52 protein-coding genes, 1 tRNA gene and 2 pseudogenes are annotated in these 50,292 nt (G+C 59.6%); 30 read left to right on the top strand and 25 right to left on the bottom strand.

Going from position 1 to position 50,292, the window contains the following annotated elements:
* The 5 genes from GGQ85_RS03180 to GGQ85_RS03160 form a co-directional block, all read right to left on the bottom strand.
* Positions 1-179: transposase (locus GGQ85_RS03180; RefSeq protein WP_309773335.1), on the bottom strand; the 179-nt coding region annotated here is incomplete at its 3' end.
* A gap of 154 nt (positions 180-333) precedes the next feature.
* Positions 334-597 (bottom strand): hypothetical protein, encoded by a 264-nt coding sequence (locus GGQ85_RS03175; RefSeq protein ID WP_309773322.1) that lies wholly within the window; start codon positions 595-597, stop codon positions 334-336.
* A 135-nt stretch (positions 598-732) separates the two neighbouring features.
* On the bottom strand, positions 733-1,110 hold the full coding sequence (locus GGQ85_RS03170; RefSeq protein WP_079448286.1) for a TIGR02301 family protein: 378 nt from the start codon (positions 1,108-1,110) through the stop codon (positions 733-735).
* 85 nt (positions 1,111-1,195) lie between these two features.
* The gene (locus GGQ85_RS03165; protein ID WP_309773321.1) at positions 1,196-1,615 is read right to left on the bottom strand and encodes an NUDIX hydrolase; all 420 of its coding nucleotides are present in this window, start codon (positions 1,613-1,615) and stop codon (positions 1,196-1,198) included.
* Positions 1,615-2,127, bottom strand: coding sequence for a hypothetical protein (locus GGQ85_RS03160; RefSeq protein WP_309773320.1), 513 nt, complete (start codon positions 2,125-2,127; stop codon positions 1,615-1,617). Before GGQ85_RS03160 ends, GGQ85_RS03165 begins: the two co-directional genes overlap by 1 nt.
* Positions 2,128-2,190: 63 nt before the next feature.
* On the opposite strand from GGQ85_RS03160, the gene GGQ85_RS03155 reads away from it, so the two are divergent.
* Positions 2,191-2,958: an SOS response-associated peptidase gene (locus GGQ85_RS03155; RefSeq protein ID WP_309773319.1), complete on the top strand. Its 768-nt coding sequence runs from the start codon at positions 2,191-2,193 to the stop codon at positions 2,956-2,958.
* A 61-nt stretch (positions 2,959-3,019) separates the two neighbouring features.
* Here the strand turns inward: GGQ85_RS03155 and GGQ85_RS03150 are convergent, their stop codons facing one another.
* Together GGQ85_RS03150 and GGQ85_RS03145 are read right to left on the bottom strand one after the other, a co-directional pair.
* Positions 3,020-4,462 (bottom strand): FAD-binding oxidoreductase, encoded by a 1,443-nt coding sequence (locus tag GGQ85_RS03150; protein WP_087881218.1) that lies wholly within the window; start codon positions 4,460-4,462, stop codon positions 3,020-3,022.
* A complete protein-coding gene (locus tag GGQ85_RS03145; protein ID WP_309773318.1) occupies positions 4,462-5,448 on the bottom strand; it encodes an L-threonylcarbamoyladenylate synthase in 987 nt (328 codons plus the stop codon). The genes GGQ85_RS03150 and GGQ85_RS03145 overlap by 1 nt, the downstream gene beginning before the upstream one ends.
* A 67-nt stretch (positions 5,449-5,515) precedes the next feature.
* On the opposite strand from GGQ85_RS03145, the gene GGQ85_RS03140 reads away from it, so the two are divergent.
* Positions 5,516-5,592, top strand: a tRNA-Pro gene (locus GGQ85_RS03140).
* A gap of 246 nt (positions 5,593-5,838) precedes the next feature.
* Here GGQ85_RS03140 and GGQ85_RS03135 read toward each other — a convergent pair.
* Positions 5,839-6,804, bottom strand: coding sequence for a LysR family transcriptional regulator (locus GGQ85_RS03135; protein WP_309773317.1), 966 nt, complete (start codon positions 6,802-6,804; stop codon positions 5,839-5,841).
* A 128-nt stretch (positions 6,805-6,932) separates the two neighbouring features.
* Between GGQ85_RS03135 and GGQ85_RS03130 the strand changes: the two genes are divergently transcribed.
* The 4 genes from GGQ85_RS03130 to GGQ85_RS03115 all read left to right on the top strand — a co-directional run bounded on the left by GGQ85_RS03130 (position 6,933) and on the right by GGQ85_RS03115 (position 10,826).
* Entirely contained in the window at positions 6,933-7,970 is a 1,038-nt protein-coding gene (locus GGQ85_RS03130; protein ID WP_309773316.1) for a class 1 fructose-bisphosphatase, read from the top strand.
* A 12-nt stretch (positions 7,971-7,982) separates the two neighbouring features.
* A complete protein-coding gene (locus tag GGQ85_RS03125; protein ID WP_309773315.1) occupies positions 7,983-8,855 on the top strand; it encodes a phosphoribulokinase in 873 nt (290 codons plus the stop codon).
* Between the two features lie 118 nt (positions 8,856-8,973).
* Complete coding sequence (gene fba, locus GGQ85_RS03120; protein WP_309773314.1) at positions 8,974-10,059, top strand: class II fructose-bisphosphate aldolase; 1,086 nt, start codon at positions 8,974-8,976, stop codon at positions 10,057-10,059.
* A 515-nt stretch (positions 10,060-10,574) separates the two neighbouring features.
* Complete coding sequence (locus tag GGQ85_RS03115) at positions 10,575-10,826, top strand: hypothetical protein (RefSeq protein WP_309773313.1); 252 nt, start codon at positions 10,575-10,577, stop codon at positions 10,824-10,826.
* 144 nt (positions 10,827-10,970) lie between these two features.
* Here GGQ85_RS03115 and GGQ85_RS03110 read toward each other — a convergent pair whose 3' ends face one another.
* Positions 10,971-11,675 carry a DUF1013 domain-containing protein gene (locus tag GGQ85_RS03110; RefSeq protein WP_309773312.1) on the bottom strand — a complete coding sequence of 235 codons (705 nt, stop codon included), beginning with the start codon at positions 11,673-11,675 and terminating at the stop codon, positions 10,971-10,973.
* Positions 11,676-11,910: 235 nt separating this feature from the next.
* On the opposite strand from GGQ85_RS03110, the gene ispH reads away from it, so the two are divergent.
* The 3 genes from ispH to rnhA all read left to right on the top strand — a co-directional run bounded on the left by ispH (position 11,911) and on the right by rnhA (position 14,438).
* A complete protein-coding gene (ispH, locus tag GGQ85_RS03105; protein WP_079448251.1) occupies positions 11,911-12,873 on the top strand; it encodes a 4-hydroxy-3-methylbut-2-enyl diphosphate reductase in 963 nt (320 codons plus the stop codon).
* Between the two features lie 132 nt (positions 12,874-13,005).
* Positions 13,006-13,986: a homoserine kinase gene (locus tag GGQ85_RS03100; RefSeq protein WP_079448250.1), complete on the top strand. Its 981-nt coding sequence runs from the start codon at positions 13,006-13,008 to the stop codon at positions 13,984-13,986.
* Positions 13,983-14,438 (top strand): ribonuclease HI, encoded by a 456-nt coding sequence (gene rnhA, locus GGQ85_RS03095; protein ID WP_079448249.1) that lies wholly within the window; start codon positions 13,983-13,985, stop codon positions 14,436-14,438. Before GGQ85_RS03100 ends, rnhA begins: the two co-directional genes overlap by 4 nt.
* 131 nt (positions 14,439-14,569) lie before the next feature.
* Here rnhA and GGQ85_RS03090 read toward each other — a convergent pair whose 3' ends face one another.
* The 6 genes from GGQ85_RS03090 to GGQ85_RS03065 form a co-directional block, all read right to left on the bottom strand.
* Positions 14,570-15,055, bottom strand: coding sequence for a peroxiredoxin (locus tag GGQ85_RS03090; protein WP_309773311.1), 486 nt, complete (start codon positions 15,053-15,055; stop codon positions 14,570-14,572).
* A 179-nt stretch (positions 15,056-15,234) separates the two neighbouring features.
* On the bottom strand, positions 15,235-15,789 hold the full coding sequence (locus GGQ85_RS03085) for a DUF924 family protein (RefSeq protein WP_309773310.1): 555 nt from the start codon (positions 15,787-15,789) through the stop codon (positions 15,235-15,237).
* 48 nt (positions 15,790-15,837) lie between these two features.
* Positions 15,838-17,520 carry a long-chain fatty acid--CoA ligase gene (locus tag GGQ85_RS03080; RefSeq protein WP_309773309.1) on the bottom strand — a complete coding sequence of 561 codons (1,683 nt, stop codon included), beginning with the start codon at positions 17,518-17,520 and terminating at the stop codon, positions 15,838-15,840.
* A 187-nt stretch (positions 17,521-17,707) separates the two neighbouring features.
* On the bottom strand, positions 17,708-19,099 hold the full coding sequence (locus GGQ85_RS03075) for a D-alanyl-D-alanine carboxypeptidase family protein (RefSeq protein ID WP_374708839.1): 1,392 nt from the start codon (positions 19,097-19,099) through the stop codon (positions 17,708-17,710).
* 301 nt (positions 19,100-19,400) lie between these two features.
* A complete protein-coding gene (locus GGQ85_RS03070; RefSeq protein WP_309773308.1) occupies positions 19,401-21,173 on the bottom strand; it encodes a glucan ABC transporter ATP-binding protein/ permease in 1,773 nt (590 codons plus the stop codon).
* 114 nt (positions 21,174-21,287) lie between these two features.
* The gene (locus GGQ85_RS03065) at positions 21,288-22,346 is read right to left on the bottom strand and encodes an ABC transporter substrate-binding protein (RefSeq protein WP_309773307.1); all 1,059 of its coding nucleotides are present in this window, start codon (positions 22,344-22,346) and stop codon (positions 21,288-21,290) included.
* 241 nt (positions 22,347-22,587) lie between these two features.
* Here GGQ85_RS03065 and GGQ85_RS03060 point away from each other — a divergent pair, with 241 nt between their 5' ends.
* From GGQ85_RS03060 to GGQ85_RS03045, 4 genes are all read left to right on the top strand, one after another.
* Entirely contained in the window at positions 22,588-23,169 is a 582-nt protein-coding gene (locus tag GGQ85_RS03060) for a YqaA family protein (protein ID WP_079448284.1), read from the top strand.
* A 134-nt stretch (positions 23,170-23,303) separates the two neighbouring features.
* Positions 23,304-23,489, top strand: a complete 186-nt coding sequence (locus GGQ85_RS03055) for a hypothetical protein (protein ID WP_079448241.1) — start codon at positions 23,304-23,306, stop codon at positions 23,487-23,489.
* A 211-nt stretch (positions 23,490-23,700) separates the two neighbouring features.
* Positions 23,701-23,943 (top strand): hypothetical protein, encoded by a 243-nt coding sequence (locus GGQ85_RS03050; RefSeq protein ID WP_079448240.1) that lies wholly within the window; start codon positions 23,701-23,703, stop codon positions 23,941-23,943.
* 138 nt (positions 23,944-24,081) lie between these two features.
* Entirely contained in the window at positions 24,082-24,735 is a 654-nt protein-coding gene (locus GGQ85_RS03045; protein WP_309773306.1) for a hypothetical protein, read from the top strand.
* 242 nt (positions 24,736-24,977) lie between these two features.
* On the opposite strand, the gene GGQ85_RS03040 is transcribed toward GGQ85_RS03045, so the two are convergent.
* The 4 genes and pseudogenes from GGQ85_RS03040 to GGQ85_RS03025 all read right to left on the bottom strand — a co-directional run bounded on the left by GGQ85_RS03040 (position 24,978) and on the right by GGQ85_RS03025 (position 27,263).
* Positions 24,978-25,481, bottom strand: a complete 504-nt coding sequence (locus GGQ85_RS03040) for an isoprenylcysteine carboxyl methyltransferase family protein (RefSeq protein ID WP_309773305.1) — start codon at positions 25,479-25,481, stop codon at positions 24,978-24,980.
* Positions 25,478-26,533 (bottom strand): annotated as a pseudogene (locus GGQ85_RS03035) (type III polyketide synthase); the annotation flags it as partial. The pseudogene GGQ85_RS03035 and the gene GGQ85_RS03040, both read right to left, overlap by 4 nt.
* Positions 26,534-26,648: 115 nt before the next feature.
* The gene (locus GGQ85_RS03030; protein ID WP_309773304.1) at positions 26,649-26,837 is read right to left on the bottom strand and encodes a hypothetical protein; all 189 of its coding nucleotides are present in this window, start codon (positions 26,835-26,837) and stop codon (positions 26,649-26,651) included.
* 66 nt (positions 26,838-26,903) lie between these two features.
* On the bottom strand, positions 26,904-27,263 hold the full coding sequence (locus GGQ85_RS03025) for a PRC-barrel domain-containing protein (protein WP_309773303.1): 360 nt from the start codon (positions 27,261-27,263) through the stop codon (positions 26,904-26,906).
* A 455-nt stretch (positions 27,264-27,718) separates the two neighbouring features.
* On the opposite strand from GGQ85_RS03025, the gene GGQ85_RS03020 reads away from it, so the two are divergent.
* From GGQ85_RS03020 to GGQ85_RS02970, 11 genes and pseudogenes are all read left to right on the top strand, one after another.
* On the top strand, positions 27,719-28,972 hold the full coding sequence (locus GGQ85_RS03020) for an MFS transporter (protein WP_079448234.1): 1,254 nt from the start codon (positions 27,719-27,721) through the stop codon (positions 28,970-28,972).
* Between the two features lie 712 nt (positions 28,973-29,684).
* On the top strand, positions 29,685-29,975 hold the full coding sequence (locus GGQ85_RS03015; RefSeq protein WP_309773302.1) for a twin-arginine translocation signal domain-containing protein: 291 nt from the start codon (positions 29,685-29,687) through the stop codon (positions 29,973-29,975).
* Between the two features lie 117 nt (positions 29,976-30,092).
* The gene (locus GGQ85_RS03010) at positions 30,093-32,093 is read left to right on the top strand and encodes a LodA/GoxA family CTQ-dependent oxidase (protein ID WP_309773301.1); all 2,001 of its coding nucleotides are present in this window, start codon (positions 30,093-30,095) and stop codon (positions 32,091-32,093) included.
* Between the two features lie 3 nt (positions 32,094-32,096).
* On the top strand, positions 32,097-33,302 hold the full coding sequence (locus tag GGQ85_RS03005) for an NAD(P)/FAD-dependent oxidoreductase (protein ID WP_309773300.1): 1,206 nt from the start codon (positions 32,097-32,099) through the stop codon (positions 33,300-33,302).
* Between the two features lie 26 nt (positions 33,303-33,328).
* Positions 33,329-33,571: a hypothetical protein gene (locus GGQ85_RS03000; RefSeq protein WP_309773299.1), complete on the top strand. Its 243-nt coding sequence runs from the start codon at positions 33,329-33,331 to the stop codon at positions 33,569-33,571.
* A 284-nt stretch (positions 33,572-33,855) separates the two neighbouring features.
* Positions 33,856-34,347 (top strand): pyridoxamine 5'-phosphate oxidase family protein, encoded by a 492-nt coding sequence (locus GGQ85_RS02995; protein ID WP_309773298.1) that lies wholly within the window; start codon positions 33,856-33,858, stop codon positions 34,345-34,347.
* Between the two features lie 182 nt (positions 34,348-34,529).
* Positions 34,530-35,183, top strand: a complete 654-nt coding sequence (locus GGQ85_RS02990; RefSeq protein ID WP_309773333.1) for an ABC transporter ATP-binding protein — start codon at positions 34,530-34,532, stop codon at positions 35,181-35,183.
* Positions 35,180-37,642: an FtsX-like permease family protein gene (locus tag GGQ85_RS02985; protein ID WP_309773297.1), complete on the top strand. Its 2,463-nt coding sequence runs from the start codon at positions 35,180-35,182 to the stop codon at positions 37,640-37,642. Before GGQ85_RS02990 ends, GGQ85_RS02985 begins: the two co-directional genes overlap by 4 nt.
* Entirely contained in the window at positions 37,632-38,720 is a 1,089-nt protein-coding gene (locus GGQ85_RS02980) for a lipocalin-like domain-containing protein (protein ID WP_309773296.1), read from the top strand. Before GGQ85_RS02985 ends, GGQ85_RS02980 begins: the two co-directional genes overlap by 11 nt.
* An 11-nt stretch (positions 38,721-38,731) precedes the next feature.
* Positions 38,732-38,917 (top strand): annotated as a pseudogene (locus GGQ85_RS02975) (hypothetical protein); the annotation flags it as partial.
* Between the two features lie 71 nt (positions 38,918-38,988).
* Positions 38,989-39,207: a hypothetical protein gene (locus GGQ85_RS02970; protein WP_309773295.1), complete on the top strand. Its 219-nt coding sequence runs from the start codon at positions 38,989-38,991 to the stop codon at positions 39,205-39,207.
* A 36-nt stretch (positions 39,208-39,243) separates the two neighbouring features.
* Here the strand turns inward: GGQ85_RS02970 and mnhG are convergent, their stop codons facing one another.
* The 6 genes from mnhG to GGQ85_RS02940 are packed head-to-tail and all read right to left on the bottom strand — an operon-like array spanning position 39,244 to position 45,286.
* Positions 39,244-39,648 carry a monovalent cation/H(+) antiporter subunit G gene (gene mnhG / locus GGQ85_RS02965; RefSeq protein WP_309773294.1) on the bottom strand — a complete coding sequence of 135 codons (405 nt, stop codon included), beginning with the start codon at positions 39,646-39,648 and terminating at the stop codon, positions 39,244-39,246.
* Entirely contained in the window at positions 39,645-39,923 is a 279-nt protein-coding gene (locus tag GGQ85_RS02960) for a K+/H+ antiporter subunit F (RefSeq protein ID WP_309773293.1), read from the bottom strand. Before GGQ85_RS02960 ends, mnhG begins: the two co-directional genes overlap by 4 nt.
* Positions 39,920-40,408, bottom strand: a complete 489-nt coding sequence (locus GGQ85_RS02955; RefSeq protein WP_309773292.1) for a Na+/H+ antiporter subunit E — start codon at positions 40,406-40,408, stop codon at positions 39,920-39,922. The genes GGQ85_RS02960 and GGQ85_RS02955 overlap by 4 nt, the downstream gene beginning before the upstream one ends.
* Entirely contained in the window at positions 40,405-42,012 is a 1,608-nt protein-coding gene (locus tag GGQ85_RS02950) for a monovalent cation/H+ antiporter subunit D (protein ID WP_309773291.1), read from the bottom strand. Before GGQ85_RS02950 ends, GGQ85_RS02955 begins: the two co-directional genes overlap by 4 nt.
* A gap of 2 nt (positions 42,013-42,014) precedes the next feature.
* Positions 42,015-42,353 (bottom strand): Na+/H+ antiporter subunit C, encoded by a 339-nt coding sequence (locus GGQ85_RS02945; RefSeq protein WP_079447654.1) that lies wholly within the window; start codon positions 42,351-42,353, stop codon positions 42,015-42,017.
* Positions 42,353-45,286, bottom strand: a complete 2,934-nt coding sequence (locus tag GGQ85_RS02940; RefSeq protein WP_309773290.1) for a monovalent cation/H+ antiporter subunit A — start codon at positions 45,284-45,286, stop codon at positions 42,353-42,355. Before GGQ85_RS02940 ends, GGQ85_RS02945 begins: the two co-directional genes overlap by 1 nt.
* Positions 45,287-45,511: 225 nt before the next feature.
* On the opposite strand from GGQ85_RS02940, the gene GGQ85_RS02935 reads away from it, so the two are divergent.
* The 6 genes from GGQ85_RS02935 (at position 45,512) to GGQ85_RS02910 (ending at position 50,279) form a co-directional block, all read left to right on the top strand.
* Positions 45,512-45,940 carry an RrF2 family transcriptional regulator gene (locus tag GGQ85_RS02935; RefSeq protein WP_079447652.1) on the top strand — a complete coding sequence of 143 codons (429 nt, stop codon included), beginning with the start codon at positions 45,512-45,514 and terminating at the stop codon, positions 45,938-45,940.
* A gap of 431 nt (positions 45,941-46,371) precedes the next feature.
* A complete protein-coding gene (locus tag GGQ85_RS02930; protein ID WP_309773289.1) occupies positions 46,372-46,848 on the top strand; it encodes a tetratricopeptide repeat protein in 477 nt (158 codons plus the stop codon).
* 299 nt (positions 46,849-47,147) lie between these two features.
* Entirely contained in the window at positions 47,148-48,224 is a 1,077-nt protein-coding gene (locus GGQ85_RS02925; RefSeq protein ID WP_079447650.1) for a multicopper oxidase domain-containing protein, read from the top strand.
* A 23-nt stretch (positions 48,225-48,247) separates the two neighbouring features.
* Positions 48,248-48,925, top strand: coding sequence for a c-type cytochrome (locus GGQ85_RS02920; RefSeq protein ID WP_309773288.1), 678 nt, complete (start codon positions 48,248-48,250; stop codon positions 48,923-48,925).
* Positions 48,925-49,281 carry a c-type cytochrome gene (locus GGQ85_RS02915; RefSeq protein ID WP_309773287.1) on the top strand — a complete coding sequence of 119 codons (357 nt, stop codon included), beginning with the start codon at positions 48,925-48,927 and terminating at the stop codon, positions 49,279-49,281. The genes GGQ85_RS02920 and GGQ85_RS02915 overlap by 1 nt, the downstream gene beginning before the upstream one ends.
* Before the next feature lie 47 nt (positions 49,282-49,328).
* Positions 49,329-50,279: a multicopper oxidase domain-containing protein gene (locus tag GGQ85_RS02910; protein WP_079447647.1), complete on the top strand. Its 951-nt coding sequence runs from the start codon at positions 49,329-49,331 to the stop codon at positions 50,277-50,279.
* The last annotated feature ends 13 nt before the right edge of the window (positions 50,280-50,292 follow it).

The following is a 50,292-nucleotide window of genomic DNA, read 5'->3' as shown; positions in this document are numbered from 1 at the left end:
TTGCCGTAGCGCGCCGGCAGGTCGCACCAGTGCGCGCCCGACCGTAAGACCCACAAACACCCGTTCACAAACAGACGGTTATCCGCGGCGGTGCGTCCAGGGTCGCCCGCCTTACCCGGCAGCAACGGCGAAATCCTCGCCCATTGCGCATCGGTCAACTCATATCGCTTCGCCGCCATGATCTGCTCCGTGACGAATCACGGAGCTCTATGAATCAGCGATCAAACCGATTGGGAATCCTGAATGTCGATCGGTTCTAGAGCATGATCCCGAAAAGTGGATACCGGTTTTCGGATAAGGTCATTCTCGATCAAAGGATGGCTGGAGCTGGGCTTATTGCTTCGCCAGCGCGATCGAGAACTCGCCGTTGCGAACGCGGCCCGCAAGACCTTCGACGAACGTCGCCACGGCATCCTCGCCATAGGTGCCGACAAGTTCGGCGAAGGCAGCAAACAGGCTGGCCTGCGCCAGACAATCGCCATCGACACCGTCGTGCCGCGCCTCGGCCCACGCTTCATTGAGGTAGCTCAGCGCAGCCTGCTTCTGCTCATGATCGGGCAGATCGCGGGCCGGGCTGAATGCAAATGGATAGCGCATGAAAATTCCGGAGCGTCTGACGAGATGAAGCGCTTAACGGCCGTGGTTTAGCACGCGATTCGGGGCCGGACAGCCAGTTCTTTAGGAAAGGTTAACGCGCCTTGGCGCATTTGACGCGCAATCCCGGCGGCAGGATCAGTTCGCGTATCTGGCGGTCAGGTCGCGGGAAATTTTTGCGCCTTCCTCGACATACCGACGGATTGCGACATTCGCGGCTGGCGTGCATACCCGGTAAGTCTGCTGGAACCAGTTATAGCCGCGGTTGAAGGCCGCGATCATCCTGGAGCGGCGTTCGCCTGAGGGCGTTTCGGCGTCGATCAGGGCCTGCATTTCGCTGCGCCATTTCGCGCCGTCGTTGGCGGCGCAGATGTCGCGAAGATAGTGCAGCGTGCCGAGGATTTCGGCCAGACGTTGTAGATCGGCGTCAAAGGGCGCGGCCCCGTCCTGCGCGCGCGCGGGCATCGCGCCACAGATCGCAGCCACCAGAACAACCGCTAAAACCGATTTACGCATGAAGAGGCCCGGATCCGCCGTGATATGCCCCTTCAATGCGATGGAAGCAAGGCGGGACGATCTGCACAGGGCTTTCAACGCCGGTTCAAACCCCGACGAGCCGCCGTGCGGAATCGATGATGGTTTGCAGACCTTCGGTGAGCCGCAATTCGCCTGGCAACTCGGGGGCGGCCCAACTGAAGGCGTCGAGTTCGTCGTTCAGGATGGGGTCGCCTGCGATCCAACGGGCCGCGAACGACATCACGATGTAATGCCCGTCGCCGGGCCGAGTCGGCATCACCTCCCGCCAGCCCGCGAGACCGATAATCTCGATCGTGAGCCCGGTTTCCTCCGCCACCTCGCGATGTAGCGCGCCAGCGACGGTCTCGCCGAATTCGATTCGTCCGCCGGGTAGAGAGTACAAGCCCTTGCCGGGCGGCCGGGCGCGGCGCACCAGCAAAATCTTGCCGTCGCGGAAGATCGCGGCGCTGACGGCGAGTTGCGGAAACTGACGCGCGGGAGGCATCAGTGGCTCATAATGTAATCGACATCGGCTTCGCCACCCTGACCATTGATGATGCCGCCGGCCCGCATGACCATCGGCTTGATCCAGCCGACCGCCTGGGTCGCAAGCGCGGCGCGTGTCTCGTGCTGGCGAACCTCCTTCATCGCCGAAGCCACTGCGGTCAGGATTGAGGTCATGGTGGCAGTCAGCTTATCGAATTTGGCGCGAATGTCGGGATTGGCATTTTCATAAGCCTGGATCGCCTGCTCGCGTGCCTTGAAATTCGAGGCCATGAAATGCTCCCGGTAGGTCAAGGGTCGCCAATTTAGGAAATCCTCCACGCAATCGGGCATGTCTGGTATCATTTCCAGCAACATGATGGCTTCGTTGAAGTGATTGAGATAGTCAGTCGCAAGGCCGCTTTGCGGGTTGATATTGGCGGCCGCCAGCGCGGCCGCGCTGCCCGCCCCGTTCTGGTCGGTTTGCGTCGCGATCGCTGGAGAGAAGGGTGATTCGTTGGCCGTCGATGTCATTCGTCCCAGTGTTGGACTCCGATATTAAAACGGATTGAATGTCGCATCTGTTGGGACGATGAAATGTGCGGGCGCTATGTGATCTTGTCGCCGCCGGAGGCGATGCGTCAGGTTTTTGGGTACGCCGAACAGCCGAATTTCCCGCCGCGGTACAATATTGCGCCGACCCAGCCGGTTCCTGTCGTCATCCTTGAGAATGATGCCCGGCGCTTCCGTCTCATGCGGTGGGGCCTGATTCCGGCCTGGGTCAAGGACCCCCGGCAATTCGCGCTTCTCATTAATGCCCGCGCCGAGACGGTACTGGACAAGCCCTCTTTTAAGAACGCGATGAAACGACGTCGCTGCCTGCTTCCGGCCGACGGCTACTACGAATGGCATCAATCGGAAGAGCGAAAGCGGCCGTTCTTCGTCCGGCCGGGCAATGGCAGGCTGATTGCGTTCGCGGGCCTTGCAGAGACCTGGGTCGGGCCGAACGGCGAAGAGCTTGATACGGTCGCCATCGTCACCGTGGCGGCGCGCGGCAATCTCGCGACCTTGCATCCGCGCGCGCCGGTGACGATCGCGCCTGCGGATCACGCGCGCTGGCTCGACGGCGCCGCTATCGAATCCGAAGAGGCTGCGCTGTTGCTGCGCGCGCCGGAAAACGGCGAATTCGTCTGGCATGAGGTGTCGGCGCGCGTGAACCATGTCGTCCACGACGATGAGCAACTGATTATGCCAATCTCAGCAGAGCAACTGGAAAGCGAGGCGAAGCAGGCCGCAAAGAAGCCAGCGGCTCGCAAGGCTGCGTCCGCAACCTTAAGCGACGATGGTCAGGGCTCGCTGTTCTGACGTGGAAAGCAACATTTCGTGGCCATTGCGCCATTTCAAAAAAGCTGCCGTTTTCCAACCCCTACAGTACCTTGCCCGGATTCATGATGCCGAGAGGGTCGAATAGCGCCTTAATGCCGCGCATCACTTCGATTGCCGTCTTGTCCTTCACGCCGGGCAGATCATCGCGCTTCAGCACGCCGATACCGTGCTCAGCGGAAATCGAGCCGCCCATCCGCAGCGCGATCTTGAAGACGACGGCATTGACCTCCTGCCACCGGGCGAGAAATTCCTGTGTCGTCATCCCGCTCACGGGTTGGCTGACATTGTAGTGGATGTTGCCATCTCCAAGATGGCCGAACGGGACCGGGCGGGCGTCCGGAATGAGCTTTGCCACGGCGATATTGGCCTCGGCGATGAAGGCAGGTACGGCGGCGACGGGCACAGAGATATCGTGCTTGATCGAGCCGCCCTCCCGTTTCTGTGCCGGCGGGATCGTCTCGCGCAGCTTCCAGAACGCCGCTCGCTGCTGAAGGCTGGCCGCAAGAACCGCATCGCCGACGAAGCCGTTCCTTATGCCCCGATCGAGAACGGCCTCAACGGTCGCAGCCGCATCGTCACGCGACGATGAGATTTCCATCAGCACATACCAGGGATGGCGGTAAGCGAGCGGATCGCGGATGTCGGTGCCGTGCTTGAGGCAGATGTCGACGCAGATCTCTGCAAGAAGTTCGAAACTTGTCAGGCTCCCGGCCGCTTCGGCCTGAGAGATGGCCAGCAGTTTCAGAGCGTCGGCCGGCGATTTCAGGCCAACGAAAGCGGTTTGCACCGAGCGCGGTTTCGAGAACAGCTTCACGACCGCGGCGGTGATGATACCGAGGGTGCCTTCGGCGCCGATAAACAGGTTGCGCAGATCGTAGCCGGTATTGTCCTTTTTCAGCTTGGACAAACCGTTGAGGATGCGCCCGTCGGCCAGCACCACCTCGAGCCCGAGCGCCATGTCGCGAGCCACGCCATACGCCAGCGCGCCGGTGCCGCCGGCATTGGTCGAGAGATTGCCGCCGATGGTGCAGCTTCCTTCGGCGCCGAGCGACAAGGGGAAGAAACGATCGGCCTCGTCCGCGCGCCGCTGGATTGTCTGCAGGATAACGCCGGCCTCGACCGTCATTGTGTTGGAGGCGGTATCGACTTCGCGGATTCGGTCCATCCGCCGCATCGACACCACGACCTCGCCGCTGTGCGGGGTCTGTCCGCCGACGAGACCGGTGTTGCCGCCCTGCGGGACCAGCGCGATCCGATGTTCACTCGCGAGCTTGCAGATCGCCGATACCTCTGCCGTCGATGCGGGACGCAGCACCAGCGGAGAGCGGCCATGAAACAGGTTGCGGGCCTCCGTGAGGTATTGCGCCAGTTCCTCGGCGTCGGTCACGGCATATTTGTCGCCGACGATGGCCGTGAGGCGCGCAATCAGATCGGGCGACAACGGCGGCTGCAGGAATTCTGGCCTGACGATCGGCACGTCCATCAGCCTTTCGGGGCGGCGGCGCGGCGCAACCGGTCGTTGATGGCTTCCCCGAGCCCCTCGTCGGGAACCGGCATCACCGCGATGGTCCGCGCACCGCTGGTGTCTAAGGCGCGAAGACAGCCGAAAAGATTGGCGGCGGCCTCCTTTAGATCACCGCGTTCGGACAGATTTATCACAGCGGCCGCGGTGTCGACACCCGACAGATCGGCCCGACCGAAAGCCAGTAGCGCCTCGCCGCGCGTAAGGTTCGCTGCATTGAGCCGCATCCGGGCGCGTGGTGCGTAGTGCGAGTCCAGCATTCCTGACGCCAGCGGCCGTCCAGCGGCCGCGCCGGGATCTGGCGAGGCCAAAGTGTGGCCCAGCACGCGCTCGATGTCGGCGCGCGGAATTCCGCCGGGGCGCAGCAACGCCGGCCGATCGAAACAGCCGATGATGGTTGACTCAATGCCAACCTCCACCGGTCCGCCGTCGACGATGAGGTCGATCCGTCCCGCGAGATCGCTTTGCACATGCGCCGCCGTCGTTGGTGAGACGTGGCCCGACAGGTTGGCGGAGGGCGCGACAACCGCGCCGCCGAAATCGCGCAGGATAGCGCGCGCCACTGGATGAGCGGGAACCCGCAGGGCGACGGTGTCGAGGCCCGCGGTGGCAAGATCGGCCACCGGGCAGCGAGTGCCCTTCGGCAGCACCAGCGTCAGCGGACCCGGCCAGAACGCATCGGCGAGCGCGAGGGCGGTGGCATTGAACCGGGCGGTCCGTTTCGCGGCCGCAAGGTCTCCGACATGGACGATTAGCGGATTGAATGCGGGCCTGCCCTTGGCCTGGTAGAGCCGTGTGATCGCCTCCGCGTTGGCGGCGTCAGCGCCGAGCCCGTAGACTGTCTCAGTGGGGAACGCGACAAGCCCGCCGTCGCGCAGCGTCCGCGCGGCTGCGGCTGTCGCGGTCTCCCCGGCCGGTCGAATCTGCGTTGTCAGGTCCACGGTCATAGCGGTTTCGGTTCTCAATTCAGCTTCTTGCGGTGCGCGAAACCCAAGGCTATAAGCCGCGTCTTGTCGGAGTGTGGCTCAGCCCGGTAGAGCACTGCGTTCGGGACGCAGGGGTCGCAGGTTCAAATCCTGCCACTCCGACCATCATTTCAATGACTTATAATTTCGATGCGCCAGCCGCGCAACGCGGCGCGCGACGAATTGACCCCTCATGCGTGCGGTGGCCGTATGCTAGGCGCTAGTGCTTGTTTACGTCGGACCGCTTGTTACGCGGCCGCGAGATTGTCTGGCATGCATTTTCCCGTTTCAGTATCCTGTTATGCGTTGACCCGACGCATTTTGCGTCAAGATCGCGCGGTGGTTTCTCACCCGCGAACCTGCCGGGCCGATTCACCTGGCCGGCGCAGGCCCCGGATCAGTGCCGCCGTGGCCGAGCGGCGCCTGCGGCAGGAACTGCCTGCCGTTTTCGACCAGGAAATCGAGCATTTCCTGCGCCGGAGGAAGCAACACCTTGTCTTTTCTCCTGACGACGAACCATTGCCGAATAATAGGAAGACCGGTGATGTCGAGCGTGATCATCCGGCCTTCCTTAAGTTCCACGGCCACGGTGTGCGCCGAGATGAAAGCGATCCCGAGACCGGCGATGACCGCCTGCTTGATGGTCTCGTTGCTGCTCATCTCCATGCCGATCTGAGGCTCGAGATTGCTGTTCTCAAAAAACTGTTCCATGAGGAATCGTGTACCCGAGCCCGGTTTGCGGGAAACGAACCTTTCGTGCGCCAGATCGACCGCCGAAAGCCCGGACGCGTTTGCAAGCCGGTGTCCTGTCGGCGCGATGACGACATGCGGATGGTCGCCGATCAAATGCCTGTCCAGTTCGATATCGGGAGGCGGGTGGCCCATGATTGCAAAATCGAGCGCGTAGCTGCGCAGAGCCTGACGTATGTCCTGGCGATTGACGATCGTCAGACTGATGTCCATCCCCGGATGAAGCTTCGAAAACGCGGAAATCGCAAATGGGACAAAATATTTTGCCGTACTGACAGCGCCGATCGATATGCGCCCGCCGGTTCGACCGGTGATCATGTCGAGCGACGTTGCGCAACTTTCGATCGCAGCTTCGATGCGCTCGAAAAGCGTGTACAACTCCTGTCCAGCAGGCGTGAGAACCATGCCGTCGCTGGTTCGCTGGAGCAGAGGCAGTCCGCAGAGTTGCTGAAGATTCCGCAATTGCAGCGTGACCGCAGGTTGAGTCAAATGCAATTTGTTGGCGGCGGCAGTGACGCTACCTCCTACCGCAACCGATGCCAAAGCACGAAGCTGCCGAATTGTAACGTCGCGAAGCTTCGTGATCATATAAGAAAATTTTTGCCTCGATGAAGGATATTGAAATTGTACTTATTACATGCAACGAGTCAATTCTCGCGATGCTCTGGAAAGCGGCAAATCGGCTGTTTGGAGATTGCGGCCGAGGGGGAGTCTGAATGAGCCAAGAGCTGACACTGCAGCAAAGGATGGATGGCGAGGCGGGATCGGATCCGCTCCGCCAGGCAGTGAAGGAAGCAGTAGCTGCGCTTGCGCGGGCTGCGGTCGATATTTCCGATCTGACCTGCCGCGGAGCGTTGGCCGGGATCACCGGACAGGCACAAGGTCGCAACACCGACGGGGACATTCAAAAGGATCTTGATGTTCGCGCCGATCAAATTATTCGCGACGCTCTCGGCAAGCTGCCGATCGCAGCGCTTGCCTCCGAGGAAATGGCGGATCTGGATATTTTGAATCCGGCCGCGCCGATCTGCGTTGCATTCGATCCGTTGGACGGTTCGTCGAACATCAACACGAACATGTCGGTAGGTACGATTTTTTCAATCATGCCGACGCCTTCCGATGTCAATGCGGCCTTCAGGCAAGCAGGAAGTGCGCAGCTTGCGGCCGGTTTCGTTGTCTATGGTCCGCAGACCTCTCTCGTTCTCACGCTCGGGCGGGGTGTCGACATCTTCACGCTTGACCGAGCCGACAGGGTGTTCAAGCTCACCGGATCGTCAGTGCAAATTCCGACGGACGCAAACGAGTTCGCGATCAATGCATCGAACAGGCGGCACTGGGACCTGCCGGTTCGCGCCTATATCGATGAGTGCCTTGCGGGAGCCGATGGCCCCTGCGGCAAGAATTTCAACATGCGCTGGATCGGTTCGCTCGTCGCGGAGGCTTTCCGCATTCTTATTCGCGGCGGTATTTTCCTCTATCCCGGAGACGCTCGGGACGGCTATGAGGAAGGGCGCCTGCGCCTGGTTTACGAGGCGCACCCGATGGCTTTCATCGTCGAGCAGGCGGGCGGCGGCGCTTCGACCGGACGAAAGCGGGTTCTCGATATCGTACCCGACAGCCTTCATCAGCGAGTGCCGCTGATTATGGGTTCGATCAAGAATGTCCAGCGGCTCGAACATATGCATACGGTCCCCGACGTCGCTCTGGAAGCGAATGCGCCGTTGTTCGGGAACCGCGGTCTGTTTCGCGTTTGAGGGGCTGATATCGTGTCAAGGAAGCATCCCATCATATCAATTACGGGTTCGTCGGGCGCCGGTACGACGTCCGTCAAGCGAACCTTCGAGCAGATTTTCCGCCGCGAGAATGTCGTTGCGGCCTACATCGAAGGCGACGCCTTCCACCGTTACAATCGCGCTGAAATGCGCACCCGCATGGCCGAGGAATCGGACAAGGGCAACAAGCACTTCAGTCATTTCAGTCCTGAAACCAACTTGTTCGCCGAACTTGAGGGTGTGTTCCGTAGCTATGGCGAGACCGGAACGGGCAACACGCGATACTATGTTCACGACGATGCGGAATCGGCGCTGCACGGTGTTCCTCCTGGAACGTTTACGGACTGGCAGCCTCTGCCGGATGCCTCGGATTTGTTGTTCTACGAGGGTCTTCACGGGGCCGTTGTGACCGACGAGGTAAATGTCGCTCAGTACGCGGATCTCAAGATCGGTGTCGTTCCCGTCATCAATCTCGAATGGATCCAGAAGCTGCACCGCGACCGAAATGCGCGCGGCTATTCCACCGAGGCGGTCACCGACACCATCCTCCGGCGCATGCCGGATTACGTCAATTATATCTGTCCTCAATTCGCTGAGACGGACATCAATTTCCAACGCGTGCCGACGGTGGATACTTCGAACCCGTTCATCTCCCGGTGGATACCGACGCCCGATGAGTCGATGGTCGTCATCCGCCTCAAGAATCCGCGCGGGATCGATTTTCCGTATCTGCTGTCGATGATTCCGAGCAGCTTTATGTCGCGCGCCAACTCTATCGTCATCCACGGGTCCAAGCTGGACCTCGCGATGCAGTTGATCCTGACGCCGCTCATCCTTCAGCTCATCGAGCGAAAGAAACGCGCATGAGTGAAATCGCATGTCCGAAATCGCCAGCCCCGGCGGCGTCAAGACGGGGCGTGGCCAACAATACGATCGCGCTAAACGCGACATCTTTTCACGATAGCCAGATGGGGAGGGAACCGACATGGCGCGCATAACTTTGAGACAGTTGCTGGATCACGCTGCAGAGCACGGCTACGGCGTGCCGGCGTTCAACATCAACAATATGGAGCAGGGGCTTGCCATCATGGAGGCTGCGGCCGCCGTCGATGCGCCGGTCATCATGCAGGCTTCGCGGGGCGCACGCTCTTACGCCAACGACATCATGCTGGCGAACATGATCGACGCGCTGGACCAGATGTATCCGCACATTCCGCTGTGCATGCATCAGGATCACGGCAATGAAGAAGCGACCTGCGCCACCGCGATCAAGTACGGCTTCACCTCGGTCATGATGGACGGTTCGCTCAAGGCCGACGCCAAGACCGCAGCGGATTATGAGTATAACGTCGACATCACCCGCCGCGTCGTTGACTTGGCGCACTGGGTCGGCGCCTCGGTGGAAGGCGAACTGGGCGTGCTTGGCTCGCTCGAGCACGGCGGCGGCGAGCAGGAAGACGGGCACGGCATCGAAGGCCCGGTCAGCCACGATCAATTGCTGACCGATCCGGATCAGGCCGTCGATTTCGTCCGCGCGACCAAGGTCGACGCTCTGGCGATCGCGATGGGCACCTCGCACGGCGCCTACAAATTCTCGCGCAAGCCGGACGGCGACATTCTCGCCATGAAGGTGGTCGAGGAAATCCACCGCCGCCTTCCCAATACCCATCTGGTGATGCATGGCTCGTCTTCGGTGCCGCAGCATCTGCAGGATGAGTTCAACAAGTTCGGCGGCGAGATGCCGCAGACCTGGGGCGTGCCGGTCGAGGAAATCGTTCGCGGCATCAAGCATGGCGTTCGCAAGGTCAATATCGACACCGACTGCCGTCTGGCCATGACTGCGGTATTCCGGAAAGTCGCGGCCAGCAACAAGAGCGAATTCGATCCACGCAAGTTCCTGAAACCCGCGATGGATGCAATGCGCGACCTCTGCCGCGAGCGTTTCGAGCAGTTCGGCACTGCCGGGAATGCCTCGAAGATCAAGGTGATCCCATTGGCTGAAATGGCCAAGCTTTACCGCACCGGTAAACTTGATCCGCGTATCGGTGAAACAGCCGTCGCGGCCGAGTGATACGATCCTGGCTGGCGCAGCCCGGCCTCCGGCTTGACCGCCGGAAGGCCGATTGCCGCAGCATCGCTACACCACCGTCTCCCATGCGGTGACCGCACGTCCCGAGGGCCAGTCTAGCACCTCGTGACATGCCTCCATCCGGTTCCAACTAGGACGATTCATCCTCCCGATCGTCCAGCCCCGGATGTACTGCTCCGTCGTCTTGCATGGCGACGGAGCCTTTCTCTCGGAAGTGCCCTGAATATCCAGGAGAAAATACGAGGGTAAGCCGATCGGGACGCCCGTGCCGCCGCATTCTGGCGCGTGATGTCACAGCACCGCCGAAATATTCGATGGACTTACAATCCCCGCAATCGGGTTCGAACAGTCGCTTCAGTCTCATTCAATCGCATTGTATCAGGCTGAAGCGTTCCTTTCATTTGACCATGATCTCATCGATCTTATCGAAAGTGGTTCTCACCTTTCGGGATCATGCTCCAAGCTCTGGCAGTCGGGGGACGATCATGGGAGGACGAATGACATCCACGCGCCACGCGGCCATTGTCCTGGCCGCTCTGTCACTGGGCGGATGCGCTAATCTTGAGCGCCACAATTCGAACGCGCTGTCCCAGAGCGATGACGATGGCTATTGCCAGGCGCAGGGCGGACCGCAGGGATCCGCAGCCTATACTGCCTGCCGCAAAAATCGTGACGTCGCCGCCACGCGATCGGATCGGATAGAACGCACCCACCGCGATCTTGCCGAGCGGATGCTGAACGGGCAGTAATGGCCATTCAGCGACGCGCCTGTCCGTTGGCCGTCTCAGCCATGGAAGCGATATCCGGTAGGTTGCAGTGTTCGGATTGGATCGCTGACATTTCCCGCGCACGGAACTCGCGTGCGCCGAGAAACGGCAAAATCTTGAGCTGCTTTATTCTTTTTCCTCCTCCTCCTCGGCCTTCTTGCCGCCGATTGTCTTCAGCTTGGCGAATACGGCATCGACGTTGAGATCGTCCTGCTGCTTTTCGGTAGGTTCGAATTCGCCGTCCTGACGGGTGGTCTCGGACGCCGGCAGCAAGGTAGCGCCGCCATACTGCTGATCGGTCGGCTTCTCCTTGGCCGCGCGTTGCACCTCGAAATCGAGTTCGATCTGCGAGCAAAGCCCCAGCGTCACCGGATCCATCGGAGTCAGAGTCGAAGCGTTCCAGTGGGTGCGGTCGCGCACCGCGGCAATCGTGGTTTTGGTCGTGCCTACCAGACGCATGATTTGAGCGTCCTTCAATTCCGGATGATTGCGCACGAGCCAGAGGATCGCGCTTGGCCGCTCGTGGCGGCGTGACACCGGGGTGTAGCGGGGGCCCTTTTTCTTGGCCGCCGGTGGCAGCACCACTTTGCTCTCACTGAGCCTGAGGCGGTAGTCCGGGTCCTTTTCGCCCTTTTCGATCTCGTCGCGGGTGAGTTGGCCGGTGGAGATCGGGTCCATGCCCTTGATGCCCTGGGCGGCATCGCCATCAGCAATGGCGCGGACCTCCAGGGGATGCATCTTGGTGAAGTCGGCGACCTGATCGAACGACAGCGCGGTATTGTCGACGAGCCACACGGCAGTCGCTTTCGGCATCAGCGGTGCATTGCTCATGGCAAATCTCCTTTGCGCTTTGCCCACCCCTCAGAGCAAAGCCTTTTGGTCATCGACGATGACGGGAATTGGGGTCTATATATGCTGCCGGAGGTCGGCCGCGCAATGGTTTGCTCTGTCGATCCCTGGTTTACGGAACCTGCCTTGACAGCGCCCGAAAGCCGTCCAAAGTCATCTCTTAAGTATTGGCCGTTCCCGCCCCGCCGGTGTGGGATGATTCGGCCCGGATCGTCTCATGAATGCTAAACCAAAACTTAAAATCGTGCTTTGCTCGCCCCGCGGCTTCTGCGCCGGGGTGGTCAGGGCGATCGATACCGTGGAACGTGCGCTGACTCTGTATGGCGCGCCGGTCTATGTGCGTCACGAAATCGTCCACAATCGCTATGTTGTCGATAGCCTTCGCGCCAAGGGAGCGATCTTCGTCGAGGAACTCGCGGAGATCCCCGACGACACCAAGGCGCCGGTGGTTTTTTCCGCCCATGGCGTGCCGAAGTCGGTTCCTGCAGACGCTCAGAGGCGCAATTTCTTTTCGCTCGATGCTACCTGTCCTCTCGTGACCAAGGTTCACCGCGAGGCGGCGATCCATTTCAAGCGCGGTCACGAGATTCTGCTGATCGGGCATTCCCATCACCCGGAAGTTGTCGGCACCGTCGGGCAATTGCCGGCGGGTGCGGTGACTCTGATCGAAACCGCCGAGGACGCCGAGAAATTCACGCCGAAAGATGCCGGTAATCTTGCTTTCGTGACTCAAACCACGCTGTCCATCGACGACACCGCCGAGATCGTGGCGGTACTGAAGCAACGCTTTCCGGACATCCATGGTCCGCACAAGGAAGACATCTGCTACGCCACCACCAACCGCCAGTTGGCCGTCAAGAAGGTCGCGCCGGTGGTCGACGCGCTGATCGTGGTCGGAGCGCCGAACTCCTCCAATTCGCAGCGGCTGCGCGAAGTTGCCGAGCGCGAGGGTTGCAAAGTATCCGTGCTTGCGCAGCGCGCCAGCGATCTCGACTGGAGCATGTTCGAGGGCATCAGAAGCCTTGGGATCACCGCGGGCGCGTCGGCGCCCGAAGTCATCGTCGAGGAAATCATGGACGCATTCGCTGCGTGCTATGAACTCGAGGTGGAAACGGTTTCGGCTGCGGAAGAAAACGAGTTTTTCCCGCTGCCCCGCTCGCTGCGGCCTGACGCCGCCTAAGGTCTTTCCGCTTCTGATGGAATCAGAAGCGAGGCTCTATGATTCTGATTTGACGCGTTTTCTTCACGCCAACCGGTACCCACTTCGCTCGAAAACGCTGTAGCACGACCGGGACCGGAACGAGGATACGAGATGGCGGTCTACACCGACGTCGCCGCCGAGGAGCTTGCGGATTTTCTGAAAGCCTACGATATCGGCGAGATACTGTCCTACAAGGGCATCGCCGAAGGCGTCGAGAACTCTAACTATCTGCTGCACACCACCTCCGGATCGTTTTTCCTGACGCTCTATGAAAAGCGCGTCGCCATCGACGACCTGCCGTTCTTTCTCGGTTTGATGGGTCATCTTGCGACCCACGGCATTGTGTGTCCGCAGCCGGTCAAGGCGCGCGGCGGCGAAACGCTTGGCCGACTCGCGGGGCGTCCTGCCGCCATCATCGATTTTCTCGAGGGCGTGTGGCCACGGAAGCCGAACGTCGCTCATTGCGCCGCGACTGGCGCTGCGCTGGCGAAGCTGCATCTCGCCGGCGGTGATTTCCCCATGAGCCGCGCTAATGCGCTGTCGGTGTCCAGTTGGCGGCCGCTGTTCGAACAGGCCGGAGCTTGCATCGATACCGTGCAACAGGGTTTGCACGATTTTCTCAAGGCTGAACTCGACCACCTTGAAGCACACTGGCCGGAGAAGCTGCCGGCTGGCGTGATCCATGCCGACCTGTTTCCTGATAACGTGCTGTTTCTCGGCGAGAGGTTGTCGGGGCTGATCGATTTCTATTTCGCTTGCAATGATTTCTTGGCCTATGACGTCGCGATCTGCCTCAACGCCTGGTGTTTCGAGCCGGATCATTCCTTCAACGTCACCAAGGCCCGGGCGCTGCTTGCCGCCTACAATTGCGAGCGCGCGCTGTCGGAGGCCGAACAGGCGGCGTTGCCTTTGCTCGCGCGGGGCGCCGCGTTGCGGTTTCTGCTGACGCGGCTGGTCGATTTTCTCAACGTGCCCGCCGGCGCGCTGGTGAAACCGAAAGACCCGCTCGAATACGTCCGCAAGCTGCGTTTCCAGCAGCGTGTGGGCAGCGTTCGCGACTACGGCGTCGCGCTCTCGGGGCTGGTGGCGTGAATTCGCCCGCGCTTCCGCATGTCACAATTTTCACGGACGGCGCCTGCTCAGGCAACCCGGGTCCCGGCGGCTGGGGCGCCATCCTGCGGTTCGGTGAGATCGAGAAAGAACTGAAAGGTGGCGAACCGCATACCACCAACAACCGGATGGAGTTGCTGGCGGCGATCTCGGCGCTGGAGGCGCTGAAGCGTCCGGCGCTTGTCGATCTCACCACCGACAGCCAGTACGTACGGCAAGGCATCACCGGCTGGATTCACAACTGGAAGCGGAACGGCTGGCGTACCGCCGATAAGAAGCCAGTGAAGAACGCTGACCTCTGGCAGCGGCTCGACGATGCGCTGAAGCCTCATGACGTGCGCTGGCACTGGATCAAGGGCCACGCCGGCCATGACGAGAACGAGCGCGCCGATCAGCTTGCGCGCGAAGGCGTGGCGATGGCGCGGCTGAAGTAAGTCACCCCTCATTGCCGGGCTGATCCGGCAATCTATTTCAAAAATCCTACGAAGAAGATGGATGCGCGGGTCATAGCGAGCGGGAGCGATGCCGTTCTTCGAACGGCTATGCCCGCGCATGACATCAATTTTTACAACTGCTCGACCAACGTATCTCCGCCGGAGACTTCGACCTTGCCAGGCGAGTCCTCGACGTTCAGTTTCTTCACCACCCCGTCCTCGACCAGCATGGAATAGCGCTTCGAGCGGATGCCGAGACCCTTCTCGGAGCCGTCGAACTCCAGGCCGATCGCCTTCGCGAACTCGGCATTGCCGTCCGCAAGGAACACCGCCTCGTTACGCTGGTCGGTATCGCGCTTCCAGGCGCTCAGGACGAACACGTCGTTGACCGAGACAATGGCGATCTCGTTCACGCCCTTGTCCTTGATGGCGCGAGCGCTAGCGAAAATACTCGGCAGATGCTGTTTATGACAGGTGCCTGTGTAGGCACCGGGCACCGCGAACAACGCTACTTTCTTTCCTTTGAAGATGTCGCCGGTGCTTTTGGTCTGGACCCCGTCCTCGGTCATGATACGAAACGTCGCATCGGGCAGGCGGTCGCCAACTTTGATGGTCATCGTCAAATCTCCATGGAATGGCAGCGTGGGGAGGGAGGGAGGTACAATATTCCAACAGCGAAACAGCAACGGCTACCCGTTCACCGTACCTCCATAACGCGCTTTCGGGTCTACATCGCGAAAACGTCTCAAATATAACGCTAACGCCCAGGCCTTGATCCATCAAAGTCAAAACCGCGCTAGCCTGCAAACCCGCCCGCGTCGAGAAACGTCTGCTCTTCCGCGCTCGTCGTGCGCCCGAGCACAAGATTGCGATGCGGAAAACGGCCGAACCGGCAAATGATGTCGGCATGGATTTCCGCGAATTTGAGGTTGTCCGGTCGGCCGCGGGCGCGAAATAGCTCAATGCAGCGGTCTTGATCCGCGAGCCGCTCGGAATGCATGAGGGGCATATAAAGGAACTCGACAAGGTCGAGCTCTATGCGCGTGTCGGCGCCGCCTGCAATGGCACGAACGGCGACGGCTAGCGCCTGATCGTCGGTCGAGAAGGTCCGGGCGTCGCCCCGGAACATGTTGCGCGGAAACTGGTCGAGCACGATGACGAGCGCCAGCGCGCCGTCGTCGGTCATCTCCCATCCCGTGAGTTCGCCATCCCGAGCGGCTTCCCAAAGCCTTTGAAAGCGACGGCGCACCTCGGCGTCGAACGCGTCGTTCTTGATATACCATTTGGACATGCCGGCCTCTCGCCAGAAGGCGAGGATATCGGCGGGAGAGGGGAGATTTGCATCAGTCATGATCGAATAGGCGCTTTCCTGAACCCTGTGCTCCGGGAGAGATGATTGCTAAGCCGGGCCTTTGGCTTCGTCGCGCAATGCGCGGCGGAGGATCTTGCCGACATTGGTTTTCGGCAGGGTGTCGCGGAATTCGATTCGCCTCGGCACCTTGTAGCTCGTCAGCTGTGTCCGCGCGAACTTGATGAGATCCTCGGATGTGAGATTCCGATCCTTCCTCACCACGAAAGCCTTCACCGCCTCACCCGATTTCTCGTCCTTGACGCCGACCACAGCGCATTCCAGCACGCCCGGATGACTCGCGATCACATCCTCAATCTCGTTCGGATAGACATTGAACCCGGAGACCAGGATCATGTCCTTCTTGCGGTCGACGATCCGGGTGTAACCGTCCGCGGACATGATGCCGATGTCGCCGGTACGGAAGAAGCCGTCCGCCGTCATTACCTTTGCGGTCTCGTCCGGCCTGTTCCAGTAGCCGGGCATCAGTTGTGGACCGTGGACGCAGATTTCGCCCGGCTCGCCGAGCGGCGCTTCCTGGCCGTTATCGTCCCGGATGGAGACGTATGTCGAGGGCATGGGAAGCCCGATCGAGCCGGAGAATTTGGTGCTGTCGGCGGGATTGCAGGTCAGCGTCGGCGAGGTTTCCGAAAGGCCGTAGCCTTCCAGCAACGGGCATGCCGTCGTTTTCAGCCACCTTTCCGCCACGACCTTCTGGACGGCCATGCCGCCGCCGATCGACACCTTGAGTTTCGAGAAATCGACACGGTCGAAGCCGGGTGCGTTGAGAAGGGCGTTGTAGAGCGTATTCACCGCCGGGAAGACGTTGATCTGATACTTCATCAATTCCTTGACGAGGCCCGGCATGTCACGCGGATTCGGGATTAGCAGATTGACGCCGCCCGCGCGCATCCCCAGCATGAAGCACGCGGTCAGCGCGAAGATATGATAGAGCGGCAGAGCGCAGACGATGAAGATCTGATCGATCATCGGCGGTTTCGTCAGCGCCGGCTGCAGCCAGGCATCGTTCTGCAGCACGTTGGCAAGAATGTTACGATGGAGCAGCGTCGCGCCCTTCGAGACGCCGGTTGTGCCACCGGTATATTGCAGGAAGGCCACATCGTCAGCCGCGAGTTCGGGCCGGGCAAGCGTCATGTCGCGCCCCGCGGCAAGGGCGTCGTTGAACTTGACCGCGCCCGGGATTGATGACGGCGGCGCCATCTTTCTGACGTAGCGGACAACGAAGTTGACGATCACGCCCTTGAAGCCGAGCAGGTCGCCCATGCTGCCGACAATGACGTGCCTGACGTCGGTTTTACCGATCACCTGCTGCACCGTCGATGCGAAGTTCTCCAGCACGATGATCGCTTCCGCGCCGGAATCCTTGAGCTGATGTTCAAGCTCGTGCGGGGTGTAGAGCGGATTGACATTGACCACGGCATAGCCGGCGCGCAGTACGGCCACTGTCGAAATCGGATATTGCAGGACGTTCGGCATCATCAGCGCGACGCGCGCGCCCTTTTTCAGTCCCCGGCCTTGCAGGTAAGCGCCGAGGGCAAGCGACGTCTCGTCGAGCTCGCGATAGGTTATCGCCTTGTCCATGCAGATGAAGGCCTTGCGGTCGCTGAACTTGGCGAAGCTCTCCTCCAGCAACGTGATCAACGAAGCGTACTGCGACGCGTCGATGTCAGCGGGCACGCCTGCGGGATATTGCCCAAGCCAGATGCGATCCATGTGACGCCCCGGTGATCCTTGTTCAAAGGGAGAGAAAGATGTCGTGGTCAGGGAATATCGGGCAAGGCGGCTGTCCAAGGCAAGCAGTTGCGCGGTAACGACGCATGGGTGCCGCCGTAGCAGGCTCGAGGGCTTGTCTTGGCGTGGTTGGCCCGCGATGGTTTGGTGGCCAGCGCCTGGCGGCGGTTTACGGCTTGGACTTGCCTTCGGCTGTTTTCGGCTTGGCGGAAGCTGGCCGGGCACCGGTACGCTTCGCATCAGGCTTTTTGCTGGCGGCCGGCTTCGTATGGGCTGGAGGTTTTGTGGAATTGGGGTTGATCGTTACCGAGACCTGGTTCTTCGATTTTTCATTAGCTTTGGCTTCCGGCGCGGCATTGTCGTCGCGTTTGCTGTGGGCAGTCTTGCTGCGTTTACCGGCTTTTGGCGGAGCATCGCGTGCGGCATCGGCTTCTGCTGCTGCGGCGATGGCAGCACCGGTTCGCGTCGGCCCGGTATAGACAACGATTGGATCCGAGGGCGCCGGAGCTGCCGCCATCATGTCCACCGGTCGCAGCGCTGGCGGTTGCGTGCCAGTCGCGAAGAACGACATCACGGCGGCGCTTGTCGTCGACGTGTTGGCGACAACATCGTTATCTTCATCGCTAGCAGGATGCGCGCGTTTCGATCCGCACATTTCATCGCGCAGATTGGGAGGCGCGGCCGCGATCGGCGCCAGCCCGTCAACAGTGCCGAGCGCCGGACGCAGCCACGACATCGTATTGTTGGCGAAGCCGCGCTCCAGCATTTGCGCGGCGCGCACAGCGCGCATCGTGCCCGACGATGCGCCGAGCACCACCGCGATCAGGCGTTTGCCGTTCTGTGTAGCGGATGCAACGAGATTATATCCGGAGGCGCATATGAACCCGGTTTTAAAGCCATCGGCGCCCGGAAAGCGCCCGATCAGCTTGTTGAAATTGTGCGTCACCCTGCGGCCGTAGCGTATCGAGGGGATGTGCACGAAATATTCGTATTCAGGCAAATCGTGAATGATGGCGCGCGCGAGAATAGCCATGTCGCGCGCCGAGGAAATCTGGCCGTCGGCAGGCAAGCCGTTCGGGTTGACATAGCTCGTCTGCGTCATGCCAAGCCGCTGCGCGGCCGCGTTCATTTCGGCCGAGAAACCGTCGATCGAGCCGCCGACGCCTTCCGCAAGCACCACGGCCATGTCGTTGGCCGACTTCACCAGCATCATCTTCAACGCGTTGTCGACGGTCACCTGCGTACCCGGCCGAAAGCCCATCTTCGAAGGCGATTGTGCGGTGGCGGTCGGCGATACCGTAAACAGCGTGTCGAGCGTGATGCGTCCGTGCTTGACCGCCATCAACGTGACGTAAGCGGTCATGAGCTTGGTGACTGAGGCCGGATACCAGGGAAAGGTGGCATTCTCGGCTTCCAGCACCTTTCCGGTGTCCGCCTCGATCAGCAGATGCGCTTCGGTGGCATGAGCTGCGCGCAGTGGCGCGACCGCAACCAGCAATCCGGCAGCAAGGACCATCCAGATCGGCAGCCATTTGCGAAACAGGACGAAGCAAGAATGCACGGTTGTTCCGGTCCTTTGAGACCTCACTTTGGCAAGGAGGCCTGCTTCTCGAGTATTTTCCGGCTAAGGGGAGTCCGACTTAACCGTAAGAAATGCTCTCAATGAGTAACTGCGCGTATTCTGATCGCAAAACCGGTATCCACTTTTGCGGAATACGCGCTAGGTTTCAAGCGTGTCCAGGCGCCGTCGACGCGGCGGCTCCAATCTATACCGGCCTGGCAAGCCAGAACAGATGGCTCACAGCCTAATTCCCCAACGAAAGGGGCCGAATTTCGACGGTTGGGCTGGTTCGCGACGATGGCTAGCCTGCTGGGGTACTCTCTTGCGTCATGAATTGCGCTTTCGCAAGTTGAGCGAAGTGGCCGCCGTTCGCCACCAGTTCGTCAAAGGTTCCGTTTTCGATCACACGCCCGTTCTCGAAAACCAGAATACGCGTGGCGTTGCGGATGGTGGACAGCCGGTGCGCGATGACGAATGTCGTGCGTCCCTTCATCACCTCGTCGAGCGCGGCATTGACCTTGGCCTCGGTCACTGCGTCGAGCGCACTGGTTGCCTCGTCGAGGATCAAGATCGGCGGGTCCTTCAGCAACGCGCGGGCAATCGATAGCCGCTGCCGCTCGCCGCCGGACAGCATTCGCCCGCGCTCGCCGGCATGGGTGTCGAATTTTTTCTCGCCGCGTTCGATGAAGTCGAGCGCCTGGGCCCGCTCGGCGGCGAACCGCATCTCCTTCTCGGTGGCGTCAGGCTTGCCGACGCGCAGGTTCTCCGCGATCGAGCGGTCGAACAGCAGTGCCTCCTGAAACACCACGCCGATGTTTCGCCGCAACGAGGTCAGCGTCAGGTCACGGATGTCCATGCCATCGATCTTGATGCTGCCGGACTGCGGATCGAACGCGCGATGCAGCAGCGCGGCGGCGGTGGACTTGCCGGCGCCGGTCGGGCCGACCAATGCGATGGTCTCGCCCGGCAACGCGACGAACGACAGATCCTCCACCGCGGGCCGCTTGCCGTCATAGGAGAACGACACGTCATGGAATTCGATGAGTCCCTGCAATCGCCCGGCGTCGACGGCGTCGCGACGGTCGCGCACCGCCGGAACGGCGTCGAGCACGTTGAAGAACTCCTTGAGCCGCGGCGCCTCCATGAACACGCTGTTGATGAAGGCTACCACTTGCTCGAGCCTCTGGATCAGCATGGTGGCGAAGCTCACGAACATCACGATCTCGCCGACCGATGTCATCCCCCGCTGATTCAGCACGATGCCGACGGCGAAGATCGCCAGGATGGTGATAGTGGTCGAGGCGCGCGTCATCACGGTGACGACGGCCCACCACGACAGCACCGGCATCTGCGCCGCCAGCAGCTTGTCGACGACGAACCGCAGGCCCTGAACCTCGGCATCGACGCGCACAAAGCTCTGCACCAGTGCGACGTTACCGAGGGCGTCGGAGGCGCGCGCAGAGAGGTCGCTGAAATGCGCCTCCACCTCGTTCTGCATATCGAAGGTTCTGCGAACCACCAGCGTCGTCAGCATCGTGAATATGATGCAAAGCGCGAACAACAGGATCGCCAGCCGCCAGTTGATATAGAGCGATAGCGGCAGCAGCACCACGAGCGACATCATCGCCGCGAAATGCTCGCGGAAGAATCCGAGCCACAGCCGCCACAGGGCGTCCGTGCCTTGCAGCATTACCTTCATCAGCCGTCCCGAATGGGTGCCGGCATGGTAGGTGAGCGGCAACTGCATAATGTGCTCGAAATAGCCCGTCAGCACGGCCTGGCGCTGGCGATGGGAAAGACGGTCGGCCTGCAAGGCCACGATCACGCCGCACAGGATCGTGAAGAGGCCGAAGGCCACCCAAACCGCCAGCAGCGGCCACGGCGAGGTCGAAGTTGTCCCGAAAGGACCCGCGGCGGGATTGCCGGAGAGTACGTCGACGATGCGGCCGAACAGCACCGGCTCGGCGAACTGCGCGCCGGCCAGCAGCAGATTGGCGCCGGCTAAAATCCAGCCAAGCCGCGCTTCTCTGCCAAGCAATTCAAGAACGCGCGTATAAAGGCGGACCATTGACATTGGAAGAGGCTCTTGCGGATCGCAACACTATAGCGGTTTCGAGCGACGTGAATACCGGTTCGCTCGAAAACGCTATAGCCGGGCCGGCAGCGGAATACAGTTTCCTCGTGCCGTCTACTCGGCCTGCGTGATCTTGCGGTCGCTGGCGGGTGGTAAAAAACTGCTGTCAAAAATATCCGTGGCCGCCGGACGATTTCGGAACTTGAAATTTTCGGCGATCTGGTCGAGCAACGTCTCGAACCGGACCGGGTCGATACCGCCGATGCCTCTGTGTCTGACCTCGCTAGTCAGAATGTTGTCGCTCAGGACCGCATGCAGGCGTTGCAGTTCGACGGCCCGTGATCCGCTAGCCATCTGACCTAGCACGTCATCGACAGCCTGCGCGGGCTCCCTGATGGTAAGTCGCAGACCGGCGATCACCGCGCGCACAAATGCCTTCACCGCTTCCGGCTTGTCGGCTGCGAATTCCGGGTTGACGATCAGGGCCTTGCCATAGGAGGCGCAGCCGTAGTCGGAAAATCGCAGCACGGTGATATCGTCGGCCGGAATACCGCGATTGCGCAGGTCGATCGCCGACAGGTACGACAGGCCGGATATGGCGTCGAGCTGGCCCGCCGACAGCATCGGTTCACGAACGGCGGGGCCGATCTGCTGCAGCTTCACGGCCTTGAGTTTCAATCCGTTGCGCCGTGCGAGTGCAGGCCACAGTCTGATGGAAAGATCGCCATCGGTGACGCCGACCGTTTTGCCCTCGATGTCGGCAAGCGTGGTGATGCCCCGGCTCTTGCGCGCAATGAAGGCGTAAGCCGTTTTGTCGAACAGCACGAACACCGCCTTGATTGGCCGTACGCCTGGCTGATCGCGAAAGCGGATCAGGGCGTTGAGGTCGGCGAGCGCCAGTTCGCTCGTGCCGACCGCGACGCGCGCAATGGCGTCCGCCGTGTCGGTGGCGGCCATCGTCGTGACATTCAGGCCTTCCGCGCTGAATAGCCCCCTGGTCGATGCCAGAACGACCGGAGCGACGGCGGCATCGATCGGGCGGTCGAGCGAGAATTTGATCTCGGTTGGCGCGCCGGCGTCGGCCCGGCCGCCCGCAACGCCGAGGTATGCAACGCCGACCGCGCTCACGAGCACAAGGAGGACATACCAGAGACGTATAGAGCGCATTTGCATGGAAGATGCTGCGGCGGACTGATTGTGGGGCCGCAACGCGCGACCGTAACTCGGTTGCAGTCTATCAGAGGCAATTTAAATGCGCGATGACCGCTGCAATATGTCGCGCATTCGGGTTGTCTTTTACACTCCGTCGGGAACCGATGGGTGAGTCGACCGTCGGCCCCAGTTCGCTGTGCAAGCACCGCTGAATCTTCGCATCAGCCATGGACAAATCGGCTCTGCGATGGTTGATCGCGCCATGCTGAGACGGACCTACAACTGGTGCATCGCCGCCGCTGACAAGCCCTATGCGCTCTGGATTTTGGCCGCAGTGGCTTTCGCTGAAAGCTCATTCTTTCCGGTGCCGCCTGATGTCATGTTGCTGCCGATGGCGCTGGCGCGGCCACAACGGGCCTGGCTGTTCGCGACCGTATGCACGATCGCCTCGGTTGCCGGCGGCGTGCTAGGCTATGCGATCGGCGCATTACTCTACGACTCGGTCGGCCAATGGCTCATTCATCTGTATGGACTTGGCGACAAGGTCGAAGCGTTTCGCGCGTCGTATGCGCATTGGGGCGCGTGGATCATCATCGGCAAGGGCCTGACGCCGATTCCCTACAAGCTCGTCACCATCACATCGGGTTTCGCCGGATACGATGTCTGGCTCTTCATCCTGTGCTCGATCATCGCCCGGGGGGGCCGCTTCTTCATCGTCGCGATCCTGCTCGATCGCTTCGGCGACGCCATTCGCCACGAAATCGAAAAGCGGCTCGGTCTTTGGGTGTCCATCGGTGCTGCCGTTATCGTCCTGGGATTCGTGATCGCATTCCGCTTGATCTGAAGCATCATCCCGACCCAAAGGGCAGCGCATGCGCCCGAAGCGTTTGCATTGATGAACAGGGCAGAGTTGGAATAGATGGAGGCCGCAGTTCGGGCGAGATCGCTTTTTAACGGCGGAGGAGGGAGGGCCACAAGATGACGGTCAATGATGACCTGGAAAAATTCAGGCAGGCGAGGGCGATGGCCTTCAAACGTGGCTTTGTTGTTCGAAGGGCGGACGACCCGGATGATCCCAAGCCCTACACGCTGGTTCGCCAGGCCGTGGAAACGCATCTTGCGACCATCGATGAGGTGCTGGAGGAACTCAAACGGACCAAGTAATTGTGCCGGACGGGATCGCCAGCTTCGTGAACTCGTCGTGGGGAGTGTTCCAGGGGCGGTTCGTTCCAAGTCCGCTCTGAGCGGAACCAGAGGACTCCTTGGGGGGCGGTTCCGTTGTTAAGACCTCATTAACCACTATCAGACACCTTGTCCGAGACCGGTATGTATCTGCCGAAAGAGGCCAGATACCGTTCGGGCGGGCATAAGGCCGATGGAACACGACATTGCGTCGGTAAGAACACCGGCGACCATCCAGGAATTACAGGCGCGAGTGACCGCGGCGTTCGGCAGGCATCCATTGTGCCGCGAGGTGCAGTTCGACATCGTCAGCACGCCGAAGACCCGTAGAGGCGCCAACTGGACGGTCAGCATGAACGCCATCCCGCCAAATGCAATCTGGGAAGTATCCGAACTCGTCGCCGACATCCAGGACGCCTATATTCTGGCAGCCTGACTGCGGGCCACCGCGTCCCGAGATTCGGATTGCATGTGAATATCGGCCGCCCAGCCCGGTCTTGTCCAGGCAAGCCTTGATTCATATCGAGTTGTGAGGATCAATCGGCTCCGCTCGTGAACTGGACTGGAGGCCTTTTTGACGCGGACGATGACGATTCTGGCGCTTGCGTGCTGCGTTGTCACGGGGGTGGCGCTGGCGGCGATATTCGGCCGCGGCAACGTTCTGATGGTCCGGTTTGTTGCAACGCCGTCTCCAGTGTCCGTGGAATCAGAACCGACGGAGCTGGCAGCCAATCGCGAGAGCAAGGCAGACAGGCTTCCGGTTCAGACTGCTGTGCCTGACGCTGGCGCCGATCTGACGTTGTCAGGATCGCTGCGGCCGGCGGTTGCGACCGAGCTTCCCCTCGACACCGAGATTGCGCCGTCGACGCCACCGATCGAGGACCCGCCGCTGCCACGTCCCCGACCTAAACTCGCAAACCAGTCCATTCAGAAGGATTATTCGCTGCTTAGCGATATGCAGATCGCTGCGTTGAAAGGAAGGCTGCGACTGACGCCCGGGCAAGAGCCCTACTGGCCAGCCGTGGAAAGCGCATTGCGCGATGCCGCCTATAAAATCCATGAGCGGCGTTCGGCGCCGGGCAAGAACGCCTCGCTCGGAGCCGGTGAGATCGAGCAGATCAAGGTCGCGGCCCAGCCGTTGTTGACCAGGCTGCGAGAGGACCAGAAGCAGGAGGTGCGTGCGCTGGCGCGCATCATCGGGCTGGAGGCGGTGGCTTCGCTGATCTGAGGCTGTTCGCCATTTGACGTCCCGGCCGGCGTCGAATTGGCTTGCCGAGTACCACTCGTACGTCCGACGGCCGTTATGTCGTTCTTACCCACGTCTCGCACATTAAAGGCCGAAGTCACTGAGGTCCGGACCCTTCGGGACGATCCTTGGACTGGACCGGTTGCCAGTCCGATGTCCATTTTCCATTCACCAGCATATTGGAGCCTCCAAAAATGGTGGACAAACAAGCGGAGAGGCTCAGATCATGGCCGCCGTTCGCGTACCGTTGCAAGCGCGCGGGTTTCGGCGCGAATGCGGATACTGAGCACCAGCGCGTTCAGGACAGTGAAGACAAGCGCCAGCAGATACAGATGAAGCGCGAGCGGTAACACTGCGATTTCCGCGACAACGATCGCATAGTTCGGATGCGACAAGTATCTGTAAGGTCCCGATGTTACCATCGGCGCATCAGGTAAGACGATGATGCGCGTGGTCCATCGTGGTCCGAGGGTTACGAGTACCCACAAGCGAAACACCTGGAGCAGAATGAAAACCGAAAGGGCGACGAAGTTGACATCCTGATCGCGGCCCCACGCCCACAATGCGATCAGCCAGGCGGCATGGGTCGCGACGATCAGCGGATAATGACCAGGCGCGATCTCGATCGCGCCCCGCGCCAATAGTTTCGCGGTATTGTAACGGGACAGGATAAGTTCGCCTAGCCGCTGCACTGTAACCAGCGCGAGAATGAGAGCGGCGAGAGTCACGCGGCGTGACGCAGCGTGACGCAGCTAGCGGTGAAGCCCGGGCCCAGCGAGGTCACAAGCGACCGCGAGGGCAGGCCCTGTGCGCGGGCGCGTTCGAGTACAAACAAGACGGTGGCCGCTGACATGTTGCCGTAATCGGCGATGACGCTTCGTTCGTGATCGAGAGTTCCCTGATCGAGGGAGAAAGCGCGCTCGATCGCGACGATGACCTTTGCGCCACCGGGATGGCAAATGAAGCGGTCGATGTCTCCGATCGAGAGACCCAGCCCGGACAGAACTGCGGTGACACCCGGCTTCATGTGCGCGAGCACAAAGTCCGGAATTGTCCGCTGGAAGATCACGCCGAATCCTTCAGGGTCTACGCGCCATCCCATAATATCGAGCGTGTTCGGCCAGAGGTACTCGCCGGTCGCCTCGATACGTGTTGCACCTCCATCTCCGGCGCGCAGCACGACGGCCGCAGCCCCATCGCCGAACAGGCTGGCGGCAACGATATTGGCCTTCGTCAGTTCGTCGTGGCGAACGGCAAGCGTGCAAAGTTCGAGGACCACGAGGAGCACGTTGGTGCCTGGCCGGGCTTGCGCCAATCGCGATGCAATGGATAATCCCGCGACGCCGCCGGCGCAGCCGAGCCCAAACACCGGCACGCGCGACACATCCGTTCGGAAGCCAAGCCTGCCGGCGACGCGGGCCTCAAGCGTCGGGGTGGCGATGCCGGTCGAACACACCGTAACGACGGTGTCGATGTCAGTTGCGCCAAGATCGGCCCGCTCCATGGCCTTTTGCGCGACGTCGACGAATAGTGCTTCCGCGCCGTCCAGAAAGGCTTGAGTTCGCTCCGGCCAGCCCCGCGGCTCGCAATACCATTCAATCGGCTTCACGCCGTAGCGGTGCTGGATGCCTGTGTTGGCGAAAAGAGCGGATAACGTTTCGAACTGCGGATATCGCGAGCCTAAGATGAAACGCGCCGCGTCGAGAATTTGCGACTGATGAAACACATTGGGCGGAACCCCGGTCGCCATTGAAAGCAAAGCGGCCGTGTGTTTCATATCATCGCTCCTGCTCCTATTGTCTCCTCATACACGCAGCCGCCGCGAAAAGCTTTCGCAGCTAACGTCTCTATGCGCGTGCGGATGGGCTCAAGTTTCAATTCAGGTCTCAGTCCGCCTAGGCGAGCGAACGGGGTTGAGGCGGGAACGCTGTTCTGGGGTGTTGATCATGGAGCAGCACGGCCAGGCGGCGCCGAACTTCAGGATCAACTGATGCGGCCTCGAAGATCTGTTCCTGAACATCCCGCTTAAGTTCAGGCCAGAGCTGCAAAACCGCACGGCCAAGCAATTGTTCAGACTCGTTCATTCATATCGCCCTTGAAGTTGTGGATGGGACGGGCAGATGACAGAGGCTGCGGGCTCCTATGTCCTTCTAGAAACTGGCGGCATAGTAGTCGTCGACCGTCTTGGTTCGCGCTGGCTCGGCCCCATCCCAGCCGCTCCCAACCCGATATTTCGGGGCACTTTGGAGTTGTTCGATGGTTACGCCGGTCCGATAGCCGCCGAGTAGAATGTCATATTTCAGGGTATGCCAAGGCAAAGGATAATGGTCGTCGCCGATTCCAAGGAATCCGCCAAAACTCAGGACGGCATACGAAACACGGCCGCTTGTCTTTTCGATCATAACCCGCTCGATCGAACCGATCTTTTCGTTGTCGGGGCCAAAGACGGCCGTCCCTTCGACTTTGTCGCTGCCGATCAAGTTGCTGGTTTCGTTTTCTTCCAAGGTCATAGGCATCCTCCCAGGACAGAAAGCAGAAGCGTCGAACGCACCAAAAGTTCCCGAGCGGCGTGTTCCGGAAGGACTAAACAAAACCGGGTAGCTCGACAGAGAGCCTGCTTTCGACCGGGACCAAAGGCATTTGAGGAGTCTCCGCCCTGCGGGCTACAGTTTTTCAAGCGAAGCGGATGCCGTTCGCGGGAGCAGGGCCCGGCGACCATTCCATCGATTCTGTCGTCATCGGTCGCGCGAGCGTCTGACCGAACTGCCTGATCGGTCATGCGCCATTGTGATCAGGCGATCAGCGTGACCCTTGATCGGGCCTTTTCGGAAAATCGATAGACGCGAAGCTTGCCGCGAGTTACTATGTCAAGCAGTTGACATAACGACGCCAAGAGTCCCCATTTGGTGTCGCCCGGTAAGTTGGCGTCGCGCCGGCGATACAGAAGTTATGATGAGGAGCGACCGTGGAAAATTTAAATGTCGGGGCTAACCAGGCGGCAGAGCCGTCAGGTAACCCAAGGGTGTTGTGGATCTCAACCTTGGCATTCTCCCTCGGTTTCGCAATTTGGGGAATGTTTTCCGCACTCGCTCCCTTTCTGATCGAGTGGTATCATTTTACAAGCACCCAGGTGCTGATCCTCGCTGCGATGGAGCCGCTTTTTGCGGCCGCTATCAGCATTCCGCTCGGCATCTGGGCTGACAAGTACGGCGGCCGGACGGTTTTCACGCTTTTGCTTGTGGCTCTCTCCGTGGTCCTGATTTTGGGAACCTTCGCCGAGAGCTATTACGGCTTCCTGTTTCTGGGAACGATGCTCGGACTTGGCGGCGCGAGTTTCGTGGTCGGCAATGCCCATGTGTCGTCCTGGTACCCTAAATCGAAACAAGGGACCGCCCTTGGCCTTTTTGCTATGGGCAATGTCGGGATTACAGTCGGCATGATGGCCGTCACGTTCTTGATCACGAACGTTTTTGACAAAAATGATCCGGACGGATGGCGGATGATATTCCCGATATTCGCTATTCCCACGTTGTTCATGGCGGCGGTCTACATGTTCTTTACGTCTGATCCGCCGAACCGGGTGCTCAAGAATACGTCGATGAGCGAGATCTTCGCCGTCTACCGCTCGGGCATCGTCGTATGGCTCGTTCCCGGTCTTTATTGGGTTGCGTTTGGCACGTTGGTTTTCTTCGCGTCAACGATGCCGACTTATCTGGTTGATCATTGGCGCGTGGATCCAACGACTGCGGTTGCGGTCTATACGCCGATTCTGGTGGTCTGCGTTGCCATTACTCGACCATTGGGGGGCTGGCTCGCCGACCGTTACGATGTTCTCAGCATCTTGAGCATAATGTTCGGATTGATGTCCGCGCTGGCGGTGCTCCTGGCCTTGCAGATCTCGCTGACCATCGAGCTGTTCGCTATTTACGGGCTTGCGTTACTGTCCGGTGCAGCCGCGGCGGCAGTCATCAAACTGATCCCGATGTACTTCGTGCACGTCGGTGCGGTTAGCGGACTGGCCAAGGCTGCCGGCGCAGCATGCGGTTTCACCATGACCGCGATCCTCGCCGGCAGCAAATTTCTCATGGGCGGTTACACTTTGGGCTTCTTCATCTGGGCGCTCATGAATATCGCCGCGTTCTATGTCTCCTTCTCGCGCGTGGGTTTCAAGAACGTCAAACCTATTCACGCGATTGCGGAGTCCGCGCCCGCTCACTGAGGTGAGGTTCGGAAAGGATGAAATGTGATGAGGCCCGGCTCTGTCCTTTGGACACGCCGGGCCTTTAACTTGAATACGGACAGAATCGTTTGACATAGGAGAGGAAGCGCTCAGCCATCGTTGATTTGCGACCGCTTCCCAACCTGGACCCGCGATCGTTGCGTTGTGCGTCGGCCATCGGTATCTCCAGATGCGAGATGAATGGCATAGAACGCTAAGGCAGATCGTCTGTTCCTAAGGTTTTTGGCACATCCGCTGCTCCGCATGCCGACGGGTCAGGTATTTTGGTACGATCGGTATGAGGGTCCTCGCTCGCTCTGGAAATCCGCGGGCGCTTTTAAGGTTCGGCTCTACGGCCAACGGCCACCTTCGATACAGGCTGTTCAGCAGCGAACAGATTGCGCGCGCTTCGCCTCAGCGGAATTCCGCCGCTGATTATGTGCTTCAGCGACATCATTTCGTACAAATCCCAAATGATCCAGTTGTCTAAGGTTGCGGTGCGTTTGCAGATCACACGAATACCTTGAAACGACCTAGCTTGCATAAGGCAGCCATCTCGATCATATTTTGGGGTGATTTTTAGTCCACGCACGCTCCACGCTGAACCCGCTCTATGTCTCTGTCGTATTGTGTCTCTGTCGTGCCTTTACACCCACCGACCACTTAAGGTCGTTCAACTCATTTCGAATTATCCTTTAGCAGGGTCCAGATCATGGACATCAAGCGTAGAGACTTTGTCAAAGGATGCGCAGCTGTCTCTGTCCTGTTGCTGCCGGGGATCGTCAGCGCCGCGAGCGGTGAAAACACGAATCGCGCATCGGCTGCGGCATCCCGCTTGCAGGTCGAAAAATCGATCAAGGCCAACTTCGGTGGTGGTTTCTCTGTACGGAATTACTCGCAATCAAACGGACGGACTTACGCCAATATCGAGCATTTCGGTAACCGGTATGCAGTCGCCTCCGCAGACCTGCTGGATTGGAAAATCGTTAAGGCATCGCTCTAAGCAACCCGAATTTCTTTCGTCAAAAGTATTATTTGATCCTCCTTTAGGTGAGGATGCTTGGATATTGATGTTTCCGGTGCTCTTTCCGACAATAGCGATTTCTGGAGACAATGAGCTTTGGCCGAGAAGATCAAGAGCATTCGCATTCATCCCGGTATCGGCATCGCTCGTCTGGGCACCAGTGACGAGTTTTACATCGGGCCAGAAACGCCGGGCGTTGTCGTCGATCCCGGCGGGAGCAATGGTCCCGGACCAAACGGTGGAACCTACCGCGATAGTAACGCGCGACTGAAACGCCAAGCGCAGCGATACCGCATCTATGCTTACGACGCCAACGAGAAGGTCGTCGCAGAACTGACCTCCCATTCCGACCTCGTACAATCCGTTCGCTGGCGGGTTCATGTCAGAAACATGAAAGCGGCGAATTATGCATTTCAGGGTGCGTATCTGTTTGATCCGGACAAATTGCGAAACCCTTCCATCCAGCCCGGTATGAAGCCGATCGAACGCGACAAGCTGATCATCGACCCGGGGGTGCATACGATCGCTTCGGGGCAGACCGAACCAGTGATCATGAGAGGTGATGTTTTCAGGGACATCGAGAAGGGGACGTTGCCGGGCGAATTGCGGTTTGAGGGTTTCACCCCAAAGGATCCTTCGAAAGAAGTTGATGTCACTTACAAGGCCGCCAGGGATATCGAACTCGGGCAGCTTCGGTTGGATTCGAAGGACCGGCTGCTGTTCGTTCCCGCACCCGGGAAGGGCGAATGTGTCACCACGCCCAAGGTCGTATTGTCGAACCCAAGCGAAACAATGAGCCCTCCGAACGGTCCGGAGGACGGTAAGAATCCGCTGACGAACCAGTTCGCCTACTTCAACATTCCGGGTTGGTGGGACGACACGTGCTGTGGTGAAATCGACGTCACCGTCACGCTGAAGGACGGAACTGTACTGAGCACGCGCGACAACGTGAAATCAGCGACGGACGAAGGAACGCGGAATCCGCGTGCAGGAGCCTGGATCGTTACCGCGCCACCGAAGTTTGCACCTCACATGTATCATGTGGTCTCTATTCTGGATCGCGTTTACGAGGCTTTTCCTGAGTCTTACCCCCACGTATGGAAGAAGACGAACTTCTACCGAGATGTCTTCCCGATCTTCGCCAAGGCAGTTAGCTACAGTTGGGTGAACGCGGCGGCAGGGGGCGTTTCACCTGACACCAAGGACGCCGCTCACGGTCCGGGGCAGCCGGGCAGCCTGCTCAGTGCCGAGTACATGACTGCTTTCACGGATCCGAGCGAGGACAGCAAGCCGACGCGGCAGATGATCTATGAATTGATGCGGCATGCGCCCGGCAAGCGCGGACGGCTGGTTGATTCCCTGATGCCGCCGCCGCCAGCGCGTCCAACCAGCTGGCAGAACGACGACTTCAAGGGCGATGCAGGACCCTTCAAGATGCCCAGGCTGTGGGGCACCGGAGGCAAGCCGTTACAGAATGAGCAATTGGGACTGAGCCTGCCCGATCAGTTTCTCAGCCTGACCGATCGGCAACTCAATCACCTGAAAGAATGGGCTGAAGGAGACTTCGAGGTTGGCACTCCACCAAAACCCGTTGCGCTTGAGACCTTGCCGCTGGCGGAGCAGCCACATGCACTCGACAGCTCGGCGCTCGAACCCACGATCGGCGGCGGTTTCCATCCGGGGATCGAATTCCCGTATTTGATTCTGTATCGGGAAAATTTTGCTGAGGCGTTCCGCGTCGACAAGGGCATCGAGCCTGGATCGCTCTCCGCCTACATGTCGAGCCCCTGGCAAGGCGACTTCTGGTCGTGCAACGTGTTGTGGTGGCCGACGCAGCGGCCGGATATCGTTTTCGAATACGACAGGAAGAGCCAGACCCGAACCTACAAGGAATGGTTCCGCGGATACGATGAGCACGGTGAACCGCTCTCGTCTGCCGATGGTTACCATCAGATGGCTTATGCCTGGTCAAGATTGGGGATGGTGCTGCCGGTCAAGAATGAGGATGGCAGCTTCCTGAGAGCCAACGGTCAGATCGTGTTCGCCGAACAAGAGCGTGATCCGGCCCTGAACCGGCCGCCCGCCAAGAGCAAATGATCAGTGGCGTCGGCGCCGTTGCTCGACCCGACCGGGACAACATGGGACGTCGTCATTGTTGGTTCCGGACCCGCGGGGGCTGCAACCGCCATCACGCTCGCGAAGTACGGGCAGCGCGTGCTGCTGGTGGAGAAGCGCGCGTCGCCCAGCTTCAAGCTTGGCGAGTCCCTGCCGCCCACGTCGATGGGGCTGGTCAGACACTTCCTGGGAGATATTGAAAGTCCCGAGCAGCAACTTCCTGGTCTTTTCAGAACTGCCGGCAACATCTCGCTATGGGGAACCGAACAGGCCGAGATCGCGGACTTTTTCTTCGCGTCGGCCGGCCATGGCCTCTGCGTCGACCGGCTAGCGTTCGATGAAGCGCTGCGTACGAAAGCGGTCGCGGCGGGTGCGACCTTGCTCAAAGATGTCTGTTTCCAGTCCTGCACGCGGATTGAAGGCGGCAATTTCAATTGGCAACTGACGCTCACCTCGCGTAACGGCACTCGGCAGGATCGCGCCCGTTATCTCGTCGATTGTTCGGGTCGCCAAGCGGTCGTGGCCCGCATACTTGGTGTCCCGACACTAAGTCATAGAGACCGGCTGTTCGCCTATGCGCAATGGTTTTCCTGCTCGGGCGGTGATGATGACCGTTATACCCGTGTTGAGGCCGCGCCATACGGCTGGTGGTACAGCAACCGCTTGCCCGGCTTCGAAGACAATCAAACCCGGCGGCTGGTGGTTTTGCACACCGATAAGGATTTGCCGGCGGCGAGGCTGGCGGCGTCGCGGCAAGGCTTCGATCAACTGCTGGACGGTTCGACGCATATTGCGCCTTTGCTCAAAGCCGGAGGGTATCACCCTTGCGGGATCATCCGGGGAGCGCCGGCCAATAGCCAACGACTGGGAAACTTTTGCGGCGACGCCTGGATGGCGGTGGGTGATGCGGCACAAGCCTATGATCCGCTGTCGTCGCAAGGTATCGACACGGCGCTCAGGACGGCGAGCCATGCCGGGCATATGATTCACTACGCGTTGACGGACGCTCCGCAGGGTGCTGCGGGATTGGACGGCCGCAATAGCTACATCCATCGATACGATCAACAGCAGCGCCAACTCTGGCAGACGTACGTGTCGCAACGAGATTTCTACTATGGCATCCAGTCCCGCTGGTTCGATCAGCTGTTCTGGCGACGTCGGCGGCAGCTGGCGAATGAAGCCGGTCGCTAGATCTCGTGCCCAGGCGACTTTTTCTTTTGGAACCGACCTTAAAATCTTGCAACGGCGGCGCACATCAGAAGGAGCAAATGCGCAGTGGCCGCATCTGGGTCAAAAGGTTGAGTGATATGAAAAGCGAAATGAAAATTGAGGTGCTATTGGCCGCAATTCTAGTCGCTGCAGCTTTGGTTAGCGTCAACGCGCTGGTTTCGGCGGTTCAGAAGGGGGAGCGCGGGGCGGTTGATCCGGCGGCGATAGATAGCACCAGCAACAGAAATTGACGTGGCTATAGATCTGCCGTCTTTACTGTAGGTCATGCTCATTGGCGCAAGTCAGGACGCGTTTGATCAGTCCGATGTGCTGGCGTTTCCCTTGCCTTTCCGGAACGGAGCGCTAGTGGCGGCGTTGATGTTCCGTAGCTTCTCAATTCAGAGGCCACGATGGCAGATTGAGAAACTCTTATCGGCACAGCGACAAAGTGGAAAGCACCGCTGTCTATGGCCGTGACGGGCAAAAATCGGCAGCGTCGAGCGCGTGAGGGCTTGTCGCTATAAGAGGTGTTTCCATGAGCAGGAAAAACGACATCGAACGGATCTGGGACATCATTGAAAAAGTTGTCGTTTGCATGCTGACGACGCAGTTTGCTGATGGACTGCGCGCGCGACCGCTCGAAGCAAGGCCTGACCGTGACGCTGGCCTGATTTTCTTCGTAACCGATATCCACAGCCCGAAGGAAGAAGAGATTGAGGCACGGCCCGACGTCGGCCTCGTGTTTATCGACTCGAGTGATAAAGCCTACCTGTCAATCACCGGGCGCGCCTGCATCATCCACGATGCCGACCTGACGAAGGCGGCGTGGCGAAAGACAGATGAATTATGGTGGCCGGGAGGACCGAGCGATCCTAACGTATGCCTGTTGCAGATTGAACCTTCTACTGTGGAATTATGGGACGGGCCGACAAGCAGCGTCGCGACTGTATTCGAGTTCGCCAAGGCGAGGTTGACCGGCAAGAAACCGAACCTGGGCGAGAACCGGAAGGTGACGGTCAAGATGTAGGTTTGATATGCAAACGCATGGACCGTTTGAAGCCGGTCGCCGAAGAGGGGACGGCGGATGCAACTAGGTTAGGACGAAGCGGCAGCATCAAGACCTACGTGACTAGAAAGGGAGTGACATTCACGATGGTCGACCTTTCGTCCATGACGGACGAGATGGCGATGGACATTCCAAGAGCACCGATGCTGGATATCCAGAACCTGACCAAAACCTATCGTTCGGCGCAGGAACAGATCGCCGTTCTTCGCGGGGTCTGCGTGCATGTTAGCGCCGGTGAGAGCGTTGCGCTGACCGGGGAATCGGGAAGCGGCAAAAGCACGTTGCTGCACCTGATTGCGGGTCTCGATGAGGCGGACGGTGGCTCAATCCGGCTCGATGCCACGGAGGTGACTGCACTGGCGGATCAGGGCCGTGCAGCAATCCGCCGGGACCGGCTCGGTTTGATTTTTCAGCAGTTCAATCTGATCCCTTCTCTAACCGTCGCCGATAACCTAGCTTTTCAGTCGCGTCTCGCCGGTCGCCATGACAGCCAATGGCAAAACGAACTTGTCGATCGGTTGGGCCTCGGCAATCTGCTGAAACGATACCCCGAACAACTCTCAGGCGGCCAACAACAGCGGGTTGCAATCGGGCGCGCGCTTGCGGTCAGGCCGCCTCTGCTTCTTGCTGACGAACCGACCGGAAACCTCGATGAGGCGACGGCCGACGATGTCACAGATATCGCGCTTGATCTCGTCAAACGGACCGGATGCGCTTTTCTCATGGCGACGCACAGCACACGGCTTGCCGCGAAACTGGACCGGACAGTTCGACTGAGCGCCGGACTGATTTCGTGAAGCAAGGGTATTGGATCCTTGCGGTTCTGCTTAGCCATTGGCGCCGGCATCCGCTGCAACTGACGACACTCATGGTAGGTCTGATCTCCGCGACGGCACTGTGGAGTGGCGTAGAGGCATTGAACCAGCAGGCTCGCACCAGCTACGATCGGGCCGCGGCGGTCTTTGGCGGTTCTCGACCCGCGATGCTGGTCGGGCAGCGTGATTCCACATTTTCTCAGCAGCTTTTCGTCGATCTCCGGCGGGCGGGATGGCAAGTCTCACCCGTCGTCGAAGGACGAATTCGTATTCAGGGAAGGCCATTGCGTCTGTTGGGAATCGAGCCGGTAACGTTTCCAGCGCAGGCAGGGTCGATCCCGGCGATCGGCGCGGCGGATCTGAAATCGTTCATCGGGCCTCCCGGTGAGACTTTGGTCGCGCCGGAGACATTGATCGCGCTGACCGGGACGGAAGGAACGGTCCTTGTCACGGATGACGGGGCGCTACTGCCGCCGCTCAAGGTTCACGCGCAGCTCGCACCGGGTGTCGTGATCGTCGATATCGGATTTGCGCAAAGCACTCTTCACATGCAAGGTCGGCTCTCGCGTCTGTTGATTGGCAACACGCGCAGCCAGCCGCCGCCGCTTGAGGCTGTCACTGGCGACATGCTCAGGTATGTCGCGGCGGACGCCGAAACCGATCTTGAACGTCTGACCGACAGCTTTCATCTCAACCTGTCGGCCTTCGGGCTGCTATCGTTTCTTGTTGGACTCTTTATCGTCTATTCGGCAGTCGGCTTGGCCTTCGAGCAGCGTATGCCGATGCTCCGGACCCTTCGCGCTTGCGGAGTATCGTCCCGGAAGTTGAACGGTGTGGTGCTGATCGAGCTGCTGGTCCTGGCCATCGCCGGCGGCCTGGTCGGATTGGTCTGCGGATATCTGATCGCCGCGGCGTTACTGCCCAATGTCGCGGCGAGCTTGAACGGACTGTATGGCGCGCGGGTTTCCGGGGCGCTGGCTCTCAGACCCGAATGGTGGATCGCAGGCTTGGCAATGAGCGCCGTCGGTACATTGGCTGCGTCGTCGACAAGCCTCTTGAAAGTCGTCCGTCTTTCGGTTCTCGCGATGGCGCAACCTTATGCATGGCAGCAATCACAGCGGCGATGGCTGGGCTATCAAGGCGTCATGGCCGTCGCGATGCTTGTCGCGGCAATCACCGTTCTGTTAGTCGGCGGCTCGCTGATCTCAGGATTCGCGGTACTGGCGGCGCTGCTGCTGGGCGCGGCGCTTGCGCTCCCTGTGCTGCTCGAAGTCGTGCTGCGCATCGGCGAGCGAAGCTCGCGGCAGCCGCTTGCGATGTGGTTCTGGGCGGACAGCCGCCAACAACTTCCCGGACTGTCGCTGGCACTGATGGCCTTGTTGCTCGCGCTCGCGGTTAACGTCGGCGTCGGAACCATGGTGGAGAGTTTCAGCAAAACCTTCGCCGCATGGCTGGACGGCCGGCTGGCTGCGGACGTCTATGTGAACGCCTTCAGTGATGCCCAAGCTCGCGATATCGAAGTAAGGCTGCGCTCGCGGCCGGAGGTCACTGCCATCCTGCCGAGCGGCCGCGCCGAGATCAAGATCGGGGGCTGGCCGGTGGAGGTTCTTGGCCTCGCCGATCACGCTACCTATCGCGACCGTTGGCCATTGTTGGAGTCGCGGTCGAATGCGTGGGATGACGTCAAGTCAGGCGAGGGCGCCCTCGTGAGTGAGCAGTTGGCACGGAGGCTGAAACTACGGCTTGGTGGCCTGCTCGGCGTCAGTACGCCCACCGGCATCTGGTCCCTGCGTATCGCAGCCATCTACGCTGATTACGGTAATGCTAAAGGGCAGATCGCCGTCAATATCGACGCCTTCACAGGCCGATTTCCAGATCTGCCGCGGACCCGGTTCGGCTTGCGCGTGACCCCCGGCAAGATCGGGCCGCTGATTGATGACATGCGCAAGGCATTTCATCTTGACGAAAGCCGCCTCTCCGATCAATCGACGCTGAAGATGGAATCGACGGGGATTTTCAACCGCACCTTCGCGGTGACCGCCGCACTGAACACGTTTACGCTCGGTGTCGCCGGAGTTGCGTTGCTCACTAGCCTGCTGACCCTCAGCAGTTCCCGTCTTCCACAACTGGCGCCGTTGTGGGCGCTTGGGGTGACAAGGCGGCAGCTGGCCGGCATTGAGCTTCTCAAGACGATGTCCATTGCGTTCATCACCGCGATGCTGGCGCTGCCGCTCGGCTTGCTGGTGGCGTGGTGCCTGATCGCGGTGGTCAACGTCAGAGCATTTGGCTGGCGCCTGCCGTTCCATGTCTTTCCGCTGCATCTCGCCGAACTTCTCGGTGTGGCGATGCTTGCGTCACTGCTGGCGACGCTGATTCCGGTCATCCGGCTGATGCGCATGCCTCCGGCGGTTCTGATCAAGATCTTTGCCAATGAGCGCTAGTGCAAAAATCTCGCGCCGCGCGTTCGCAACGGCGCTTGCCGTTCTCGGCTTCGGGCGAAGAACCTCGCTGGCTCAGAACTTCGCTGGACTTGGGGGTGATGCTTCCGGATTCGCTTCGGTGGTACCCGGCAAGAGTTTCGAATTTCCACATGATCACGGTCCGCATCCGGATTACCGCATCGAATGGTGGTATCTCACCGCCAATCTCAAAGACAGCGCCGGCCATGCGCTCGGCGTGCAGTGGACGTTGTTTCGCCAGGCGATTCAGCCAGGACCGCAACGCGAAGGTTGGGCGAACCAGCAAGTCTGGATGGGCCATGCCGCCGTAACCCGCGCCGATACGCATCGCTATAGCGAAGCGTTTGCACGCGGCGGCGTGGGCCAGGCCGGCGTGGAAGCGGCTCCCTTTCACGGCTGGATCGATTCATGGCAAATGCGCGGGATCGATCGTATGTCGGCGATGAACGTCGCGCCGCTTGAGGTCAACGCATCGAGTGCAGAGTTCAGTTATACGCTGAGGCTTGAGGCAGACAGAGCTCTCGTGCTCCAGGGAGAGGCCGGCTACAGCGTGAAATCCGAACGCGGGCAGGCGTCCTACTATTACAGCCAGCCGCATTTCACGGCGGCCGGGACCGTTACGATCGACGGCAAGCCCGTCAATGTTACCGGACAGGCCTGGATGGACCGCGAATGGAGCAGTCAGCCGCTGGCCTCGGATCAGACAGGATGGGATTGGTTCTCGTTGCACCTTGAGACCGGCGAAAAACTGATGCTGTATCGCCTGCGACAAGCCCAAGGTCAGCCCTACCTTACGGGTAACTGGATCGGACTGGATGGACGGTCGGTAGCGCTCGCTTCCAGGTCCATTGATATGATCCCGACAGTCACAACAGAAGTCGCGGATCGCATAGTGCCGACAAGCTGGCGTATCGTCGTTCGCGATCGGGCGCTGACGATCGAAACGGTCCCGCTGAATCCGAAGAGCTGGATGGGAACGCGTTTTTCCTACTGGGAAGGCCCGGTGAGTTTCACGGGCACCCACCATGGTGTCGGGTATCTCGAAATGACAGGTTATTGATCGAAGGTGTCCCCTTGATTCCCTCGGCCACGCCGGAGGAGATCGTGACCGACTTTGGCAAGCAGGTTCCGATGAAGCGCCCCGGGCAGCCCGCCGAACTGGCAACTGCCTATGTCATGCTGGCTGATCTGCTCTCGAGCTATACGTCCGGCACCGCCGTGACGGTGGGGGTAGACCCTTCATCTGAAAGTGAATGAGGCGGCGATGGTCCGAGGAGACGATTTTCCTTCCTCAACGTTGTTAGTTCGCAGGAGAGAGGGAAAGAACAATGGCATACGCTTTATTCTATCAGGATCAACGCATCGGTGCAGCCGCGCCCACCGAGCTTGAGGCATGGAGGCGAGCGCTGCACTCAGGTCTGATTACGAATATCCCCGTCTCGGATCACCGGAAAGTTCAGGTGTTGCACCGTGGTCTTTACGTCAAGCAGGTGAACGGAGACCTTGAGCACCGGTCCGACCGGGAACTTTCGACCGAAATCTCCTAGGCTGCCGACGCGGGATGCCCTGCATCTTTTATATGATCACTCCGCGCGGGGCTCTTGCGGCGCTCCCTTGTCCAACAACGGATCAGCGATGCCGTCTTTTGCATGTCGCTGAAGCGCTCCGTCGTTTTCGAATTTATCCCGAAAAAGTGCAGCATTGACCAGAATCATCAGGCCGATCGGGGTGGTTGTGATGACGAGAACAATGATAAGGAGCTCGTGCAGGACCGGACCCGTTCCTAGCGCGGAGAAGTAGATCATCGACGCGATGGCGATGAAGGCTGTTCCCAAAGTGGTTCCCAGGGTGGGCGCGTGGACCCGTTCGTAAAAGGTCCGGAGGCGTAGCAGGCCGAGCGAGCCGACCAACGTGACCGCAGCTCCGCTGACCAGGAAAACCGACGTCAGGACGGCTGGCAGCGCAGAAAGTTCGCCTGCTGCACTCACTCGATGACCTCCCCGCGAAGCAGGAATTTGGCAAGGACCACAGTGCTCACGAAACCAAGCAGAGCGATGATCAAGGCTGCTTCGAAGTAAAGCGTGCTGCCTGTTCTTATGCCCAAGGTGAGAAGCAGCAACATCGCATTCACATACAGGCTGTCGAAGCCGACGACGCGATCCTGTGCTCTCGGTCCCCGGAGGATGCGGAAGGCGGCGCATGCCATCGCGCAGCCGAGCAGGATCTGTGCCGTGGTGATCGACCAGGCGAGCATCATGCTCATGTGAAGATCTCCATCAGCCGCCGCTCGTAACGTTCCTTGATAAGGCCGACCCATTCGGATTCATCGACCAGATCAAGGACATGGATGGTCAAGATGCCGCTGGCTTCGTTGAAGTCCACCCATAGAGTCCCCGGCGTCGATGTGATGATGCAAGCGAGCGCCGCCAGCCCATAAGGGTCGCGAAGGTCAAGCGGGATTTCCACAAAGCCCGCAGTCCTTTCTTTTCGTTTCGTCCTGAGGATGATGCGGGCGACGGCGATATTGGATTTCACGATGTCGACGAAGACGAGAGCAGCGAGAAGGAGGATTCGATCCGGTCGCCGTGGATACGCTTTCGGCGGCTGCAATGCTGCGAGCCCCCATCCGCCGATAAGGGCCACGGCGCTGCCTAAAAGAATGTGCCCCGGCGAAAGCGTCTGATTGAGCAGCAGCCAGAAAGCAAGGAGACTGGCGCTAACTATGGGAAACGGCAGCAGGCGGGTCATGTCGGCCCCCTTGAGTCGTCGGGCTTGATCGGAGAATCCAGAACTCCCCGGACATAGTGGTGAGGAGCATGCAGCGATTGCGCCGTCGCCTGCATGAATCGCATAACCGGACCCGCCTTAACCGTCTGAACTGCGCAAAGCAGCAAGAGGGCCGCAACAGGCGCCATCTCGATAAGGCGGACGCGTGGTATGGTGCGTTCCGGCGAAACCCAGAACGAACGGATACCGGCGCGCGTCATGGCGATCAGCGCCGCAAGTCCTGAAACGATCAACAGGAAAAGAAAAATCCATGTGGCGGGGGAGAGGGCGCCGATCGGAGAGTGGAGGGTGGCCGTCAGGATCGCGAATTTAGCGACGAAGCCGGAGAGGGGCGGCAAGCCCGAAATGACGACGGCGCAGCCGATGAAAGCCACACCAAGGATACCGATCGTCGCCGGGATCGCAATTCCGGTTTCCGGCAAAATCTCGGAATCATCCTCATCGCCATAGAGTTCCCGGGTGACCGCAAGTACGTCAGCACCCGGTTCGCGGCCACGCTCGACCAGTTCGATCAGGAGAAAAAAAGCACCCAGCCCGAGTGTCGAGCTGATGAGGTAGAACAGGGCGGCGCCGGTCACGCCCACTTGTCCCAAACCGATGGCGGCCAGTATTGTGCCCGACGATACCAGCACCGAGAAGGCGGCGAGTCGCGCCATGTCCTGCGACGCGAGGCTCCCGATCGCACCGAACGCTACGGTTGCCATGCCTCCCATCAGCAGCAAATGATCGCCAAATTGCGCCGACGCTCCCGCATCATCACCGAACAACAACAGCGATAGCCGCAGCACGACGTAGGCGCCGACCTTCGTCAGGACGGCGAAAATCGCAGCCACCGGTGGCGGCGCGGCCGCATAGGTGCTTGGGAGCCAAAAGCACAGCGGCCACATTCCGGCCTTGACGAGAAACGCAATGCCAAGGATGCCCGCTCCTGCCTCCAGCAGTCCGCGGTCCGCCGCGCTGACCGCCGGAATGCGGGTGGCCAGATCCGCCATGTTGAGCGTGCCGGTCACGCCGTAGATCAGGCTGACGCCGATCAGAAACAGCAGCGACGCCGCGAGGTTGACAACGATATAATGTAACCCGGCCTTGACCCTGGCCGTCCCCGAGCCGTGCAGCGCCAGACCGTAGGAAGCTGCAAGCAGAACCTCGACGAAAACGAACAGGTTGAAGAGATCGCCAGTGAGGAAAGCACCGTTGATTCCCATCAGCAGGAGCTGAAACAAGGGATGGAACAGCACCCCCGCGCGATGCCAGCGCGCCAGAGAGAATACAGCCGCCGCCGCTGCGAGGAGACTGGTTAGCAGCAGCATGAGCGTGGCCAGCCGATCCACAACGAGTACGATGGCGAAGGGAGCTGGCCAGTCGCCCAGGCGATAGACGCCCGCGACGCCCGTCGGGGCAACATCGGCGGCGCGCAGGAGTATGATGGAAATCGCCACCAGCGCGAACGTCGTCACGATACTAAGTGCGGCGCTGACGTTGCGGCGCTGCTCTCCTCCGAGAGCCAGCATGATCGCGGCGGCGAACAACGGCAGCACGATCGGTGCGATCATCAGATGGTTCACGACTACGGCTCCCGTCCGTCGACGTGGTCAGTTCCCGTCAGGCCGCGGGATGCGAGCAGTACGACCAGAAATAGCGCAGTGGTCGCGAAGCTGATGACGATGGCCGTGAGAACGAGGGCTTGTGGTAACGGATCCGGAAGGCTGGCGATGTCATCAGACGCGTGCGTCCCCAGGATCGGAGCGGCGCCGATTTTAAGCCGCCCCATCGCGATAATGAAAAGATTGACCGCATAAGAGAGCAATGACAGGCCGATGATCACCTGAAACGTGCGCGGCCGAAGCAACAACCACACGCCCGACCCCGCAAGCACGCCGATGCCAATCGCGAGTACGATCTCCACTACCCCACCTCAGCCGTTGGAGAGGCGGCGGATGCACGGCTGGAAGGCGTCCGATGACTGCGCACGGTCTGATGCGCGATCGCGATCAACATCAGGACAGTGGCGCCGACGACCAATGCAAATACGCCGATGTCGAACAGCAGTGCGCTCGCCAGAGGAATCGAGCCGATCCAGGGAACTTCGAGGTATGAGAACGACGAACTCAGGAAAGGCCGTTCGAACAACCAGGCGGCCGCCCCCACGCAGGCCGTTATGAGTAGGCCCGCGCCCATCCAGTGCACAGGCAGAATGCGCAGGTGTTCCTCCGTCCAGGTGGTTCCGCGAGCGACGTACTGGAGGATGAATGCCACGGCCATCGTGATGCCCGCGACAAATCCGCCTCCTGGCAGGTCATGTCCTCGCAGAAGGAGGAAAATCGCGGTCGTGCAAATCACCGGGAAAAGCAGGGCCATCATGAGCCGAGGAATGGTCATCGCGCTCCTGAGCGTGTCACCCTTCTCTCGAGTGGGTTGAGCCTCATCGTAGAGATCTTGACTGTGCTGTTGCTCCGGCACGGAAATGCTTTCGGCAGCAGGCCGAAATCGCCGCAGCAATGCATAGACGGTCAGTGCGACGATGCCGAGCACGGTGATCTCGCCGAAGGTGTCGAACGCACGAAAGTCTACAAGAATGACATTTACAATGTTGGTCCCGCCGCCTAGCGCGTATGCGTTCTCGACAAAGAATCGCGCGATGCTGTCAGGCTCCGCTCGTGTCATGACCGCGTAGGCCAGTGCCCCCAAACCGGCTCCAAACGCGGTCGCGATGCCGATATCCCGGAAGCGGCGCCAACTGGAATCGCGTTCCGGCGGGTCGGCCGCGGGAAATTTCTCGATGCGTTTCGGCAGCCAACGCAGCCCGAGAAGGAGCAATACAGTGGTGACGGTCTCGACCACCAGCTGGGTCAGTGCGAGATCAGGCGCGGCTAGCCAAACGAAGCTGACACACGTCACCAGGCCCGCGCCGCCCACGAAAATGAGAGCCGCAAAGCGATGGAATTTGCCCTGGTAAGCCGCGGCCAGCGCGCAGGCGCATCCGATAGCCCAGATCAGCGCGAATGCGACATCGAAAGACGTTCGCGCCTCTCCCCCAAACTCGATGCCGTGAGCGAACATCGGCGCCAGGCCGACCAGCAAAGCCGCGCAGAACAGCAGCTGCAACTGTGGCTGCAAGCGGCGCGTGCCAAGCAACTCCTCTAACCGTCTTGCGAACTGCCACGAGACGGCGACGAGCACTCGGTCGAAAATGCGCTGACCTTGGATATACCGCAGCAGTGGCGGTCCTTCAGCAACGAGCAGATATGACCTGAACGTCAAATAGATGGCCACGCCGCCGGAAATCGCGACCAGGCTCATCAGGAACTCGGGAGTTAAGCCGTGCCAGATTGCAAGGCTGTAAGTGGGAATGGCGTCGCCGAGGACAGCGTGGAGCGCGGTTCGGAGCAGGGGGCCGATTGTAAGGCCGGGCACAATGCCAACGAGGAGACAGGCAAGAACGAGGAGCCCGACGGGAAAGCGCATCAGGAACGGCGGTTCATGCGGTGTGCGTGACAACTCTCGCGGTGGGGGACCGAAAAATACTTCGGCTATAAATCGCAGCGAGTAAGCGACCGTGAACATGCTTGCCATGGTGACGATGTAGGGCAATGCCTGATCCAGCAACGAGTTGTCGTGAGTCTCGATTGTCTGGGCGAAAAACATCTCCTTGGACAAGAAGCCGTTCAGCAACGGGACGCCAGCCATGGCGGCGGCAGCGACCATCGCGAGCGTTGCCGTGATCGGCATGAAGCGCCGCAGGCCGCTCAGGCGGCGCAGGTCGCGGGTGCCGGTTTCGTGGTCGATGATCCCGGCCGCCATGAATAACGACGCCTTGAACGTCGCATGGTTCATGAGGTGAAAGATGGCGGCGACCTGTGCGAGCGGTGAGTCGAGACCGATGAGAAGAGTGATGAGCCCGAGGTGACTGATGGTCGAGTAGGCGAGTAGCCCTTTCATATCCTGCTGGAAAAGAGCAATGAACGCTCCAAGTATGAAACTGATAAGTCCCGCCGAACCCACGAGCCACAGCCACTCGTTCGTTCCGCCCAGCGCAGGCCAGAGCCGCACCAGAAGAAATACTCCACCTTTGACCATCGTGGCGGAGTGAAGATAGGCTGAAACGGGCGTCGGTGCCGCCATCGCCTGTGGCAGCCAGAAATGGAACGGGAACTGTGCGCTTTTCGTCAAGGCTCCGAGAAGGATGAGGACGAGCGCCGGGATGTAAAATGAATGCGCGCGGATCTTGTCGCCCGACGCGAGAACGCGATCGAGATCGTAACTGCCGACGATATGTCCGAGGATCAATATACCGGCGAACAGGCAAAATCCGCCGGCCGACGTTACAATCAGAGCCATGCGCGCGCCATCCCGCGCCTGCGCTGTCTGGTACCAATAGCCGATCAGCAGAAAGGAAAAGAGGCTGGTCAGCTCCCAGAAGAAAACCAGTTGGATCAGGTTGCCAGAGAGGACGATGCCGAGCATCGCTCCCATGAAGGCGAGTAGGAACGAGAAAAAACGCGGCACGGGATCTTGGGGGGACAAGTAGTAGCGGGCGTAAAGGACCACCAGGAACCCGATGCTGGCGATCAGTGCGGCGAGCACCCAGGCGAAACCGTCCATCCTCAGATAGAAATTGAGACCGAGTTCGGGCACCCATTCAACGGTATGTCGGATGACTCCTCCGTTGACGATATGGGGGTAGCTCACGACCAGAAGCATCAGACAGATCAGCGAAATCGCACCGGCCAGCCACGCTTCGGCGTTGCGCGCGTTGCTCTGAAGGAACGCTGCAAGACAGCTCCCGGCGAAAGGGAGCACGAGAACGACGATGAGGATCGTTTCATATGGCATCGTCATTCGTGACCTTTTCGGGACGAGAACTCCAGACAGTGATGTCGGCCGTGGACAAGATATGGTCGATTTGCAGGTGGGAAGGCAAGCTGGCGTCGAGTCGCGGGGCTCCAAGGCTGGCGAGAGGCTCCGTCCTGCCGCTCTCATGCAACGTATCGACACTTGCGAAAGGCGTCGGACAGGTTCATCTTTTTTCGCTGAATCACGCGATGTGCCGCCGGCGAGACCCCGATGAGATTGACAAGCTTTTTCGACTACACTCTTCGACTGCTGATGTATGCGGCCACCCATGGTGATCGGCTGGTCACGATTGAAGAGACCGCAAGCGTTTACGGAATCTCCCGCACCCATCTCATGAAAGTGGCAAATCAACTCACGCGCGCGGGCTATCTCAAAGCCGTACGTGGCAGATCTGGCGGGCTTATGCTTGCCAAACGGCCGAACCGGATCAAGCTCGGCGACGTTTTATGCGCCACCGAGCCGGATTTCGCGCTTGTGGAATGCTTTTCCTCAAATAACCGCTGTCCAATCACGTCGAGCTGCCGGTTGCGAGCACCGTTGAGGGAAGCGCTGACAGCGTTCACCACGACGCTTGATCGCTATACGCTCGCCGATCTCATTCTCAACCCAAAAGATTTCGGGGCCCCACCGGCTGCTTGAGCGGCGCGCGATCCATCATTGCCCTGGGATATCGACAACAGCCCGCCGCATGACGGCTCAGCTCCGCGCCCTGAATGTTGAAGCGATATCACCTCATTTGAAGCAAAGTCGGACACCGCCGAGCGCCGTGCATCGGCCTGCTACCGTCTGTCGCTGTTGCACATGAATTTTGGGACTATACAAACATACATTATATGTGCATGTTTATTCCACATTGCACGAGAGTCAGAAGATTGGATCTATCCGCGGCCCGGGGCATGAGGAAAGCGCCTGCAAATCAAACGCATTACTCCAGAGGCTGGTTAAAGCTGTGCATTGCGTCCTCGGCTGCGGGAGCTGTGGTTGGTATAGCTGCCGCGGTCTGGCTCACGCATCAATCACCTCTCACCACACACCACATAACCGTTCCGCTGAACAGTGCGGCCACGACGTTGCCGATACCACTTGAAGGCTTGCTCGACTTGCCGAAGCTCCTGGCTGCGGAGCACGCAAGCCAGCCCTGGGCGATCATGGGTGGTACATTGCTGCAACTAGGGTTTCCTCGTTTCAGTATTCCGGTGCTTGAGCGCGCGATCGAAAGTGATCCTGACAACAGCGTGCTTCATGTTGCATTGGGGGAAGCGCTCGCGCTGGCGGATGGTGGCATGATTTCAGATCGAGCCAAGTCGGAATTTGAGTTCGCGCTCAGAGGCGATCCAAACGATCTGATCGCACGATTCTATATCGGGCAGTGGCTGCTGCAAAACGGAAAGGCAAAGCCGGCATTGGTCAAATGGGTAGGCTTGATGCGGACGGTGGGAAACGATCAGACCTGGAATGATCGACTATGGACGGTGATGCCGAGAGCGGCGGAAGAGGTCGGCATCAGCCAACTGACGCTGCAAGCTCTTTGCACCTCGGGGATGTAGTCGTTGTGCAGTGTAATCGGCGTCGTCGCGCATTTTGTGAAATGTACACAACGCGGATGCGATCGTCGTCGTGTGTTTTCCCAGCCTTGGCGAACTGTTAAAAGATGAATTTTAAATATTGCTTTATGGAGCTGAAGATGGCAATTATCGATTGTAGTCAGTTCGAGGTTGGGGTTCGCGCGTCATGATCATGAGCACTGTTCAGCATTGGCGGCTCCAGCATGAGCGGGCGCCTGACGGATAAGCGTTCCGCGTCGCCTATGCCTTGGTAGTGGCTTATCGAAAAACATCAATATGAAATGCATGTTATTCCCATGATCCTGCAACGCTGTTCGCTGCGCGCGCATCTCGTGAAAGTCATTTTCGCTGCAAGTGCCTCGTTGTGCATCGTGAGTCCGCGCACCGCGCTTGCTGAGACAAGGCAATTCTCGATGGTCATCGAGGATACGATCCTTAAGCTCGTCGACAAGCAGACCTTCTACGCCTTCTCGTTCAACGGCCAGAGCCCCGGGCCGCTTTTGCATGTGAAGGAAGGCGACGATGTCGAGATCGAGATCGAAAACCAGACGACGTTGCCCCATACGATTCACTGGCACGGCCTGTATCAGCGCGGCACCTGGAAGAACGACGGCGTGCCCGACGTCACGCAACCGGCAATTCCTCCGGGCGAGACCTTCACCTATCGCTTCAAGGCCGAACCGTCCGGCACCATGTGGTACCACTGTCACGTCAACGTCAACGAGCACGTTGCCATGCGCGGCATGTGGGGTCCTTTTATCATCGATCCGAAAGATCCGCCGCCGGTCGAGAAAGAAGTCACCAAAGATTACATCATGATGTTTTCCAGTTGGGCGTCAGCCTGGGCGAAGAAGCCCGGCTATGGCGGCGTTCCTGGTGATGTGCCGGATTTCTTCACCATCAACGGCAAGGCTTACCCGGACACTCAACCGTTGCGGATCAAGGAGGGTGATGTCGTTCGCATCCGCTTGATCGGCGCCGGCGACGAACTGCATTCCATTCACATCCACGGTCATCTCTTCGAGGTTTACGCCAAAGATGGCCGGCCCCTCGCCAATCCCTACCTCGCCGACACGATCCTGTTCGGTCCGGGTGAGCGCTATGACCTGATTCTGCGCGCCGACAATCCCGGCATCTGGATGGTGCACGATCACATCGACAAGCACACCACGAATGGCAGTTCTCCGATGGGCGGCATGATGACCACTATCGAGTATGAGGAAATCCCGTTGAAGGATCAGTCTTTCTACAAATGGAAGAACAAGGAGTTCGTGCCCGATTTTTACTACGAGGAATCGATGAAGAAGCCGCTCGATATGCACGAGAGCCCTGCCTTCAAAGGCGATCCCGCGCCCTGAATTCAATCGAAAGGAGAGTCGACATGAAAGGGCTTTTGCTCGCCGTCGCGGGCTTGACCGCGGCATTACTGAGCAGCGCAAGCGCCGCCGACAAACTTGATCAGAGCTGTTCCGGTTGTCATGCGCTGGTTAAACCGAGCGATGCTTCGCTTGACAGGTTGCTGACGCGCAAAGGTCCCGACCTTTGGTTTGCGGGTAGCAAGTTCAAGAAAGAATGGCTGGTTTCCTGGTTGCAGGATCCCAAGCCGATACGTCCCGCCGGTTACCCGTATTTCAACATGGTCAAGAAGGGCGACAAGAACGATGTGCCCGATCCGTCCAAGATCATTGCTCACCCGAAGCTAAAGAAGGCCGATGCCGAGGCTGCCGCGGAAGCACTGATGGCTTTGAAGGCTCCCGCAGATCTCGTTCCGGCAGGCATTTTTAAGGGTGAAATGAAAGGCGCACGGATGGGTGCGCTTGCGTTCGTCAAGTTTCGCGGCTGCGTCGCCTGCCACCAGGGCGAAAAAGGAGAAGGGGGCCTCTCGGGGCCGCGATTGACCGATGCCGGCGCACGACTGCAAGCGGATTTCATTGCCGCCTATACCGCAGATCCGCAGCGTTTCGATCCGCATATCTGGATGCCGACGTCGAATCTGAAGGATCAGGATATCCAGCGACTGACCGCGTTTCTGGTTCAATTGAGCCAAGGAGACAAGTGATGAAAACACAAACGTTGGCGGCTTTTGCCGGTCTGGTCCTGCTGCTCGTGTCATCGACAAGCCATGCCGATCAGTCGATCGAGCAGATTTATGGGATCTATTGCGTGCAATGTCACGGCCTCCAGCGCAACGGGACGGGGATCAACGTGCCCGCTCTTTCCGTGAAGCCGCGGGATCACACCGACGCAAAAAGTATGGGCGACACACCAGATGATGAACTGTTCAAAGCCATCAAAGAAGGCGGGCTTGCCGTCAACAAGTCGGTGCTGATGCCAACCTGGGGTCACGTCCTGTCCGAAGAGCAGATCACAGGCTTGGTCAAGTATCTGCGGCAGGTCTGCAAATGCGGCAAATAGATTCAACAAGAAAGCCATACCAAATCATGAAGGGGAGACCGATTTCAATGACCACCGCACATTTGAAGAACAGCGCCATCGTGGGGAGCATGGCAGCAGTCATGGTTCTTTTCGGCGCCGCGATCGCCACGGCGCAGGCCAAGACCGTCAAGATCGAATTGGTAGCCAAGGAAACGACGGTCCCGCTTGATAACCAGGGCAACACCGTAGCCGCCTGGACCTTCAACGGTCAGGTTCCCGGTCCGGTGATCCGGGCCACAGAAGGCGACACCATCGAGTTCACTTTGAAAAACGATGCCGCGAACAAGAAATCGCATTCGATCGACATGCACTCCGCGCGCTCGGATGTTCTGACGGATTTTGCATCGATCAAACCCGGCGAGACCAAGACCTTTTCGTACGTTCCGGAACATCCAGGCGTGTTCTTCTATCATTGCGGATCTGATCCGATGATTCAGCACATCGCCCGGGGCATGTTCGGAGTGGTCATCATCGATCCGAAAGACCCTAATGCGATGCCCAAAGCTGACCGTGAATATGTCCTGATCGAGCATCAGATGTTCGAGAATCCCGAAGATGTCGACAGCATGATGGCGAACAAGTGGAAGCGTAACGCCTTCAACGCCGTGCCGTTCCAGTATGACCCGGTGCATGATGAACATGCGACGCAAACTCTCGAGGCCAAGCCGGGCGAGCGCGTGCGCGTCTATATGGTTAATGCTGGTCCCAACGAATTTTCCGGATTTCATCCGATCGCTGGCATCTGGGACAGGGTGTATCCCTCGGGCAATCCCAAGAATATGATGGTTGGGATGCAGAATTATACCTTGGCGCCGGGTGACGCGGCGACCTTCGATCTCATTTCACCGAAGGAAGGCGCGTATGCGCTGGTGGATCACTCTATGCGCGCCGCGCTTACTGGCGGCATCGCGATCCTCATGATCAGCAATAAGGCTGATCCCTCAATGGGTCGGGGAGACAAGATCCTCGTGCGCTGATGTTTGGCTTTGG

Origin of the sequence: Nitrobacter vulgaris (genome assembly GCF_031453995.1) — a bacterium.
GTDB classification, from domain to species: Bacteria; Pseudomonadota; Alphaproteobacteria; order Rhizobiales; family Xanthobacteraceae; genus Nitrobacter; species Nitrobacter vulgaris.
The sequence above is the reverse complement of the archived record's forward strand: the minus strand, read 5'-3'. Positions and strand labels throughout refer to the sequence as shown.

Coding starts and splice junctions, on each gene's coding strand:
- GGQ85_RS03175 (WP_309773322.1), bottom strand. CDS start 597: ATGCGCTATCCATTTGCATTCAGCCCGGCCCGCGATCTGCCCGATCAT.
- GGQ85_RS03170 (WP_079448286.1), bottom strand. CDS start 1,110: ATGCGTAAATCGGTTTTAGCGGTTGTTCTGGTGGCTGCGATCTGTGGC.
- GGQ85_RS03165 (WP_309773321.1), bottom strand. CDS start 1,615: ATGCCTCCCGCGCGTCAGTTTCCGCAACTCGCCGTCAGCGCCGCGATC.
- GGQ85_RS03160 (WP_309773320.1), bottom strand. CDS start 2,127: ATGACATCGACGGCCAACGAATCACCCTTCTCTCCAGCGATCGCGACG.
- GGQ85_RS03155 (WP_309773319.1), top strand. CDS start 2,191: ATGTGCGGGCGCTATGTGATCTTGTCGCCGCCGGAGGCGATGCGTCAG.
- GGQ85_RS03150 (WP_087881218.1), bottom strand. CDS start 4,462: ATGGACGTGCCGATCGTCAGGCCAGAATTCCTGCAGCCGCCGTTGTCG.
- GGQ85_RS03145 (WP_309773318.1), bottom strand. CDS start 5,448: ATGACCGTGGACCTGACAACGCAGATTCGACCGGCCGGGGAGACCGCG.
- GGQ85_RS03135 (WP_309773317.1), bottom strand. CDS start 6,804: ATGATCACGAAGCTTCGCGACGTTACAATTCGGCAGCTTCGTGCTTTG.
- GGQ85_RS03130 (WP_309773316.1), top strand. CDS start 6,933: ATGAGCCAAGAGCTGACACTGCAGCAAAGGATGGATGGCGAGGCGGGA.
- fba (WP_309773314.1), top strand. CDS start 8,974: ATGGCGCGCATAACTTTGAGACAGTTGCTGGATCACGCTGCAGAGCAC.
- GGQ85_RS03115 (WP_309773313.1), top strand. CDS start 10,575: ATGACATCCACGCGCCACGCGGCCATTGTCCTGGCCGCTCTGTCACTG.
- GGQ85_RS03110 (WP_309773312.1), bottom strand. CDS start 11,675: ATGAGCAATGCACCGCTGATGCCGAAAGCGACTGCCGTGTGGCTCGTC.
- ispH (WP_079448251.1), top strand. CDS start 11,911: ATGAATGCTAAACCAAAACTTAAAATCGTGCTTTGCTCGCCCCGCGGC.
- GGQ85_RS03100 (WP_079448250.1), top strand. CDS start 13,006: ATGGCGGTCTACACCGACGTCGCCGCCGAGGAGCTTGCGGATTTTCTG.
- GGQ85_RS03090 (WP_309773311.1), bottom strand. CDS start 15,055: ATGACCATCAAAGTTGGCGACCGCCTGCCCGATGCGACGTTTCGTATC.
- GGQ85_RS03085 (WP_309773310.1), bottom strand. CDS start 15,789: ATGACTGATGCAAATCTCCCCTCTCCCGCCGATATCCTCGCCTTCTGG.
- GGQ85_RS03080 (WP_309773309.1), bottom strand. CDS start 17,520: ATGGATCGCATCTGGCTTGGGCAATATCCCGCAGGCGTGCCCGCTGAC.
- GGQ85_RS03070 (WP_309773308.1), bottom strand. CDS start 21,173: ATGTCAATGGTCCGCCTTTATACGCGCGTTCTTGAATTGCTTGGCAGA.
- GGQ85_RS03065 (WP_309773307.1), bottom strand. CDS start 22,346: ATGCAAATGCGCTCTATACGTCTCTGGTATGTCCTCCTTGTGCTCGTG.
- GGQ85_RS03060 (WP_079448284.1), top strand. CDS start 22,588: ATGCTGAGACGGACCTACAACTGGTGCATCGCCGCCGCTGACAAGCCC.
- GGQ85_RS03055 (WP_079448241.1), top strand. CDS start 23,304: ATGACGGTCAATGATGACCTGGAAAAATTCAGGCAGGCGAGGGCGATG.
- GGQ85_RS03050 (WP_079448240.1), top strand. CDS start 23,701: ATGGAACACGACATTGCGTCGGTAAGAACACCGGCGACCATCCAGGAA.
- GGQ85_RS03030 (WP_309773304.1), bottom strand. CDS start 26,837: ATGAACGAGTCTGAACAATTGCTTGGCCGTGCGGTTTTGCAGCTCTGG.
- GGQ85_RS03025 (WP_309773303.1), bottom strand. CDS start 27,263: ATGACCTTGGAAGAAAACGAAACCAGCAACTTGATCGGCAGCGACAAA.
- GGQ85_RS03015 (WP_309773302.1), top strand. CDS start 29,685: ATGGACATCAAGCGTAGAGACTTTGTCAAAGGATGCGCAGCTGTCTCT.
- GGQ85_RS02995 (WP_309773298.1), top strand. CDS start 33,856: ATGAGCAGGAAAAACGACATCGAACGGATCTGGGACATCATTGAAAAA.
- GGQ85_RS02990 (WP_309773333.1), top strand. CDS start 34,530: ATGCTGGATATCCAGAACCTGACCAAAACCTATCGTTCGGCGCAGGAA.
- GGQ85_RS02980 (WP_309773296.1), top strand. CDS start 37,632: ATGAGCGCTAGTGCAAAAATCTCGCGCCGCGCGTTCGCAACGGCGCTT.
- GGQ85_RS02970 (WP_309773295.1), top strand. CDS start 38,989: ATGGCATACGCTTTATTCTATCAGGATCAACGCATCGGTGCAGCCGCG.
- GGQ85_RS02960 (WP_309773293.1), bottom strand. CDS start 39,923: ATGAGCATGATGCTCGCCTGGTCGATCACCACGGCACAGATCCTGCTC.
- GGQ85_RS02955 (WP_309773292.1), bottom strand. CDS start 40,408: ATGACCCGCCTGCTGCCGTTTCCCATAGTTAGCGCCAGTCTCCTTGCT.
- GGQ85_RS02940 (WP_309773290.1), bottom strand. CDS start 45,286: ATGACGATGCCATATGAAACGATCCTCATCGTCGTTCTCGTGCTCCCT.
- GGQ85_RS02935 (WP_079447652.1), top strand. CDS start 45,512: ATGAGATTGACAAGCTTTTTCGACTACACTCTTCGACTGCTGATGTAT.
- GGQ85_RS02925 (WP_079447650.1), top strand. CDS start 47,148: ATGCATGTTATTCCCATGATCCTGCAACGCTGTTCGCTGCGCGCGCAT.
- GGQ85_RS02920 (WP_309773288.1), top strand. CDS start 48,248: ATGAAAGGGCTTTTGCTCGCCGTCGCGGGCTTGACCGCGGCATTACTG.
- GGQ85_RS02915 (WP_309773287.1), top strand. CDS start 48,925: ATGAAAACACAAACGTTGGCGGCTTTTGCCGGTCTGGTCCTGCTGCTC.
- GGQ85_RS02910 (WP_079447647.1), top strand. CDS start 49,329: ATGACCACCGCACATTTGAAGAACAGCGCCATCGTGGGGAGCATGGCA.